Origin of the sequence: Kitasatospora sp. NPDC052896 (assembly GCF_044547075.1) — a bacterium.
In the GTDB taxonomy this organism is placed as follows: domain Bacteria; phylum Actinomycetota; class Actinomycetes; order Streptomycetales; family Streptomycetaceae; genus Kitasatospora.
On the sequence record NZ_JBITZU010000031.1, the window covers coordinates 1 to 57,671 of the forward strand.

A 57,671-nucleotide genomic window follows, 5' to 3' on the forward strand; every position below is an offset into this window, starting at 1 on the left:
GGAACGGCAACCCCACCGTGCTGCCGCTGCCCTACCTGCGGAATCTGCTGTGGCTGCTCGCCGCGACCGCGGCGGCCACCCTGCTCGCCGAGGCGATCAGGAGGGCACGCCGGTCAGGCCGGTGGCCAAGCCGTCCAAGGCGTGCGAGCAGACGCGGTCCCCGACCTTCGGCAGCGGCTCGACGGCGCTGAAGGGCACCGTGCCCAGCCGGTCGACGTTGCCCGCGAAGACCTCCGGCGCCTCGTCAGGGGAGTGCGATCGAGTTCCTCAGCGCTCGAAGGCGTCCTTGAGGTGCTCGCCGGCCTGCTCGAGGCCGGCCCTGACCCTGCGGCGGCCCGTTCATCCGTCCCCGGCGGCGCGTCCCCGGGGAGGCGCCGGCCTCATGACCGGGGGCTGTCGACGGGGACGACGTCCATCGGCGGCAGCTCGGCCAGTTGGGCCTTGCTGAGTCGCACCCTGACCTTCCCGCCCTGCCAGGAGACCTCGCCGATCGGGATGGCGACGGTCTTCCTGCCCCACAGGTGGCCCTCCTTGAGGATCACGTGGGTCACGTCGTGGCTCTGGGGCTCGACCAGCAGGCCCTGGACGCGCCCGATCTCGCCGTCGGTCGCCTCGACCCGGTCTCCGTGGCGGATCTGGACCTCGCCAACGGGGACCCGCTCGTGGACGGCGGTGCGGGGCTCGGCCTCGCCGGGCAGCGGCCCGACCGGGAACGGGAGGGCACTGCCCGCACTCAGGCCCATGGGCGCCACGGTGAGCCACTGCCCCGGCGCGTAGCCGAGGTGCTCGCTGTCACCGGGCAGGTACTCGGTCTCCTCGGCCGGGTCGAGCTGGGTGACGGCCGCGGTGTCGCGGAACAGCCTGATGTGCTCCGGGTCACCGCCCCTCTCGTCGACCAGGTCGACGGGCACCAGGCGGTCGGTGGCGTCGCGGCCGCCGACCACCAGGTGAGTGACCCGGCCAACCTGTGGGTCGATCACCACTCGCTTCAGGTGGCCGTACGTGTCGTCCGGGCAGTGGACCTCGGCGCCGATCTCGTACTGCACTGGTGCATGCACCTGGATTCCTCCTGTCGCCGTGCCGGTCCGCGTCCGGCGGACCCGGTCGGCCCACGTCTGCCCCGCTCCGCCGGTCCGACACCCGCGGGTTGGTGACCGAGCCACGGTGCCGCGCCGGTGTCCCATCGGCCGGCGGCTTCCGCGGCCTTCCGCGGCCTTCCGCGGCATGGAACGGCGGAACGGCGGAACGGGGGGAGTCGCCCTGCGACCGGTTCATCCCACCGGCGTCGACCGCGGGCGGCGATCGTGTCGCCTCCCGCACCGATGGGCGAGGAGAGGAATCCACATGTACGTAAGTCTCGGCACCATCGTCCTCATCGTGATCGCAGTCCTGATCGTGCGTGCCCTGAGCCGCGACTGACGAAGTCACGAGGCGCGCGAGCAACCGCGCGGGCACCGCGTTCCGCCGCCGGTACCAGCTGTTGCCGAAGGCCGGGCAGCGGTGCGCGGCCGGAAGGGAGCGGGCCTCATTCCCGGAGAACGGCGGCGACCTGGTCCCGGAGCCATTGGTGTGCGGGGTCGAGGTCGTGGCGGACGTGCCATGCCTGGGACACGGGCAGGCTCGGAAGATCGACGGGGATCTCGTAGACGTGGGCGCCGGTGAGGGCTGCCGCTTGGGCCGCGTAGCCGGCGGTGATGAGCCCGGTCATGTCGGAGCCGGCGATGATGTGTGCCGCGGCGGTGAACGTCGGCACCACCGCGACGATTCTCCGCGCCAGGCCGTTCCGGCCGAGGATGTCGTCGAGTGCGCCGTGGGTCCGGCCTCTGCGGGACACGGCGATGTGCTCGGCCGCGGCGATCCGCTCCAGGGTGACGGGTCCGGTGGCCAGGCTGTGTCCGGCGGCGGTCATGCCGACGAGGCGTTCGCGGCCGACGGGCTGAACGAGGACTTCGGGGCCGAGGTCCTCGATGACACCGAGGTCGAGATCGACGAGCCCGTCACGCAGGGGTGCCAGGTCTTCGTCGCCTTCCGGCGCGAACCTCAGCGTCACGCCCGGGGCGTCGGCCCGGACGCGGGTGACGAGCCGGGCGGCGAGGCGGCCGACCAGGGCGTCGTTGGCGCGGATGGTGAAGGTGCGTTCCAGGGACACGAGATCGACGTCGCGTCCGATCTCGACGAGGGCGTGCGCCTCCTCGATGAGTCGGTGGAGGCGCTGCTGGATGGCCAGGGCCCGCGGGGTGGGGACCAGGCCGCGTCCGGCCCGGACGAGGATCGGGTCGCCGAAGGTCTTTCGGATGCGTCCCAGCGTGCGGCTGGTGGCCGGGACCGACAGGTGGAGACGTTCCGCCGCACCGGTCACGCTGCCCTCGGCCAGCAACACGTCCAGGGCGGCGAGCAGGTTCCAATCCATTTCTTGCGTCATGCGCAACAGCCTATTGCGATCTTTGCAGTAGACATCAAGCCATGGGGATTCGAGGCTTGGCTCATGCCTCGTCCAACCATCGAAACCTCCTATCACCGCCGTTGGCTCGTCCTGGCCGTGCTGTGCCTGTCGGTCCTGCTCACCGTGGTGTCGAACATGGCCCTCAACGTGGCGCTGCCCAGCCTCGGCCGGCAGCTCCACGCCGGGGCGTCGTCCCTGGCCTGGATCGTCGATGCCTACGTGCTGTGCTTCGCCGGGCTCCTGCTGCCCGCCGGTGCGATCGGCGACCGGTTCGGCCGCAAGGGCGCCCTGCAGTGCGGGCTCGTCGTCTACGGCGCGGCAGCGGTCCTCGGCGCGTTCTCCGCGTCGGCCGGAGAGCTGATCGCGGCCCGAGCGGTCATGGGAGTCGGCGCGGCCCTGGTCATGCCCGGCACCCTGTCGATCCTGGCTACCGTGTTCCCGCCCGCCGAACGCGCCAAGGCGATCGCCGTCTGGGCCTCGGTCGCAGGTGCCTCGGTCGCCCTGTCCATCACCTGGTCGGGACTCATGCTCGAACACTTCTGGTGGGGGTCGCTCTTCCTCGGCATGGCCGCCGTGGCCGTCACGGCCCTGGTCGCGGGCTGGTTCCTGCTCCCGACCTCCCGCGGCCAGAACGCGACCGGCCTCGATCCGGTCGGCGCGGCCCTGTCCGTCGTGGGCGTGACGGGACTGCTCTACGGATTCATCCAAGCCCCCGACGACGGCTGGACCACGCCCTCGATCCTGGCCGCCTTCGCGATCGGAATCAGCGGTCTGATCGCCTTCGTCGTCTGGGAACGGCGCCGCCCGAACCCCATGCTCGACGTGGCCTTCTTCGCCGAGCGACGCATGAGCATGGGCAGCCTCTCCATCGCGGCCGCCTACTTCGCCCTCTTCGGCATGTACTTCGTCCTCACGCAGTACCTCCAGGTGGTGCGCGGATACTCGACCGTCACAGCCGGGCTCTACGCACTGCCCGCCGGGCTCGCCCAGTTCGCCGTCGCCCACCTGGCCAAGCCGCTCGTCGCCCGGCACGGACTGCGCCCCGTCCTGGCCAGCGGCCTGGCCGCCTCCGCCGCCGGACTGCTCGCCCTGGCCTCCGCCGGCACCACCTCCCCGATCTGGACCGTCGAGGCCGGCCTCGGCCTGCTCGGCGTCGGCATCGGGCTGACCATGCCACCGGCCACCGGGGCCATCATGTCCTCCCTGCCACCGCACAAGGCCGGCGTCGGCTCCGCCGTCAACGACCTCACCCGCGAACTCGGCGGCGCCTTCGGCATCGGCGTCCTCGGCAGCCTCACCCTCACGCACTACCGGTCACTCCTCGCACCCGTGCTCACGCACCAGCCGGCCGAAGTCGCCGCCCGGGCCAGGGCCGGTCTCGACGGGGCCTTCGCCACCCCCGACAGCGCGCTCGCCGCCGCCCGCCACGCCTACGCCTCCGGACTCGACCAGGCCATGATCGCCGGCGCCCTCGTGGTGGCCGCGACAGCCGTCATCGTCCTGAGCACGCTGCCGGGCGGCGCAACCAGCCCCAGCCGCCGCGCCGACCAACCCCGCGCCGAGCCGGTCCACTCACCGTGATCAGGCATTCTCACGGGTCATGAGCACACGATCCGCGGTCGGTCTGCTGACCGGCTCCGGGACCACCCGACGGCCGGCCGCCTCCGGCGGTGGTACCCGACCCGCGTCGTGCGGCGTACGGCCGATGGCCTCGCCGCGGCCGCGAGCCAGTCCCGCCGTTCGGAGAGCTGAGCCCCCTGTCCGGCTCGGCCGCCCTGGGACGTGCTGGACCGATGACGAGTCACAACGCGTCCCTCGGCCCCGGCAACTGGTTACCGGTCAGCCTCAACGGTGCTCCAGTACCTGGTGCGTGGGTCAAGGAGCTGCTGCGCTCCGACCACGGCGACTCCTTCACCCTGCTCCGCCTCGGCTCCGGCGCGAGCTCGCACCGACCCGCTCCGCGGACGACCGGATCCTGGTCCTGGACGGCACCCGACACACCGCCCACCGCCGCGGAACACCTCTCGCTCAGAACCGCCGGGAACACTTCCCGGAGGTGCGGTCCTCGCCTGGGTGCCCACCAATTCGGTTGCGAGCGGAGTTGAGGCGGATCAGGGTGATCCAATGAGCGACGGAATGGACGGCGTAGCCGAAGCGATGGCAGGCGAGCTGAAGTTGATGGCTCCCCGGGTTCGGGCGTCAAGAGAGCTTGCTGGGCAACTCCTGGACCCTGAGTTCGTGGAGGTGGGCGCCTCAGGTCGCCGATGGGACCGGCGAGCGATGCTTCTGGCCCTGCCGGACAAGCCGGGGGCATCTGAGGACGGCCCGCTGTACGAGCCTGTCGGCATGGCTGGCACGGTGTTGGCACCGGGCGTGGTGCATGTGACGTACGAAGCCGTCCTCGGCGAGCGCCGATCGCGACACAGCTCCATCTGGCGGAAGTTGGACGAGGTTTCCGGGTGGCGGATGTACTACCACCAGGGCACCATCGTCCCGGCCGATCAGCCGCAGCAGTCGTGATCGACGAGCCACCTCAGCTGCACAGGCGGTCCTGACGGCCCTCAGCCTCGGAGGGGCCTGTCGAGGCGGAGGGAGACACCGTTCTCGTCGTGGATGACGTGTGCCGTGGTCAGTCGGCAGGTTCTCGCGGGGCACTGGCCGTAGAGCAGGACCATCGGGTGGCCCGACCCGGCCTCGTTGTGGTGCGTTTCCCGCCGCGGGTGGTGACGGTCCTGCTGGTCGCCTCCTGAGTCGGTTCCGTCGTCATGTGGGGGTGCTCCTTCGCCCTCGTGCTGGTCGAGTTGGCGTTGTCGGCACGTGCTCAGGCCAGAACGGCCGGGCTGAGCACGTCCGTGCACCACTGTCGGAAGCTGGTTGTCGTGCGCCCGGGGACGAGTGAACCGCCGTCATAGATGCCGTCGTCCTGTGCCGCCGCCATGTCGACCACGCCCTGCGCCCATCCCTCGGTCGCCCTGTGACGCGGCCGAACGAACGGGGCGTCAGCGCATCCCGCCGGAAGCGAGGATGACATCCCCGGTGATCCAGCGCGCGTCGTCGGAGGCCAGGAAGGCCACCAGCGGGCCGTAGTCGTCCGGGGTGCCCGTTCGGCCCAGCGGGGTGCCGGCGATCGCCTGTGCCTCCTGAGCCGAGCCGGGGAATCCCATGGCCCTGGTGCCCTCGGTGTCCGAGGGTCCGGGCATGATCGCGTTGACCCGGATGCCGCGCGGGCCCAACTCCTTGGCCGCGACGATGGTGAACGCGTTGACAGCGCTCTTGGACGCGACATAGAGCGAGGCGTACGGCGGGTGGGTAAGCGTGCCGGCCGTCGAGACGTTGATGACCGACGCGGCGCCGATGTCGTCCTGCGCGGCCAGGGCCTGCGTGGTGAGGATCGTACCCAGCAGGTTCGTGGTCATCTCGCGCTGGAACTCCTCTTCGGTGATGCCCGACAGCGGTGCGAAGGCGGCGACGGCCGCGTTGTTCACGAGCACGTCGACCGGTCCGTACTCCTCGCGCGCCCGATCGAACAGATGGCGCACGTCGTCGCCGCGGCCCACGTCAGCCCGGACCGCGATGGCCCGGCCGCCCTTGGCGGTGATGCCCGCGACGACCCGCTCGGCGCCCTCCGCATCCTCCCGGTAGTTCACCACGACGGCCGCGCCGGTCCCGGCCAGCGCCTTGGCGATCCCCGCGCCCAGGCCCTTCGATGCGCCCGTGACGATCGCCGTACGTGTGTTGTTGCTGCTGCTCACAGTGACTCCTCGAACATTGGTGCTTGCGAAAGTCACCGTAGGAAAGCTAGTTACTGCTGGGAAGTACCTACTTTTTTGTAAGCTCCTGCCATGATGGAAACCCAGCAGGTCGCGACGGCCGCCCGGCTCCTGGCCCACGACACCTTCGACAACAAGTGCGCACTCAGGCCGATCATGGATCAGACGACAAGCCGCTGGGCGACACTGATCATCTCGGCCCTCATCGCCGGCCCGCACCGCTTCGCGCAGCTGCACCAACGAGTCGGTGGCATCAGCCAGAAGATGCTGTCGCAGAACCTCAAGGCACTGGCCCGGGCCGGGCTCGTCGCCCGCCATGTCGCGCCCACCAACCCGCCCCAGGTCACCTACAGCCTGACGGAACTCGGTGCCAGCCTGGCCGGGCCGCTGACCGAACTCATCCAGTGGTTCGGCCGACACGGAGACGAGCTCCTCGCCGCCCAGGAGCACTACGACAGCCAGCAGGCGTCACCGCACGCGTAACGGGCTGGTCCCACGGGTCGGTTCGGCAGAGTCCCGCGGCAGTACCAGCCGCCCGAGCCGGAGCGCAGAGGCCCCGTGCACCAGCTCCAGGGCCCAGGCGAGGACGGCGCCCCGCTGGGTGCTGCAGGCGCCGGCCAGGTCCGCTCCAGAAGTGGAAAGTGCTGCAGCAGCCGGGCGAAGGCGACGGGGAACTTCACCACCTCACCGCTGCCGTAGTAGGCGCGCATGAGCTCGACCAGAGCGGAAACGGTGACCTCGGGGTCGCCGAAGCCCTCGGCGGCGTCGACGAGTTCCTCCGCGATCGCCGCGGTGGCGGGGCCCCTTGGGCCGGTCCTGGTTCTCGCGCAGCGCCGCGAAGAACTCGTCCCGCGAGGTGGGTGTGGTCGTCGCCGCGCATCCCCGACCGCGCGGGCAGGCGGTCGCCGTGCGGCACCCGGCCGGGTGTCAGTGGTGGCAGGCGACGGCGAAGGACAGCAGGAGCAGGATGGTGGTGGTGCGGTGGAGGCAGCCGCGGCGGCGGTCGGGGTTTCCGCGGCGGAACTCCACGTGGCCGCCCGGGGGGACGCCGGGGTGGCGCTTGGCGTAGTGGGCGATCTGCTGGTGTTCGCCCTGGGTCCGGGAGAGCCAGGGCGTCTTGAAGCCGCATTCGCCGCACCAGTAGCGGTGGGCCATGGGTCGCTCCTGTGGGGGGTCGGCGCGGTCGGGGGCGGGCAGAGCGTGGGACACGGGGTGCGGTTCGGCGTCGGCCATCCGGCTTCCTCCTCGTCGGGCGGGGCAACGCCTTGACGGGTGACCGGGGGTGGCGGCCCTGCGGCGTCGTGGCAATCCGCACGCCGGCCGCACCGATCGTCGGGTTTGCGCTGGTCAGCGAACAGGCCACGGCACCGGCCATTTGTGACCGGCCGGCACGGTAGGGTCGCCGACGGGGATACTGGCGAGTAGGGGGGACGACCCGGTGACTGATCAGCTCGGCACGTTGCTGCGCCACCTGCGCCGCCAGGCGGGGCTGACGCAGGAGCAGGTGGCGGAACGCTCCGGGGTGAGCGTCCGCACCATCCGCCGGCTGGAGACCGGGCGGTCCGCCGACCACCGCCTGGGCACAGTGAATCTGCTGGCCGACGCGCTCGGCGTCAGCGCGCAGGACCGCCTGCTGCTGGCCGCTCTGCTCGCCCGGACGCCGGACGCCGATCCGGGCCCCGGGCCAGGTCCAGAACCGGGGCCCGGATCGGAGCCAGGGCCAGGTCCGGAGCCGGGGCCAGGCGCGGAAGCCAGGACTCCGGAAGCCAGGACTCCGGAAGCCGGGGTGCCGGAGACCGCAGCCGTGCCGGCTCCCGGCTTCGCCGCCCCCGCACCGCTGCCGGTCGACAGCACGCTCGCCGAGGCCGCACAGGAGCTGGCCCGGGAGGTCCGCCGCCGTTGGCGGCACGAGGAGGAGCAGCGCCGCGTCCACGACCCGTTCCCGCTGCCGGTCCGCTGGCAACAGGCCCCGACCGGCCTGACGGACCGTTCGGAGAACATCCAGCGCCTCGGGCCGGGCGCCGTGCCGCGCAGGCTGGACCTGAACGGCGAGCTGCGCGGCGTCGCGGAGGTCTACCGGCGGATCCCCTCCGGCCGGCTGGTGATCCTCGGCCGGGCCGGCTCGGGCAAGTCGATCCTGACGATCCGGTTCGTGCTGGACTTCCTGGCGGCCCGGACCGTTCCGGACCGGGTGCCGGTCATCTTCAGCCTCGGCTCCTGGGACCCGACCACCACCACGCTGCGGGACTGGCTGATCGGCCGCCTGCTGCGCGACCACCCGCACCTGGCCCGCCGCAGTCCCGGCGGCTCGACCCTGGCGGCCGCCCTGGTCGACGCCGACCTCGTGCTGCCGGCACTGGACGGCTTCGACGAGATCGCGGAGGGCCTGCGTCGCGAGGCCCTGGAAGCGCTCAACGCCACCTCACAGCCGCTGGTCCTGACCAGCCGCCGTGCCGAGTTCGCCGAGGCCGTCCAGGCGGCGCACGCGCCGCTGGTCTGGGCCGCCGGGATAGAACTCACCGACCTGACCCTGGACGACCTCGCCGGCTACCTGCCCCGCACCGCCCGCCCGGTCGTCGACGGCGAGCGCGGGAACGACACGCTCGCGGCCCGGTGGGGCGCCCTCCTCGGCGAACTGCGCACCCGTCAGGACCCGGCGAGCGCGAACCTGACCGCCGTACTGACCACCCCGCTCATGGTCATCCTGGCCCGCACCGTGTACGGCGAGGCGCCCGACCGCGACCCGGCCGAACTGCTGGACACCGCCCGCTTCCCCACCGCGCGCGCCGTCGAGGAGCACCTGCTGGCCGGCTTCGTGCCAGCGGTCTACCGACGGCGCCCCGGGCCCGGGCCCGGCCGGGGCCGGAACCGGCAGCGCGACCGGGATCCCGAGCACGCCCAGCGGTGGCTCGGCTACCTGGCCCACCACCTGGGCCGGCTCGACCTCGACCAGCAGGACCTGGCCTGGTGGCGGCTCGGCGACTCGCTGCGGCACCCGGCCCGGATCCTCGCGGTGGTGCTGGCGACCGCGCTGAGCATCACCCTGGCCGACTGGCTGGGCTGCGCGCTGGCCACCCGGACGGGGATGGGCGAGCTGCTCCTCCAGGGGGCGTTGATGGGGCCGGTGGCCGGCCTCGCGTTCGGCTGCGTGTACGCGCTGATGGTCGCCTACCGCGGCGGTCCGGTGTTCGAGCCGGCTCGGGTGCGGCTGCGCCTGCCCGGGACCCACCGCGCGATCGGCAGGCGGACGCTGCGCACCTTCGCCGCCCGGTTCGGGGACGGGCTGCTCGGCGGCTCGGTCATGGGCGTGGGGTGCGCGTACGCGCTCGCGCTGGAGCGCGCGCTCTTCCCCGGTCCCCCGCTCACCAATCCGCACGTGATCGAGGCCACCCTGATCAACATGGTCTGCTTCGGGCTGATCTTCGGCACCGCCGCCGGGCTGGTCTTCGGGCTGGTGTCCGCGCTGGAGGCGCCGGTCGACGTCACCTCGGCGGCGACGCCGTTGAGCCTGCTGTCCGCCAACCGCGCGACGGTGGCCCGGCAGGTGCTGGTCCTGGCGCCGCTGCTCACGCTGATGATCGCGTTCGGCGGGCGGCTGATCGTCGACCTGCTGCGGGGTCCGCTGGGACCGCTGAACTGGGAGCTGTCGAGTGGGCTCTTCATCGGCGCGGTCGGCGGCATCGGCGGGTCGGTCTCCTACGGCCTCGCCTTCACCGCCTGGGGACAGTGGCTGGTGCTCTGCCGGGTCTGGCTGCCACTGACCGGCAAACTGCCCTGGGACATCGTCGACTTCCTGGACGACGCCTACCACCGCGGCGTGCTGCGGCAGACCGGCGCGGTCTACCAGTTCCGCCACATCCGACTGCAGCACCACCTGGGCCGCAGCTTCCGCCAGCAGCAGTCCCGGTACCGGCCGGCCAGCTTTCCCACCGAGCAGCCCTCCCCGTCCCGGCAGCCGTCCTAGCCACAACCGCGCCGACCCGGCCACCGGCCATGGATGACCGGTGTGCCGATGGCCGGTGCCATGGCCTGTCCATGCCCCCTGCCGGCCGCCAGCATCGGGGTGCCCGGTCGGCGGCGCCCCGACACCGCGCCGTCACGGACCGGAGCAACCACCACCGTGGACGAAGGAGTCCGATGAAGTCCCTCCGCCTGACCGCCGCCGGCGCAACCCTGCTGCTCGCCGCGCTGGCCGGCACCACCCCGGCGAGCGCGGACGCGCCGACCGCGGCCGGCATCCTCCAGACCGGCGCCCAGCAGGGCGTCGCCGACGGCTACCCGGGCGTGGTGGGCCTGGTCCGCCAGGGCGACACCACCCAGTACGTGCACGCCGGCACCGGCAACCTCGCCTCCGGTGCGCCCGCCGACCCGCAGGCGCAGTTCCGGATCGGCAGCAACACCAAGGCGTTCACCTCCACCGTGCTGCTCCAGCTGGAGGCCGAGCACAAGCTCTCGCTGGACGACACCGTGGCCCGGTGGCTTCCGGGGGCGGTCAACGCCAACGGCTACGACGGCTCGAAGATCACCATCCGCGAGCTGCTCAACCACACCTCGGGCCTGCCCGACTACGCGGGACTCCCGCAGTACTCCGGCCCGTACGTGCTGGACCTGAACGCGAACCAGGCCTACCCGCCGCAGAGCCTGGTGGACGCCGCGCTCGCCTCGGCGCCCGCGAGCGTCACGCCGGGCACGAGCTGGAGCTACGCCAACACCAACTACGTGCTGGCGGGCATGGTGATCACCGCCGTCACCGGCAACAGCCCGGCCACCGAGATCGAGAACCGGATCATCAAGCCGCTCGGCCTGACCCACACCAGCTTCCCGACCAGCGACCCGAACCTGTACGGCAACTACCTGCACGGCTACGTGCACCCGGTGACCTTCTACACCAACGACGTCACGGTCTCGAACGTCCAGCTCTACAACGCGGCGGGGGCCATGGTGTCGACCCTGGACGACCTGGCCGCCTTCGGCCGGGCGCTGCTCACCGGCCAGCTACTGCCGCCCGCCCAGGAGGCCGAACTCAAGACCACAGTGCCCATGAACAACACCGGAAACGCCTACTACGGCCTGGGCATCATGCGCGAGAAGCTGCCCTGCGGCCAGTGGGTCTGGGGGCACAACGGCGCCGTGATCGGCTACGTGAGCGCCTGGTTCAGCAGCGAGGACGGCACCAAGGAGGTCGTGGAGGCCAACAACGAGTTCCACATGCTCACCGGCACGACCGGCCAGAACGACACCGGTACCGCCCTGGCGAACGCGTACTGCGCGCTCTGATCCCGTACCGCCATCGCACCGAAAGGACGACCGATGACCTCCCTGCTTCCCAGCTGGCGCCGGCACGCGATCGCCGCCGCCGTCGCGGCGGCGATGGGCCTGACCGCACTGCTCGGGACCTCGCCCGCGCCCGCTCACGCGGACACCGGCACCCCGCCGAGTTTCACCAACGGGTTCGGCCTGACCCTGGTCGGCGCCCCCGAGGTGCACTCCAGCACCGACTTCACGCTCACCGTGGCGACCGCGCAGCTCTCCGGTACGCACAAGATCCGGATCTTCCTCCCCCAGGGCTACGCGGCCGACCCCACCAAGCGCTGGCCGGTGACCTACTTCCTGCACGGCGGCGGCGGCACGGTGGACGACGCCGCGGCCGCGCCCGCGCTGCACTCGGACTCGATGATCACGGTGGTACCGGACGGCGGTCTGAAGGGCTGGTACACCGACTGGGCCATGCAGAACACCGTCATGGGCGCGGCGAACTGGGAGACCTTCCACACCACCCAGGTCGTCCCGTTCATCGACGCCAACCTGCGCACCATCGCCGACCGGGCCCACCGGGCCGTCGTCGGACTGTCGATGGGCGGCTTCGGCGCGCTGCACTACGCCGAGGACCGCCCCGACCTGTTCGGCCACACCGCCGCGCTCTCCGGCGGCATCGACTTCGGCATGGCGGAGATCCGCGCGGCGGTCCTGGCCACGGAGCTCAACCTCACCGGCGCCTGGTGCGCGGTGAGCACCTCCAACACCGGCAAGTGCACCGGCTACGGGCCCTACGTCGACAGCGACGCGATCTTCGGCTCGCCCTACCCGGTCTTCAACGCGGACCACATCTGGAACCAGGTCAACCCCGCCGACCCCGCCAACCTGGCCAAGCTCGGCAGTACCGACATCACCCTCTACACCGGCAGCCAGTTGCCGATCGACCACTTCACCGAGATCGCCTCCAACACGGTCAAGGCCCGCCTGGACCAACTCGGCATCCCCAGCCGCTACGTCGACTACGGCAACGGCTCCTCGCTCTCCCCCACCTGCGACGGCGGCCACGACTACGGCTGCTGGGCCCCCGCCCTCGCCGACTACATCCCCCGCCTCGCGACAGCCTTCGCCGCCGCCGGCTGACCCGGTCGGCCCGGATGGCCCGGATGGCCCGACCAGCGTGCTGGTCGGGCCATCCGGGCCGGCTCGGCGGTGGCTCCAGGTCCTCCCCGCCGCAACGGAGGAGGAGCCGATGAAAGAGTCCCCGCTGTCAGCGCCGTTGACATCCGCCCCACGGCCACTCGGCGTCACCACCCGGGGGAGGTTATCCGAGGAGACCGCCCCTGACCGGAGTTCTGCCCCTTCGGGCACAAGCTGAGACTGGCATCGTGCGGGCACGGTTCCACATGGCAGCGTCCATTGGGCATGAACCGTATATGCAGGTCATTGACGATGTGTCACCAGTACACCGGTGCCAACGGCCGGGCCTTCCGGTGCACTTCCCGGACGGTGGCTGCCCCACGCAGTCCGGGTCGCTCCCACACCAAGCGGGGGCGACCCGGGAGCGGTGATCGGTGCGCCGCTCATCGCCGGCACGGTGCCCGCCCATGGGGCCGCGCCGGCCGTTGGGTCGGCCGGCGCGGCGATGTGCTGGTGCGTGCTGGCGGTGCTGCTACGAGCTGGTGTGTGCTGGTGGGGTCAGCGGCTGGTGCCGCCGATGCCCCAGGGGCCGTTCCAGGCGCCGTTGGTCACCCAGTCGTTGACGACGTTGCCGTTGGCGTCGAGGAAGTCCACGAGGTTGCCGGCGGCGTTGGTGGTGAGGGCCGAGCCGGCGCGAGCCTGGCCACCGATCGGCGCAGGCCCCTGCCAGCTGCCGTTGGTGGTCCAGTCGTTGGCGACATTGCCGTTGGTGTCGATGAAGAACAGGTGGTCACCGTTGCTGTCGAAAGCGAGCGGCGAATCGGCACGGGCCTGACCCCCGATACCCCAGGGCCCGTTCCAGGCGCCGTTGGTCACCCAGTCGTTCACCACGTTGCCGTTGGCGTCGGCGAAGGCGACGAGGGTACCGGCGGCATTGGTGGTCAGGCCCGAGCCGGCACGTGCCTGACCACCGATCGGCGCAGGCCCCTGCCAGGCACCGTTGCTGGTCCAGTCGTTGGCGACATTGCCGTTGGTGTCGATGAAGAACAGGTGGTCACCGTTGCTGTCGAAAGCGAGCGGCGAATCACTCCGAGCCTGACCACCGACCGTGGACGGCCCGTGCCAGCCGCCGCTGGCGTACCAGTCGTAGGCCACGTTGCCGTTGGTGTCCACGAACGCGACCAGGGTCCCGGCGGCGTTCGTGGTGATCGGCGAACCCGGCCGCGCATAACCACCGATGGGAGAGCCTCCCCGCCAGACACCGTTGGTGACCCAGTCGTTCGCGACACTACCGTCGGTACCGACGAAGAACGCGTGGTCAGCCTTGGCGTCCAGGACCACCGGCGAGTCAGAACGCGCCTGACCACCGATCCCGGCCGGCCCCTGCCAACTACCGTTGACCGTCCAGTCATTGGCCACGTTACCGTTGGTGTCGACGAACGCGACGCGATCACCAGCAGCATCGATCGACAGCGTGCTGAGCGCCGATCCGCCGATCGATATGCCGGGGTAGTAGGTGTTGAGGATCGACTGCCAGGAGTCACCGGCGACGGCGCAGTTCTGCGAGCCCCACTGGCTGAGCGTGTTCGGGTAGTTGGACTCGCCGGAGCCGCAGGCCTCGTTCTGGTTTCCGGTGAGCGTCGCCTGGAACGAGGCCTCGAAGATCGAGCCGTTCTTCGTCATCACCGAGTTCCAGGTCGCCGCTACGGCGGCGTCGGTGGCGGAGTTGTCCTGGTTGGGGATGTAGCGCTGGTAGTTGGTCGAGTCGTCGACGTTGTAGCAGGTGCCGTTGTAGGACCCGTTACCCCAGTTGTTGACCCAGTACCACGCGTAGGTCTTCACTGCCATCGCGCCTGCCTCCAGCGAGGCCGGCTGCCAGGAGGGGATCCACTCGTTGGGCAGCACGTCGTCGACGTAGGTCTGGAACGGCACGGTGAACACGCCGGTCTGGGTGCCATCCACCGGCGCCCCCGTGTTGGTGTGCTGCGAGTACTCCAGCACCTGGATGCTGGAAGGCGGGGTCGAGTTGGACGAGTAGCCACCGCAGCCGCTGCCACCGGTCGCCGCCGGAGCGACCGCCCTGGCCCGGTTGAGCGGGGCCTTCACGGGCGTGGCCTGATCACTGGCCGACTGCGCTTTGCCCGTCAGCTGCACGGTCAGCGAGTCACCGGTGTGCGCCGGAGTGACGCCGTTCAGCTGGTAGGTGCCGAATCCCGGCGCCGCCACCGTGACGGACACGGCCTTGCCGGTCGGATCCGGGTAGTCGAAGGCGAATCCACCGGTGCGGTCGGTCCAGCCCACCAGGGTGCCGTCGACCTCGATGCGTGCTCCCGGCACGGCCGGTGCCGAGGCGGGAGCGCTGATCACCCCGTCGGAGACCCGTTCCGCGCGGGCGTCCGTCACCTTCCCCGACAGGGCGATCGACGTTGCCGGCGGGTCCTGCGGCACCGGCGCCGCTGCGGCCGGGGCCACGGCCGCGCCACAGATGGTCGCCATCGCCGAGACTGCGACGGCCGTCAGGCGCAAACCACGCATGACTGACAATTCCAACTCCTGATTCATGGGGCCGCGCCGGCCGTTGGGTCGGCCGGCGCGGCGATGTGCTGGTGCGTGCTGGCGGTGCTGCTACGAGCTGGTGTGTGCTGGTGGGGTCAGCGGCTGGTGCCGCCGATGCCCCAGGGGCCGTTCCAGGCGCCGTTGGTCACCCAGTCGTTGACGACGTTGCCGTTGGCGTCGAGGAAGTCCACGAGGTTGCCGGCGGCGTTGGTGGTGAGGGCCGAGCCGGCGCGAGCCTGGCCACCGATCGGCGCAGGCCCCTGCCAGCTGCCGTTGGTGGTCCAGTCGTTGGCGACATTGCCGTTGGTGTCGATGAAGAACAGGTGGTCACCGTTGCTGTCGAAAGCGAGCGGCGAATCGGCACGGGCCTGACCCCCGATACCCCAGGGCCCGTTCCAGGCGCCGTTGGTCACCCAGTCGTTCACCACGTTGCCGTTGGCGTCGGCGAAGGCGACGAGGGTACCGGCGGCATTGGTGGTCAGGCCCGAGCCGGCACGTGCCTGACCACCGATCGGCGCAGGCCCCTGCCAGGCACCGTTGCTGGTCCAGTCGTTGGCGACATTGCCGTTGGTGTCGATGAAGAACAGGTGGTCACCGTTGCTGTCGAAAGCGAGCGGCGAATCACTCCGAGCCTGACCACCGACCGTGGACGGCCCGTGCCAGCCGCCGCTGGCGTACCAGTCGTAGGCCACGTTGCCGTTGGTGTCCACGAACGCGACCAGGGTCCCGGCGGCGTTCGTGGTGATCGGCGAACCCGGCCGCGCATAACCACCGATGGGAGAGCCTCCCCGCCAGACACCGTTGGTGACCCAGTCGTTCGCGACACTACCGTCGGTACCGACGAAGAACGCGTGGTCAGCCTTGGCGTCCAGGACCACCGGCGAGTCAGAACGCGCCTGACCACCGATCCCGGCCGGCCCCTGCCAACTACCGTTGACCGTCCAGTCATTGGCCACGTTACCGTTGGTGTCGACGAACGCGACGCGATCACCAGCAGCATCGATCGACAGCGTGGAGGTCTGGCTCGGGGCGATGTTGTTGTAGCGCAGGGCCTCGAAGTCCGAGATCGAGTAGCCCTCGAGCGTGCTGGAGTAGATGCTGCCCTGGGTCTGGTTGGCGACCTGGCCGTAGGTGTGTTCGGCGTCGTAGTTGAAGGTCCCCGCGGACTGGTTGACCCACGAGTCGAACAGCACGACGTGGTCGGCGGTGTAGTCCAGCGCGTCGCCCGGCTGCAGGTTCGTGTCACCGCTGATGTTCCCGGCAGTGACCGTCGAGACGTTCGGCAGGGTCTGGGTGACCAGGCTGTCCTGCAGTCCCCAGGCCATGGACACGAAGCCGGAGCAGTCCTCGCGGTAGGGGCCGCCGACGGCACTGTCCTGCCAGGCTTGTGTCTCGCTGTACGGGACGCTGTTGGCGATCCAGTCGTGCGCCCTGGCGATCATCTGCTGCTGGGTGATCGCGGCGCCCGGCGCGGCCGGACCGAGGGTTCCGGTCGAGGTGGGGGTGCCGAGGGGAACGGTGGAGGCGAAGACGGTGGCGGCCGGTGCCAGCGCGGCCATCGCGCCGAGCAGCGACGTGGCCGCGAACAGGGCGACGCCCCGCTTCTGCCTGCGTGTTGATGACATGGTCCTCTTCCGGGTAGCTGGTTGGTTGGTGTTCTTGGTGGATCAGCGCGTGCCGGCCTGGCTGGCCAGCAGGTTCGTGAGCAGCGACAGCACGTTCGGGTCCTGGTGCACGTCGTACGGAGCGGCCGAGGAGCCCGTGGCCAGTTCGTCGAAGTGCAGGACCAGCACGCACGTGCCGTGCGCGGCGAGGTAGAGGTGGTTGGTCTGCTTGCCAGCGGCCGAGATGCCCTCGATGCCGGTCCAGGTGCGTTCGAAGGCCGCGGCATCCGTGGCGCCGGCGGTCTGCTGTGAGACCGCGTCAGCGGTGACGTGCTTCGCGCTCTGCAAACTCTTGGACGTGGCCTGGCACGAGTTCATGCCGGAGTCGATCTGCTGGTACGCGGCGTCGGCCGCGGCCTCGGTGCCGAAGGTGTAGATCTCCAGCACTGCGGGATTGCCGGCGCTGCTCAGATACGGCTGCTGCTGCCAGGTCACGGCGCCGTGCACGCTCGCGCACTCGTTCAATGCGATGTCATGCCCGCTGACCTGGCGTACTGGACCGGCGGTCTGTGCGGTCCACGACTCGGCCGTGTCCGCGGCGAGACCGGAACGGACCGTGCCCGCGGTCGTCGTGTCGAGGGCAGGCGCCGCAACGGCGTTGCTCGATGCGGCTGCGGAACCCCCCGCGGTCGGTTCCGCCGATACCCCAGCGGCGCTCCGCGTCACGGACGCCGAGGGACTGGAGGACGCCGACGGTGCGGGGACCCAAGACGCGCCCTTGGTCGGCGGCGCTGATGCCGGATTGGAGCCCACGGCGATCGGAAGCCGTGTCCGAGCTTGCTTGGCCGGCGCGGTGCCGCAGCCGGCGAGCCCGAGTGCGGTGGCACAGGCCAGCCCGAGGCCGAGCTGCACGAATCGCATGCCCGTGTTCCGCCGGGTCCGCCGCGCAGCAGCCCGATCCGCTTCCCCGCCGACGGCTACCGCGGCGCGCACCCGGCTGGACTTCATGCGTTGCCCCCTTGGGCTGATTGGTCGGTTCTTCGTGGCAACAAGAGCCTTCCGGTGCCCGGCAACCGGGCGGGAACAGGCCGGCAACGGGCGGTGGCGCCCGGCCCGCGCCCCAGGTCACACGGCCATTCGCTCGCCGACCGGTCGCCACTGTCGGAGATCGGCAACGGCGCAGTAACATGCGGGCAACGGGCCATCGTCCACGCGACGGCGAGCCCACTGGTACTGGGGGGGACCACGGATGCGCTTCAGCCTGCTCGGACCACTGACCGTCCATGACGGCACGTCAGCTCGTACGCTCGACGGGCCGAAGACACGGGTGCTGCTGGGGGTTCTCCTGCTGAACCCCAATCAACCGGTGACCAACGATCACCTGCAGGAAGCCCTGTGGGGAGAGCATCCGCCAGTGACAGCGAGTGCCTCGCTCAAGAACCACATCGCCCGCCTGCGCCGGGCCCTGACCGAGGACAGCGACGACGAGCCCCGGATCAGGTCCGTCCCCGGGGGCTACGTCCTGCACGTGGGGTCGGGCGAACTCGACACCGACGACTTCACCAGCGCACTCGCGACGGCCCGCACCGCCTACCACCGCCAGGACTGGCTCACCGTCAGCCAGGAGACGAAGCGGGCGGTCTCCCTGTGGCGCGGCGCACCGATGCCGGAACTCGCGAATCTGACCGATGCTCAGCCGCACGTCGAGCGCTACACGCAGGCTCGCTGGCAGGCGCTGGAATGGCACATCGACGCGGAGCTGGCGCTGGGCCACCACCAGGGCCTGGCCCCCGAACTCACCGGACTGATCGCCGAACAACCCCTACGCGAGGCGTTCCACCGACAGCTGATGCTGGTACTGCACCGCACCGGACAGCAGGCCGAAGCCCTGGCCGTCTTCAGCCGGCTGCGCCACACGCTGGTCGACGAGCTCGGCGTCGAACCAGGCGCCAGCGTGCTGGCCGCCCACCAGGAGATCCTGCAACCCACCGCCACACCAACCCCCGCCACCCCACCCCACGCACCAGGACATGAACAACCCGGCTGGGACGGATCGAGCGACGCCGCACCCGACGTCGCCGGACCCGGCCAGGACTCCAAAGCGTTCGCCGACCCGTCGGGGACGTTCCCCCAGCAGCCAACGCCCCCACCTGCCCCAGCGCAGCTGCCCGCCGACACACCGCTGTTCACCGGCCGTCAGCACGAACTGCACCAGCTCTGCCATGCCCTGACGGACCACGCTGAGCCTAACCGTCCACACGTCGTGGCGGTCACGGGCATGGGCGGCATCGGCAAGAGCGCACTGGCTGTCCACGCGGCCCACCTGCTGCGCGACCACTTCCCCGACGGACAACTGCACCTCGACCTCCACGGTTTCGGCACCCACTCGCCGCGCCCGCCGCGCGAGGCACTGGCCACGCTCCTGGCCGACCTGCACCGCCCCGGCCACGACACGCCCGTCTCCGCCCTGCCCGAGCACACCGACGACCGCGCCACGCTGCTGCGTACCACCCTCGCCGGCCGGCGTGTCCTGATCGTGCTCGACAACGCCCGCGACAGCGCCCAGGTCCTGCCCCTGCTGCCCGGCACCGGCCGCAGCACGGTGATCGTCACCAGCCGGGCGAGCCTGACCGACCTGCCCACCAGCCATCACCTGCCGCTGGCCCCCATGGACATCGAGGAGCAGCGCGAACTGCTGACGGCGCTGTGCGGGGTGGAACGCGTCCAACAAGACCTGGAAGGCGCGCTGCGGCTGCTGACCGCCTGTGCCGGACTGCCACTGGCGCTGCGGATCGTGGGTGCCCGCCTGACCGCCCGCCCCGCCTGGCCGCCGGCCGCCTTGGCCGACCTCCTCGGCGACGACCGCCAGGGGCGGCTCGCCCGCCTGACCGCCGGTCACCTGGGCGTACGGGCGACTTTCGATTCCAGCTACTGCGCACTGACACCGGAGGCCGCGCGCGCCTTCCGCCTGCTGGGCCTGTGGCCAGGCCGCTCCCTCGGCACGAAAGCAGCCGCAGCACTGCTCCAGCGCCCATGCGCCGAAACGACCCAGCTGCTCGAGCACCTGGTGGACGCCCACCTGTTGGAGAGCCCCGAGCCGCAGCGCTACCGGTTCCACGACCTGCTCGCCGAGTACGCCGCCGAACGAGCACGGGCCGAAGAGCCGGTGGCCGAGCGCCAGGCGGCCCACCTACGGCTGTGCGTCTGGTACACACTCGCTCTCCAACACGCTCGCCAGGCCATGCGTGTGACCAGCCAACCCCAACCATGGCTCGACGAGGAAGCGCCGGCGCCGCTGCCAGCCTTCAACGACGAGAAGGAAGCCATGGACTGGTGCCGGCTGGAACTGGCGGACATCGGCGAGGCGATCCGGATCTCCGGTGAGGGCCCGCGGCCCGACCTCGCCTGGCGGCTGGCCATCTGGCTGTTCGGGTACATGCGCACCAACTGGTGGACCGGCCAGTGGGAGGAGTACCTGAACCAGGCGCTGCGCATCGCCGAACAGCACGACGACCGACTCGGTCGCGCCTGGCTGCTGCGCAGCCTGGGCAGCTGCCACGGCTTCGCCCGGCGACCGGACAAGTCCATCGAGGCGCTGGAAGCGGCGCTCGCACTCTTCGACGACCCCGCGAGCCGGGTCGCGGTCCTTTCAAACCTCTCACTGACCTACAGCGACGCAGGCCAGGCCAACCAGGCCCTCGCCCACGTCCGCGAAGCCCTCGAGCTGCATGGGCGGACCGGTGGCCGGTCCCGGCCGACTGCTGGCCTGGTCAGTGTCCTGGCCAATGCGCTCCGGGCGACCGGCCAGTACACGCAGGCGGAGACCCACTACCGCGAGGCGCTCGAACTCTGGCGTGAGGACGGTGACACCGGTCGCACGAGCGTCATCCTGGCCGACCTCGGCGACGTCCTGCGTTGTCTCGGCCGCCGAGCGCAGGCCGTCGCAGCGCTCCACGAAGGCCTCGAGCTCGCCATCGGGCTCGGCGCTGTCCCCCTCGCAGCGGACGCCCTGATCGCCCTCGCCCGAACCCACGCCCACTTCGCTGAGTGGCCCGCCGCCCGGGCCCGGGCCTGTGAGGCCGTCGCCCTGGCCGAGCGCCATCAGCTGGAGGTCTGGTGCAGAGAGGCACACGACCTGCTTGCCACCATCGAGCAGCACACCGTTCCAGAGCCTGCCAGCACTGCTCAGCTCTGACCGAGGGTGGCGGGAGGACGGATCTTTCGGTGAACTGTCGTGGCGTTACTACGTTTCAGGGATTCGGCACGCATCGGCTCTTCACTCACAACAGCCTGCGGGTCCGCCCCTGGTGAGAGCCGGTGAGCGGTGATCCACCGGATGCCGACTGCGTTGCCGAGTCGGCGCCCCGGCGTGACTGGGCCTCACGAGTGCGGGAGCGGCGATGAAGGGTGACGGCGGGGGGCGTTCCTCGGGACCATCCCTACGAGTGCGGGAAGCAGCGAGCATCACCGGCCACTGCCTGACACCATTTCGCCGACGCCGCTCACAGGGCCCTGCTGTGCGCCTGCTGAATGTCCCATCCAGCCGAAGAGTGGAGGCGGCGACCTTGACACCGGGGAGGGCGAGTTCGCCGTGCACGCGCCCGTAGCCCCATGGCGGGTTCTCCCGGAACAGGCGCAGAATCAGCACACGGATCGATCGGACGGTACGCGGGCGCCCTGATCGCTTCAGCTCGGCGGTACGGGCGTGGCGCTGTTTCATCAGGTCTCGGTGCCAGCGCAGCACGGTGTCCGGCTGGACCAACAGCCGCAGGCGGCGCAGGACCTCGCGCGGCAGCGGGGCGAGGAGCGCAGCAAGGAATGCGCGGTCCTCCGGAGTGAACCCCACCCTGTCCGCACCGAGCTACCGCTCAAGGGCGGTGAGCTGACGGCGCAGGGCAAGGATCTCCACATCCTTGTCCCGGCCACTCAACCAGCAGCCGCAGGGCGGCAAGCACGCTGGTGACAGTCAGGTACGCCAGACGAAGCAACACGAGCGATCACCCTGCCGCAGCCACCAAGCAAGCCCTCGAGCAGCATGGATGACACTCTCGGCGGGCGCACTGCTGTTCGCTCAGTTCGGCGTCCTCGTCGCCCTCGGCCGGCGGCTGGATTCCGGGGAAGCAGTTGTCCCCCTCCAACACCGCGTCAGACCGTGCGGGCTCTCACCCCCGGCCCGGCGAACTTGCCGCCGTTACCAGGAGCGTGCAGCGCGTGCGCGCTCAGCGGTCGTCCCGAAGCGAAGGCCGCCGCTGGCTGCGCGTGTGGAGGCTGACCCCTTCCTGGCTCGGCAGTCTGTGCGACGAGCGCGAGCGCTCCGGCGCGTGGACGATGGCAGTGCGACTCGTAACGGGAGAGTGTGCCTCGCTCGGACCGACGGGTCGGCCGGAGGCCGGTGGCCGCCGGGCTCCGGCCGACCCATGCTGTTCAACTCGTGGTGACGCAGACGCTGTTCTCCACGAAGTAGTCCTGGTGGTAGACATCCCAGCGCCAGTCGACGGCGCAGTAGCGGCCGGTGCCCGCGGCGGGGTGGCTGACGTTCCAGTTGGCGGGAGCCGAGAGCAGTTGGTTGCCGGTGCGCACCAGTTCGCCGGCGGGGCCGTCGATCTCGACCTCGCCGTACCAGCCGCGCCCACCGGACTGGACGACCAGGGTCGCGGTGACGGTCTGCTGGTCGACGCCGAGGCAGATCTGTTTGCCGTAGGGGACGACGGCCGAGCAACTGGAGGCCGCGGAGGCGGCGTTCGCAGGTGGAACGGCGAGCGCGAGTGCCGCGGTGGAGAGGACGACCGGCGCGGCCAGGCGTGGAAGGTACCTCATGGGTGGCGTGCTCCTTGTGCTCGGTTCGCTGACGGGTCCGGCCGGTCAGCGGGTGGACCTGGTGAGTTCGGCGGAGGTGGGGCTGCTGAGCCAGGCGAGGCGGCCGAGCCGGGGGCGGAGTCTGGTGTCGAGGCTCCAGGTGGCTCCGGCGGAGGCGTGGAAGAGGGCGAGGGAGGCGAAGATGTAGGCGGCGGAGGGGCCGAGGTCGGTGATGCCGGGTGTGGTCCAGGGCAGGTGGAAGGCTTCGGCGGCGGACCAGATGCCGAGGGAGAAGACGGCGCTGCCGATGAAGACGAGGTTGCTGAAGACGCCGAAGATCAGGCCGAGAGCGATGCAGCTCTCGGTGAGGGCCGTCCCGACGGCGAAGAGGCCCGGTTGGGCGCCGGCGGTGTTGTGCCACAGCTCGATCCACTGGTGCAGGATCGGGGCGTGGATGGTGGCGGCCTTGCCGAGTTCCTTCTTCAGGGTCTGGCCGTGGATGAAGCCGGGCAGCCACTTGAAGGATGCGTCGATGGCCCACAGGAGTCCGAAGGCGATCCGGACGGCGGCCGCTCCGTGCAGTCGGCGAAGGGCCGCGTCGGCGGGCCGCGTGTGGCCCTGGGATCGTGCGCGGCCGGAGTTGGCTGCTGAGACTGATGCCACTGGGAGTTCCTCTTCCGCGAGGGGACGGGTCGGCAGGAAGCGAACAGGCCTGGGTCATGGCATACCGGCGGGTGTGCGGGAGTCCATGCCTGCCAGGCCGGTTCGACGCTGTCGGATGCCGGTGGGGCGGGGGTCGGGGCATCCGGGATGTGGTGGCGCGGGGTCTTCGAGCAAGGTGCCGTGGAGCCCGGTGGTGGGGGGTCACCGTGCGCAACTTGACGAGCTGCGAACAAGTGTGACGAGGCGTCAGGCTGGATGCCAGCCCTCGTTTGCTATGAACTTCCTATGAATGGGCCCGCCTGCTGTTCGCATGTGTTGTGAGTGGATTTAATATCCCGCGTCGATTCGCGGATTGGCCGTTGAAGGGACGTCTCCCGGCCGCTCGGGCGTGCATCTCACGGGGACTGTGCGCCAGCACAGGCCTCAAGGGTCCTTTGTGTCAGAGCAGTTGCCACGATGAGCATCGTCGTGAGGTCACCGCGCCGTTCAGGCGGTGGCCTCGACGCCGAGGTCGGTGAGCAGGCCGCGGATGCGCCGCTCGATCTCGTCGCGGATCGGGCGGACGGCGTCCACCCCCTGGCCCGCCGGGTCCTCCAGTGCCCAGTCCAGGTACCGAGTGCCGGGGAAGTACGGGCATGCGTCGCCGCAGCCCATGGTGATCACTACGTCGGACGCCTTCACCGCCTCGACGGTGAGGATCTTCGGGACCTCGCTGGAGACGTCGATGCCGACCTCGGCCATGGCCTCGACCACGGCCGGGTTCACGGTGTCGGCCGGGGCGGATCCGGCGGAGCGGACCTCGACCCGGCCGCGGCCGAGGTGCGTGAGGAAGGCGGCGGCCATCTGGGAGCGGCCGGCGTTGTGCACGCAGACGAACAGCACGGTGGGGACGGAGGGAGCGCTCACGGGTTGTTCCTTGAAGGTGGTCGCGGGCGGGTTCAGTGGTGGGAGGCGGCGGGGTGGTACTCGCCGTACGGGACGACCACGTCCCCGGCCGTCGAGGCGGGGCGGGCGAACAGCACTGCGACCAGGACGACGCCGAGGACCAGGCCGCCGAGCTGTGCGGCCATGAACGGCGGCACCGAGGCGGGGGCGATGCCGGCGAAGGTGTCGACGAACTCGACCGCCACGCGGCGCCCGAGCGGGGCCATCCCGGTCATGTCGCACGTCCCGCAGCCGCGGCGGTGGTGCCGGTCGGGGCCTGGAGCAGGGAGGAGAGCTTGGCCAGGGCGGCGGGCAGTACCCAGTAGTAGACCCAGGTGCCGCGCCGCTCGGAGCCGACCAGGCCGGCCTCGCGCAGCACCTTCAGATGGTGGGAGATGGTCGGCTGGGACACGTCGAAGGGGCCGGTCAGGTCGCAGACACACGCCTCGCCGCCCTCGTGCGAGGCGATCAGGGAGAGCAGCCGCAGCCGGACCGGGTCAGCGAGCGCCTTGAACATCCGCGCCAGCTCGACCGAGGACTCTTCACCAAGCGGCTCGCGGACCATCGGCGAGCAGCGCACGACAACCTCGTCCTGCCCGAGGACGCCCAGCTCTGACTTCGACATGCGTCTATGTTGACAGCTATCTAACCAGGAGCCAAGCCTGACTTTATTGATATCCGTCGATACAGGCGGCCTCGGATCGGCGAGACCGCCATGTCCCGTATTCAGCTCGTCCTGCGCGCCGCCGACCTCGAAGGCTCCGTCGTCTTGCGCACCGAGCTCTTCGGTGTCGAGCCGGCCAAGCGCCGCCCCGGCTACGCGAACTTCGCCATCACCGAGCCCCCGCTCAAGCTCGTCCTCATCGAAGGTGAGCCGGGCCACGACACCCGCCTTGACCATCTCGGCTTCGAGGTCGCCAGCACCACCTCCGGTGTCGGTGGCCCACTGGGCCGGGATGAACGGGGTTACTGGGAGCTGACCTGCCAGGTGCTCAACGAGAGCTTGACCTCTCCGGTCTGTACGTCGGCGGTCTCGATGGTCGCGATCGCGATGCTGTTGGTGGTGCGGTCGCGTATGCAGAGCAGCCGGCCGCCGTTCACCTGGGCGAAGCCGACGTTGGCTTCGGGCTGGGTGTCGATCGCGGCGTTGCACTGGGCCGGGGTGGACGACGGGTCGGTCAGCACCGCGAAGTCGGAGAGGTCGAAGCCGGCCGCGCCGAAGGAGTCGGCCGAGGCACCACCGGTGGGGCTCTGGTGCGTCAGGGCGAGCCCCCACTTGGGGGTGGTGACGGCAGGGGCCGTCTTGCCGCCCACCAGGTCGACCTGGTACGCCTCGGTGGCGTACAGGCTCGCCGGGATATTCAGTTCGACCTTGCTCACCAGCGGGGTGTAGCTCCCCGCGGTGGCGGGCGCCGAGCCGCCGCCGACCGAGCCGGGTGCGCTGGGCGCGCCGCTGGCCGACGAGGCGCCGGCGCTCGCCGCGCCGGCGGAGGCGCTGGTGGACGCGGTTGCGGGAGCCGTCGTGGGTGCGACCGGGGACTTCGCAGCGGCCGGGGCCTGGGCGGCGGTGCCGCCGCTGGTGGTCGACTTGTCGTTCCGGGTCAGCAGCACCCCGGCCAGCGAGCCGCCGAGCGCCACCACCACGGCGATGGTCAGCAAGGTCTTCCAGGAGACGCCGTTCGCCTTGGCCTGCGGCGGCGCGAGGGGCGGCGCGGCCTCGGCGAGCGGAGCGGTCTGCTCCGGATATCGCGCGTGTGTAGTCGGCATGTCGCTGAACGGTGGTGGGGGAACAGCCGCCGGGGTCGACGCAGGGGCGCCGAGCGAGGGTGCCGTTGCCAGCACGGTGGGGTCCGGTGCCGTCCTGGGCAGGTCGGAGCGCCGGGTGATCTCGGAGGACACCGGCGCGGGGAGCCAGTCGTCGGCGAACCGCAGTTGCCCGCCGACCTCGGGGTGGTTGCGGGCGATCTCGATGATCTCGGCCGGCGTGGGGCGGTCCTCGGGCGACTTGGCCAGGCAACGCTCCAGCAGCGCGCGCAGCTCGGCGGGCACCGCCTCCAGCGCCGGTGGCTCGTGCACCACCCGGTAGAGCACCGCGGTCTCCGGCCCCTCGCCGAACGGCTGCACGCCGCTCGCCACGTAGGCGGCCAGCGCGCCCAGCGCGAAGACGTCGGTGGCGGGGGTGACCGCCGCGCCCTGGGCCTGCTCGGGCGACATGAAGGCGGGCGAGCCGATCCGAAAACCGGTGCCGGTCAACGCGGTGGCGTCGGCGGCCCGGGCGATGCCGAAGTCGATCACCCGCGGGCCGTCAGCTGCGACCAGCACGTTGGCGGGCTTCAGGTCGCGGTGCACCACGTTGACGCTGTGGATCGCCTGCAGCGCTTCGGCGATGCCGCCGAGCAGCAGCAGCACGGTGCGCACCGGCAGCGCGCCGTGCTCACGCACCACCTGCTGCAGCGAGGGGCCCGGCACGTAGGCGGTGACCAGCCAGGGAGCGTCCGCCTCGGTGCCGGCGTCGATCACCTGGGCGGTGTAGAGGCCGTGGATCCGCTGAGCGTTGGCCACCTCCTGGGTGAACCGGCGGTGGAACTCGGGGTCCTCGGCGAACTCGGGGCGGACCACCTTGAGGGCCACCGGACGTCCGCCGGGGGTGTAGGAGAGGTAGACCCGACCCATCCCGCCGGCCCCGAGCCGCGCGTACAGCCGGTAACCGGCTACTTCGGTCGGATCGTCCGTCTGGAGGGGCTGGAAGGCAGGCGGCGGCGATGCGACGTGGTGCAGATCGTCTGCAGGCATGGGCAGGGATTAGCCTTACTGTGTGTCAACTACGGAGATTCAGACGGCCCTTGAGTTCGACTGGAACGCTCTGTCGGGTCCGGCCTCGCGTGGATTTCCGGATGGCATTCACATGCCGCGAACAAAGGTTGCTCCGTGGTTCGCTTCGTGATCGTGCCTGCCGATCGGACCCGCGAAAGCAACGGTGCCGGCAGGCGGCAGCCGCGTTCCACCAGGCCGGCCGTTTCGCCTCACGATTGCCGCCTGGCTCGGCCATCGCCTCGTCGCCACCTCCCAGCCTCCACTCCCGTCGCCCTGGGCAAGCTTCCCCGGCGACGAGGCCCGCGGGCATCGGTAGAACTACGCATTCCGGCTACGCAATTCACCGGGTCCCGCCGGGCCGACCACGTGGACGTCGATGTCGCCCGCGAGTTCGACGGTCGTCTCGCCGACACCGCGTCCGGTGAGCGCGTGGGCGAACCAGCCGTGGTGGCTCGCCCCGAGGACCAGTTGGGTGGCGTGCTGAGCGCGGGCGAAGTCCAGCAGGACGGTCGGCACGTCCTCGCCGACCAGCCAGTGGAAGGTTCCGCCGAGGCCGTCCACCAGTCGGCGCTGCGTGGCGAAGCCGTCGGCGGAGGTGTCGGCGAGACCGTCGCCGCGCGCGACGTGCACGGCGAGCAGGTCGCCGCCCGGGCTGCGGGCGGCGATCCGGGCGGCGCGGCGGATGAGGGTGGCGTCCTCCGGCCCGCCGGCGAGGGCGACCACCACCCGCTCGTGGGTCTGCCAGACCCCGCCGGGCCCCTGCTCCGCCCGGTGGGCCCGCAGTCCCTCGTCCACCTGACCGGCGAGCCAGATCAGGGCGAGTTGACGCAGTGCGGTGAGGTTGCCGAGCCGGAAGTAGTTGGCGAGCGCCGTGTCGACCTCGTCGGCGGCGTAGACGTTGCCGTGCACCATCCGGCGGCGCAGGCCCTCCGGCGGCAGGTCGACCAGTTCGATCTGGTCGGCACGGCGGACCACCTCGTCGGGGACGGTCTCGTGCTGCGGGACCCCGGTGATCCTGTGAACCACGTCCTTGAGCGAGTCCAGGTGCTGGACGTTGAGCGTGGTGACGACCTCGATCCCCGCGGCCAACAGCTCCTCGACGTCCTGCCAGCGCTTGGGGTTGCGCCCGCCGGGGACGTTGGTGTGGGCCAACTCGTCGACCAGGGCCACCTCCGGGTGGCGGGCGAGGGCCGCGTCGAGGTCGAGCTCGGTGAACCGGGCTCCCCGGTAGGTGCGGTGGGCGCGCGGCACGGCCTCCAGGTCGCGCAGCAGGTGCTCGGTGCGCTCCCGCCCGTGGCACTCCACGAAGGCGACGACCACGTCGGTCCCGCGGGCTCGGCGGCGCAGCGCCTCGTCGAGCATCCGGTAGGTCTTGCCGACGCCCGGGGCCGCACCGAGGTAGACCTTCAGACCCGCCCGTCCAGCGGGCACCGGGGGAAGCACCGCGCGCCTCCTTCCTCGGCGGGTGTCAGCCCAGCCGCGCGAGGGCGAGGTTGAGGGCGACGACGTTGACCCGGGGTTCGCCGAGGAAGCCGAGGGTGCGGTCCCGGAGCTGCTGCCGGACCAGCCGGCGGACCTTCGCCGGGTCCAGACCGCGCGCCGTGGCCACTCGGTTGACCTGCTCATAAGCGTAGGTGGGCGAGATGTCCGGGTCGAGGCCGGAGCCGCTCGCGGTGAGCGCGTCGGGGGGCACCTCGCCGGCCGCGACACCGTCGAACGCGGCGATCGCCGCACGGCGGTCGTGGATCGTCCCGGTCAGCTTCCGGTCGTTGGGGCCGAGGTTGGACGCCCCCGAGGCGGTCGGGTCGTAGCCGTCGACGCCCGCCGCCGAGGGACGCGGCTGGAACCAGCTCGGGTCCGGCCGGACCGGCTCGTTCGGGTCGGCGGGGTTCCTCTTCGGCAGGTTGAAGTTCTGGCCCAGCAGGCTGGAGCCGACGACCCGGCCGTGCTGGCGCACCTGCGAGCCGTTCGCCTGTCCGGGGAGGGCGAGTTGGGTGATCCCGGTGATCAGCAGCGGGTACGCCAGGCCGCAGATCACGGTGAAGACGAGCAGGACGCGCAGACCGGTCAGGTGCAGTCGGACGAGTGGGGGCATGGACCTCGCCATGGACGTGCTCCTTCGGTCGGTCGCGGCCCGCGCCGGTCAGCGCAGGCCGGGGATGAACTGGACGACGAGATCGATGGCCTTGATGCCGACGAACGGCATGACCAGTCCGCCCACGCCGTAGATCGCGAGGTTGCGCCGCAGCAGCGCGGAGGCCGAGGACGGCTTGTAGCGGACACCGCGCAGGGCCAGCGGGATCAGCCCGACGATGATCAGCGCGTTGAAGACGATCGCCGAGGTGATGGCCGACGTGGGGCTGTGCAGCCTCATCACGTTGAGGTGCCCCAGGCCCGGGTACACGCTGGCGAACATCGCCGGGATGATCGCGAAGTACTTCGCGACGTCGTTGGCGATCGAGAACGTGGTCAATGCCCCTCGGGTGATGAGCAGTTGCTTGCCGATCTCGACGATCTCGATCAGCTTGGTGGGATTGGAGTCCAGGTCCACCATGTTCCCGGCCTCCTTGGCGGCCGAGGTACCGGTGTTCATCGCCACCCCGACGTCCGCCTGGGCGAGCGCCGGGGCGTCGTTGGTGCCGTCGCCGGTCATCGCGACCAGCTTGCCGCCGCCCTGTTCCCGCCGGATCAGGGCCATCTTGTCCTCGGGGGTGGCCTCGGCGAGGAAGTCGTCGACGCCGGCCTCGTCGGCGATCGCCCTGGCCGTCAGCGGGTTGTCCCCGGTGATCATCACGGTCCTGATGCCCATCAGGCGCAGGTCCTCGAAGCGCTCCCGGATGCCGTGCTTCACCACGTCCTTGAGGTTGACGACCCCCAGCACCCGCGCCGGTTCACCGGTCTCGTGGACCGCCACCACGAGCGGGGTGCCGCCGGCCGCGGAGATCCCGTCGACCAGGCCGCCGAGCTCCTCGTCCGGCCGCCCCCCGTTCCGCTCCACCCAGGCGACGACCGAGCTGGCCGCGCCCTTGCGGATCCGCCGGACGCCCCCGTCCTCCGCCAGGTCGGCGCCGCTCATCCTGGTCTGCGCGGTGAACCCGATCCACTCGGCGTGGCCGATCTCGGCCTGGGTGCGGGCCCGCAGTCCGTACTTCTCCTTGGCCAGGACCACGATCGAGCGGCCCTCGGGAGTCTCGTCGGCCAGGCTGGACAGCTGGGCGGCGTCGGCGAGCAGGTTGACGTCGGTACCGGCGACCGGAGTGAACTCGGCGGCCTGCCGGTTGCCGAAGGTGATGGTGCCGGTCTTGTCCAGCAGCAGCGTGGAGACGTCGCCCGCGGCCTCGACCGCGCGGCCCGACATGGCGAGCACGTTGCGCTGCACCAGGCGGTCCATGCCGGCGATGCCGATCGCGGAGAGCAGCGCGCCGATGGTGGTCGGGATCAACGCCACCAGTAGGGCGACCAGCACCACGATGGTCTGTTCGGCGCCCGCGTAGCTCGCCATCGGCTGGAGCGTCACGACCGCGAGCAGGAAGACGATGGTCAGCGCGGCGAGCAGGATGTTCAGCGCGATCTCGTTGGGCGTCTTCTGCCGGGCCGCGCCCTCGACCAGCGCGATCATGCGGTCGATGAAGGTCTCGCCGGGCCGGGAGGTGATCTTCACGACGATCCGGTCGGAGAGCACCTTGGTGCCACCGGTGACGGCCGAGCGGTCACCACCGGACTCGCGGATCACCGGTGCGGACTCGCCGGTGATGGCCGACTCGTCGACCGAGGCGGCGCCCTCCACGACGTCGCCGTCGCCGGGGATGAGCTGCCCGGCCTCGACGATCACGTGGTCGCCGAGCCTCAGCTCCGCCGCCCGGACCACCTCCTCGGCGAGGTCGGTGGTGCCGGGGCGCCACGGGCCGACGATCCGCCTGGCGACGGCCTCGGTCTTGGTCCGGCGCAGCGTCGCGGCCTGGGCCTTGCCACGGCCCTCGGCCACCGCCTCGGCCAGGTTGGCGAAGACCACCGTCAGCCAGAGCCAGACCGTGATCACCCAGGCGAAGGCGCTGCTGTGGCGGATCGCCGAGTACGTGGTGAGCAGCGAGCCGACCTCGACCACGAACATCACCGGGTGCCTGGACATCACCCGCGGGTCGAGCTTGCGGACCGCGTCGGGGAAGGAGGCGAGCAGCTGTTTGGGGTCGAGCAGTCCCCCGGAGACCCGGTGGGCCTCGTGCGCCGCGGAGGTGGGTTCGGGCTCGGCGCCGGCCGGCTGGAGCGGGGAGGTGGACATCAGCGCAGGCCCTCCGCGAGCGGCCCGAGGGCCAGGGCGGGGAAGTAGGTCAGGCCGACGACGATCAGCACCACGCCGGAGAGCATCCCCACGAACAGCGGCCGGTGGGTCGGCAGCGTGCCCGCGGTCACCGGGACGGGCTTCTGCCGGGCCAGCGAGCCGGCCAGCGCCAGGACGAAGACCATCGGCAGCAGGCGGCCGAACAGCATGGCCAGACCGAGCGCGGTGTTCCACCAGGTGCTGGTGGTGGTCAGGCCGGCGAAGGCGGAGCCGTTGTTGTTGGTCACCGAGGTGAAGGCGTACAGCACCTCGGTGAACCCGTGCGGACCGCTGTTGAGGATGGCGGCGCGCTCGCCCCTGAAGGTCATGGCCACGCCGGTGCCGACCAGCACGATGGCCGGGGTGGTGAGGATGTAGAGGGAGGCGAACTTCATCTCCCGGCCGCCGAGCTTCTTGCCCAGGTACCCCGGGGTGCGCCCGACCATCAGACCGGCGACGAAGACCGTGACCACGGCCAGGACGAGCATCCCGTACAGGCCGGACCCGGTGCCGCCGGGAGCGATCTCGCCGAGCATCATGTCGAAGACCGCCACCCCGCCGCCCAGGGGCGAGAGGGAGTCGTGGGCGGAGTTGACCGCGCCGGTGGAGGTGAGGGTGGTGGACGAGGCGAAGAGGGCGGAGCCCGCGATGCCGAGGCGCACCTCCTTGCCCTCCATCGCGGCCCCGGCCGCCCGCAGGGCGGTACCGCTGTGCTGCCACTCGAAGAACGTCAGGAGGGACGCCGAGCCCACCCAGAACAGCGCCATCACCGCGACGATCGCGTACCCCTGGCGTCGGTCGCCGATCATCGTGCCGAAGGTGCGCGGCAGCGAGAACGAGATCACCAACAGCAGGTAGATCTCCAGCCAGTTGGTCAGCGGATTGGGGTTCTCGAACGGGTGGGCCGAGTTGGCGTTGTAGAAGCCGCCACCGTTGGTGCCCAGCTCCTTGATGACCTCCTGCGAGGCCACCGGTCCACCGGTGATGCGCTGGCTGCCGCCGCTGAGGGTGGTGACCTGGGTGGCCGCGTGCAGGTTCTCGATCATCCCCGCCGCCACGAAGACGATCGCGAAGACGACCGAGACCGGCAGCAGCAGGCGCACCGTCACCCGCACCAGGTCCACCCAGAAGTTGCCGACCTGATCCGTGCGGTTGCGGTGGAAGCCGCGGATCAGCGCCGCCACCACGGCGATTCCCACCGCGGCGGAGAGGAAGTTCTGCACCGCCAGACCGGCCATCTGCACCAGGTGGCCCATGGTCGACTCCCCCGAGTACGACTGCCAGTTGGTGTTGGTGACGAAGGAGGCGGCGGTGCTCCACGCCAGTGCCGGGCTCACCGCGGGGAAGCCGAGGGAGAGCCAGAGGTGGTTCTGCAGCCGCTGGAAGGCGTAGAGGAAGAGCACCGAGACGGCGGAGAAGGCGAACACACTGCGCAGATACGCCGTCCACCGCTGGTCGAAGTCACCGTTGACGCCGATCAGCCGGTAGATGCCGCGCTCGACCCGCAGGTGCTTCCCGCTGGTCAGCAGGTGCGCCAGGTAGTCGCCCAGCGGACGGTGCGAGAGCGCGAGCGCGGCGACCAGGAGCAACGCCTGCAGGAGACCCGCGAGCGTGGGGTTCACCTCAGAACCTCTCGGGGTGGACCAGCGCCAGCACCAGGTAGCCGAGGAGCGCCACCGCGACGACCAGTCCCACGATGTTGTCGACGGTCATCGCGCCGTCCGAACGGCGGGGCGCCGCGGTCGTGGGCTCACAGTCGCTCCGCCCCCTTGGCGATCAGGGCGAGGACTGCGAAGACGAGGATCGTGACGCCGATGAAAGCGAGGTCTGTCATGGGAGGCTCCGGCCGGGGTGTCGGTCTCCTCGATTCTCCGGCCTGCCGCCTGGAGTTGCTCACCGCTCATGGGCCGTTGGGGCGAATGTGCCGAGCCGGGGTCAGCGGTCCGCTCGGCGCAGGCCGAAGACGAAGGTCGTCCCCCCGCCAGGGGTGGGCTCGACGGTGAGTTCGCCGTCCATGGCCTCGGTGAAGCCCTTGGCGACCGTCAGGCCGAGGCCCACACCGGCGACCCGCCGGCCGGCCGGGTCCGCGCCGCGGTAGAACGGCTCGAACAGTCGCAGCCGCTCCTCGGCGGCGATTCCCGGCCCCCGGTCGATGACCCGGACGTCCACCCGGTCGGCCACCGCGCCGGCGTCCACCCGCACCGTGGCCTCGGGTGGCGACCAACTCCGCGCGTTGGCAAGCACGTTGGCCAATGCGCGTTCCAGGAGTCCGGGGTCCGCCACGACCTCGGGGACGTCCTCGGCGACCTCGATCAGCACTGGTGCTCCGCTGTCCGGCAGGCTCGCCACCGCCGTGTCCAGAACGTCCCGGACGACGGTGGGCGCGAGGGTCACCGGCAGCTGGCCGGCGCGCAGCCGGCTGAGATCCAGCAGGTTGGCGACCATGTGCGCCAGTCGGTCCGACTCGACGTCGATGATCTCGCAGCTGCGCCGGACGTCCTGGGCCGGCCGCTCCGCGTCCGCGGACAGCACGCTCGACACGGCGGCCCTGATAGCGGCCAGCGGGGTGCGCAGGTCGTGCGAGACCGCCTCCAGCAGCGTGGTGTGCAGCGCGTCCGTGCGGGCCAGCGTCCGCGCCGCCGCGGCTTCCCCGGCCAGTCGCTCCCGTTCCTGGGCCAGTCTCAGCTGGGTGACGAACGGGCCGAGCAGCCGGGTGTTCTCCTCGCTCACCGCACCGCCGGCCAGCACCAGGACCGCGCCCTGGTCCAGCTCGGCGGCGAACGGCGCGTCCTCGGGGTTCGCGGGCAGCGGCCCGCCGGAGGAGGCCGCGATCCGCCAGCCGTCGCCGTCCGGGACCACGATGCCGGCCGCCGGCAGGCCGAAGGTCCGCCGCAGCTCCACGAGCAGGCGCGGCAGGGCCCGGGGCCCGGTCTGCACCGTCGCGCCCGCGAGCCGGGCCAGCGCCCGTGCCTCGGCGGTCGCCCGGGCGGCCTGCTGCGAGCGCCTGGCCAGCCAGTCGATCAGATGGCTGATGATCCCGGCCACGGCGAGGAAGAGCGCCAGGGCCACCGCGTCCGTCGTCCGCCCGACCGTGAGGCTGTGCCGGGGCGGGGCGAAGAAGAAGTCGCCGGCCAGGGCGGCCGCCAGCGTCGTCCCGGCGGCCGGCGCCAGACCGCCGATCCGGGCCACGGCGGCGACCAGGAGCAGCAGGCAGAGCAGCGCCCCGGACAGGCCGAGCGAACCGTTCAGCGGGGAGAGCAGCGCGGCCACCGCCACCGCTCCAGCCGGTCCGAGCAGCCAGCCCGTCCACCGGCGACGCGGCGGGACGGCCGCGGGCCGACGGCGGCGCGGCGCGCCCGGCAGCGCCAGCATGCCGGGGCCGGGCGGCGGCAGCACGCGGACGTCGATCGGGCCGGCCAGCCGGATCACCCGGTTGATCACCGATCCGCTGATCAGCTCCCGCGGCCGCGAGCGGCTGGTCGGGCCGAGCAGGAGCTGGGTGGCACTCTCGGTCCGGGCGAAGTCCACCAGGGTCCGCGCGACATCGGTGCCGCTGATCTCGACGTAGCCGCCGTGCAGCTCGTGCAGCAGCCGCCGCTGCCGTTCCAGGGTGGGCGGCTCGGGCCGCAGCGCTTCCTCGTCGCTCCTGACGTGCACCCCGATCAGGTCGCCGTGCACCCGGGCCGCGGTGCGCGCGCCCCGGCGGATCAGGTGTTCGCCCTGCGGAGCCCCGTTCAGGGCCACCATGATCCGCTCCTTGGTCTCCCAGGGCGCGCGGATGCCGTGCCGGGCCCGGTAGTCGGCCAGGTCCTCCTCGACCCGGTCGGCCAGCCAGAGCAGCGCCAGCTCGCGCAGCGCGCCGAGATTGCCGGCGCGGAAGTAGTTGTCCAACCCGATGTCGATCTTGTCGGGCGGGTAGACCTCGCCCCGCGCCATCCGGGTGCGCAACGCGTCCGGGCTCAGGTCCACCAGCTCGATCCGGTCCGCGGCACGCGCCACCGCGTCCGGGATCCGCTCCTGCTGGACGATCCCGGTGATCTGCTCCACCACGTCGTTGAGGCTGTCCAGGTGCTGGATGTTCAGCGTGCTCACCACGTCGATCCCGGCGCGCTGCAGCTCCAGCACGTCCTGCCAGCGCTTGGTGTTCCGGCTGCCCGGCGCGTTGGTGTGCGCCAGCTCGTCCACCAGTGCGAGCGCCGGCCGGCGGGCCAGCAGCGCGTCCACGTCGAGCTCGGTCAGCTCCAGACCCCGGTGGCGGACCAGGCGGCGGCGCAGCACCGGCAGATCGCCCAGTTGCTCCTCGGTCCCCCGGCGCCCGTAGGTCTCGACGAAGCCGACCACCACGTCGACCCCGTCCGCCCGCAACCGCCGCCCCTCGGCGAGCATCGCGTACGTCTTCCCCACGCCGGGTGCGGCACCCAGGAAGACCCGCAGCTTGCCCGTTGTGGCCACCAGGAGGTCCTCCCTCGGCTGTGACGCCCCGCTCTCACTCTCGCACGCTCCCCGCCGCAAGGGTCGCGTCAATAACCGCCCGGGGCGGTTGTCGGGTGCGCTCGGGCTGCTACACCGGTACGCAGGAGGTGCATCATGTCTCGGTACCTTTCGAGAGGTCCGATGTCGCTTCTCGCCGCCGTGGTGGCTCCGCTGGCGCTCAGCGCGGTACTGCTGCCGTTCCGGAGCCAGCTGGCCAACACCAACGTGGCGCTGCTCCTGGTCGTCGTGGTGGTCGCGGTGGCCGCGCTGGGACACCGCGTCGCCGGAGCGGTCGCCGCGGTGACCGCCGCCCTGTGGTTCGACTTCTTCTTCACACGTCCGTACGAACGGTTCGCGATCAACAAGTCGTCCGACCTGACGACGGCCGTCCTCCTGCTGCTCGTCGGACTGGCGGTCTCCCAGCTGGCCGCTCGCGCCCGTCGCTTCCGGGTGATCGCCATCACGGACGCCGACTACATGACGCGGATCCACGACACGGCCGTGCTCGCCCGGTCGGCGAGTTCACCGCTCACCACGGTCGACCACGTGCGAGCACAGTTGATCGACCTGCTCCAGCTGCGCGGCTGTCGCTTCGAGTACGGATCCCTCCTGGGGCATCCGCCGCGTCTGGAGCACGACGGTTCCGTCGTGCTGGGGCGCCGGCAGTGGGACGCGGACCGGCTCGGGCTGCCGTCCGAGGAGGTGGAGCTGCGGCTGGTGGGCAACGACCGGTACCTCGGCCGGTTCATGCTCGAACCCACCCCCGGGGCCGTGCCCTCCCGACAGGCACGGCTGGTCGCGGTGACCCTGGCCGACCAGGCCGGTACCGCGTTGGACTCGTTGCAGCGGGCGACGGAGGCCGGTTGACCCGTCAGCCCGCCCGGTCCGCACGGGAGCTGTCGCGTGGCGCAGCACTGCGGCCGGACACGAGGGGGGCGGATCCGGCCGCAGCGGCGCCCGGGGCAGCGCACGGGCTGCCGACCGTGGCGGCCCCTGGGGGGGTGGGGACCGCTGTGCCGGGAATGCTAGCCGCCGTGCGGATGGCTCCACCAGGCCTGTGACCAGGCATTTTTCCCGCCACGGACATGCCAGCACGCCCCCGGCACGGCACCTCCGCCACGGACCCGGACAGCACGCCGCTGCCGCCCCGCGCCCCAACTCACCTCCCCGGCAGGGGAGATCGGGTGGATCGCGACGGGCGCCACAGGGCTACCACCGGCACCACCCGCACCCGTGGTCCCACCGGTGAACCACCGGCGGCACGCCACCGGCGGCACGTGCCATCCGGAGGGTTTGCGTGGGAGGGAAGCGCGCCAGGTATGGAAAGGTGACTGATCCCACCTCCACCCCCGAGCCCGCCCCCACCCGGCCGGCCGGTGGCCCCCCGGTACTGCTGTCCGAAGAGGTGCGCGAAGCCCTGGAGCGCGGCGCGCCGGTGGTCGCCCTGGAATCGACGATCATCGCGCACGGCCTGCCCCGGCCGCGCAACCTCGCCGTGGCACGCGAGTTGGAGGGCCTGCTACGGGACCGGGGCGTGGTGCCCGCGACGATCGCCGTACTGGACGGCGTCGCGCGCGTCGGCCTGGATGAGCACGGCCTGGAACGGATCGCGCACCAGGACAACCTGCGCAAGCTGGGCTTCCGCGACCTGGCACCGGCCCTGGCCACCGGGGCGAGCGGGGCGACCACGGTGGCCGGCACCGCGTTCCTGGCCGCCCGGGCCGGATTGCGCGTCTTCGCGACCGGCGGCCTGGGCGGGGTCCACCGCGGTTTCACCCTCACCCAGGACGAGTCCGCCGATCTCACCCTCCTCTCGCGCACCCGGATCACCGTCGTGTGCGCGGGGGTCAAATCGATCCTGGACGTACCCGCGACCCTGGAACGCCTCGAAACACTGGGGGTCGCCGTCCTCGGCTTCAACACCGCCCGGTTCCCCGGTTTCTACCTGACCTCCTCGAACCAACCGGTGGACTGGACCGTCCAGGACGCCGAGGAGGTCGTCGCGGTCATGCGGGCCCAGGACACCTTGGGCGGCCTGGAATCGGCCCTGCTGATCGCCAATCCGGTACCCGGCACGGACCAACTCGACCCGGCACTGCACGACCGGGTCCTCGCCCAGGCCCTGGAAGCCGCCGAGCGCGCCCGGGTCACCGGACAGGCCATCACCCCCTTCCTCCTCGCCTACCTGATCGAACACACCGCCGGCGCGTCCCTCGAGGCCAACCTCGCGGCCGTACGCGGCAACGTACGCCTGGCCGCCGAGATCGCCACCACCTGGGCGCACGAGACGCGAACGACACCGTGACCCGGTCGACGGAACATCCCGACACGACGGCTCCGGGAACGCTGCTGGTCCTGGGAGACGTGGTGACCGACATCGTCGCCCGGCACCAGCACGCGCTGGCCCCAGGCACCGACACCGCCGCCAGGATCGCGGTACGCCCCGGCGGCTCCGGAGCCAACACCGCCGCCTGGGCCGCGCACGGCGGCGCCCGCACCCGGCTTCTCGCCAGGGTCGGTTCCGACAGCGCCACCTGGCACCACCGGGCGCTCGAAGCCACCGGGGTCGACCCGGTACTCACCGTCGATCCGGACCACCCGACCGCGGTGGTGATCTGTCTGGTGGACGCCACCGCCGAACGCACCCTGGCCACCGACAGCGGCGCCGCGGCCCACCTGGGCCCCGCCGACTGGGACCCGGCCCTCCTGACGGGCGTGGCCCACCTGCACCTGTCCGGCTACCTGTGCTTCACCGCACCGGGACGCGCCCTGGCCGCCCGGGCGATCGCGGACGCGACGGCGCGCTCGGTACCGGTCAGCTGCGACCCCGCCTCCACCGGCTTCCTCCGACGCCTGGGGACCGCCGCGTTCGAAGCCGCGATCGAGGGCACCAGCCTCCTGCTGCCCAACCTCGCCGAGGCCGTGTTGCTGTCCGGCACCGACGACCCCGTGGCCGCCGCCGAACGCCTCAGCGCCCGCTGGGGCGAAGCCGTGCTCACCCTCGGACCCGACGGCGCGCTCGCCGCCCGTGCCGGCACGCTCCAGGCCCACTCCCCCGCCCCACCCACCACCGCCATCGACACCACGGGCGCCGGCGACGCCTTCACCGGCACCTTCCTCGCCGCCCGCCTCGCCGGCACCCGGCTCACCCAGGCCCTGAGGACCGCCTGCCACACCGCGGCCCTCGCCACCACCCTCGTCGGCGGACGTCCCGCGACCCGCTGACCGCCCCGGGGCGCTCGCGTCGCCCGGACGGCGCAGCGGCGGGGCACGAGCTGTTGCCGCCCCTCGGAGCCTCCCGTTCACTGGAGCAGTTCGATGCCACGTTCAGCTCGACGATCGGCTCCGACGTTCGACTCCGACCTGGGGCCCGCGTCCACCAGGTCGGGCGAAGGATGGCCCAGATGCTCTCAGCACGCAGTCTGTTCCACGAGATCCACGCCCACGACGAGGCGTTCCGCCTGTTCTGTTCGATCGCCGCCAAGGGCGAGGACCAGGGCGGCTGGGAGAACGGCCGCATCGCGCACCTGGTGGCGGACCCGCACCTCGCGCCCAAGATCGCACGGCACGGCGCGGACGAGGACAAGCACGGCCGGATCTTCGCCGCCCTCCTGCACCGTCGCGGCCTCACCCCCACCGAGGTGCCGCCGGAGACCGACTACACGATGCTGCTCGAACGGCAGGGCATCGGCCTCGCGCACACCCGCCTGCGCCGCAACGAACCCCTCGACGACCACGACGTCATCACCTACCTCGCGCACAGCCGCGTCACCGAGCAACGTGCCGCAGAACAGATGCGGCTGCTACACGGCGTCTTCGGCGACCATCCCGACCTCGGCCGAGCCATCACCATGATCGCCCACGACGAGGACAACCACCTCTCCTACTGCCACGAAGAACTCCTACGGCTGGCCGCCGTCGGCCACCGCCAGCTCATCCACACCACGCTGCGGCGGACCGCGCGCGCCGAGATCCGCACCTACCGCGACGTCAGCCTCGCCGTCATGGCCCAGATGGGCGACATCCTCCGCTGGCCGCGCACCAGACGGGCCACCCTCGACGCCGCCATCCAGGCCCGCTACGCCTACGAGCGGACCGGTGGCTGGCGACGCATGACCACTCTCCGGATGCCACGGCACCGCAACGCCCTCGGCGGCACCCGGTCGTAGCGGTGGGAGTCGGAGGGACCGCGGGAGCCGGGGGAACGGTCAGTCCTGCTGGACGGGGCCGATGCTCAGGGCGTGGATGGTCGGGCCGGCGCAGTGCTGGGTCTGCCACGGCACGAAGAGTGCGGCGGTCTCGTTCGGCGGGTAGATCCGCAGGCCCTGGGCGGGGGCGAGTTGGCACTGGGTGGGGTCGTAGCCGCCGACGCCGTTGCTGTCGTGCAGGACCGCGCTCGCCCGGCCGCCGGGCCTGAGGGTGACGGTGGCCACCGTTCCGGTGTCGCGCACCGCGGCGTTGCCGGACTGGACGCCGTTCGTCGCGACGTAGGAAACGCCCGGGTAGCCGGTCAGGGTGCAGTTGGCGGCGGAGGTGTTGGTGAAGACCAGGGTCGCGTAGTACTGACCCGCGCCGACGCCCGGGTTGGCCAGGACGGCCGAGAGCTGGGAGCTGGTGCAGGCCCGCGTCGAGCCGCCCACCGCCGCCGCGGACGATGCCGGGGCACCGGGCGCGGTGGCGGGCGCCGTCGGGGCGGGAATGGCCGGCGCCGCCGGCCCGGTACCCGGTACGGGCGCGCTCGGCGCGGCCGTACCCGGGGCGAGCGGCGACGCGGCCGGGGTCGTGCCGGCCGGCGCGGCGGCGGACGGCGCGCCGGCGGGGGTGGGCGAGGACGACGAGCAGGCCGTCGCCGTCAGGGCGACGGCCGCGACCACGCCCGGCAACAGGGCCCGGCGGGCGAGCGCCCGACGACGGTGGGCGGTTTCGACTGGCATGGCTGGCATGGCTCTGCTCCTTGCGACGGCCGGCCCCGGGCCGGCGACCCCGGTCACTCCGAGTTTGCCCACTCCCGCGCCCGACAGCGCACGCTGTTACCCGCCCGTGGCGCGGGAGGGACAGCGCTGGGACGCCCGCGGTGCCGCCGCCCCACCCGCCGACGACCCGTCACCCCTCGCGGCGGCCCACCCGACCGCTCCGGTGGCCGGCGACGTCCGGCCCGGCGGTGGCCAGGACGTCCAGCACGGCCTCGGCCAGCCCGGCGGCCTGCTCACGGATCTCCGGCATCGCGGTGGTCTCCAGCAGCTCGCCGCGACGCAGCAGGCCCAGCGTCCACAGCGGGGCGACGGCCCGGTCCGCGGTCGGGCGCAGGCGTCCGTCGGTGGCGGTGGCCAGGCCCAGACCGGCCGGGCCCACGGTGGCCAGGCCGCGGCGGAGCAGGGCGCGGTGCAGCGGGTCGGTGCTGCCGGTCAGCTCGGCGGGAGCACCGGTGCAGTTGACGACCGCGGCGACGGTGAGCACCCGGCCGTCGCTGAGCCGGACCTCGACCGACGGCCCGGCCTCCCGTGCGTCGGTCACCTCCGCGGCGGCGACGGTCAGCCGCCCCTGGTCCCGCAGCTGTTGCACGGTGGCGGCGGTGGCGGGGGCCAGCCGGTGGCGGTGGACCTCCCAGCACCGCAGGTCCTCGCGCAGGAAGCGGACCCGGTCGGCGTCGGACAACCGCTGCCACAGGGCCACGGTGCACGGCCGCAGGCTGTCGACGCCCGGACGCCAGTCCCCCACCGTGCGCCGGGTGCGGGCCAGGTGCCGCAGCACCGCACGCCGTAGCCCCGCCAACCCCTCCGAGTCGACCAGGCCTTCCAGCGCCGGGGGCAGTGGCACGGCGACCCGCGAGCCGGAGCGGTGACCGTACGGGGCCAGGCCGTGCCGGGAGACGGCGTGCATCACCCGGTCCGGGCCGGCCAGGCTGAGCGCGACGTCCGCCATCGTCAGCCCCGTGCCCACCAACAGCACCTCGCCGGTGGCCGGCACCGCCTCCAGCGCCCCCGGCGCCCACGGGTCGGCGACGAAAGCGGCGTGGCCGCGCAGCACCGGCGGCGCCCAGGCGCACCCCGGCGGACGCAGCCCCAGCGCCAGGACGGCCGCCTCGACGGCCAGCCGTTCCCCGTCCGCCAGCACCAGCACGACGCCCTCCGCGCCGCACCCGGCGTCCACCACGTCCACCACCCGCCGGCGCACGTGGTGCAGCCGGCCCCAGACCGCGCTGCCCTCGACCGCCCGTTCGAGGACGTGCGTGAGGTAGCGGCCGTAGGTGCGCCGGGGCACGAAATCCCCGGGTGCGGCCGGACAGCGCTCCCAGGCCGCCAGCCAGCGCAGGAAGTGCCCCGGATCATCGGGGAACGCGCTCATCCCGTCGGCCGGCACGTTCAGCAGGTGCCGCACGTCGCCCGTGCCGTAGGCGACCCCCGGCCCGGCGTCGGCCGGGTCCACCAGGTACACCTCGAGCGGCACCCGCCGACGGGCGGCGCGGTGGAGCAGCTGCACGGCGGTCAGCGTTCCCGCCGCGCCCGCGCCCACCACGGCGACCCGCCGCGGCACGTCGGGTCCCGTACCGGGCCGGGGTGCGGATGCGGGCCGGGTGGGTGTCGTGGGCGTGCTGGTGGGTGTGGTGACGTTCATCCGGGCCCCTTCAGATCAGGCTCATCCGTCGGACGCGCCACCCCGGCCTCCCGTTCGGTCGGTGGACGCCCACCCATCATGCGCGTGACACGCCGCCAGGCCAGTCATGGCTGACGCCTCGTCAATCCCGGCCTCGGGCCCCGCCCCCGCACGGCGCACATGCGGGCGGCCACGTCACTCTCCCGGCGCTCGTTCACGGCCTCGCGCTCCTCCGCTCGCATCCCGGAGCGGAAGCCGCGGGCAACGGCCGGCAGCGAATCCAGGGCCAGCTCGCGGCAACCGGCGACCAGGGGCGTCAACCCGGCCTGGTCCGGTGTCACCCGGCCACCGTACGAGCGGGGACTTCGACGCGTGGGCGGTGGACGGAGGAACCGTCAGACCGGGTCGGCGGCGGGCGCGAGGCGGGGGAAGAGCGCTTCGGCACTGCCGCGGTTGACGGCGTGGAGCTGGCCGGGCTCCCAGTTCCCGTAGGTGTCGAGGTGGCGGTTGAAGTAGGCGCCCGCGTCGATGGGGGCGTACGGCCAGTCGCTGCCGTACAGGACGTGGCCCGGCTCGGCGAAGGCGAGCAGGGAGGGGAGCGCGGTGGGACTGCCGGAGAGCGCGGTGTCGAAGTAGAAGCGCTTCAGGTCGGCGAGGACGCCGTCGACGGTGTGCTTCACCGGGTCCAGCAGGTTCGCCGCGACCGCCACCCGGTGGGCGACGTAGGGCAGGGAACCGCCGGCGTGGGAGAGGATCACCTTCACCCGGGTGTGGCGGGACATCACCCCGTTCAGGACCAGCTGGACCGCGGTGCGGGTGGTGTCGAAGGTGTAGTCGACGACCGGGGCCGGGATGCCGGGGAGCATCGGCATCGCCAGTTCCGTCGGGTGGACGAAGACCACGGCGGCGCGGGCGTCGAGCTCGGCCCAGAGCGGCTCGAAGGCCGGATCCCCGAGGTAGCGGCCGCCCGGGCTGGCCAGCAGCACGACGCCGTCCGCGTGCAGCTCGTCCAGGGCGTGGGCGACCTCGGCCACTGCGCCGTCCACGTCCGGCAGCGGGATGCTGGCGAACTGGCCGAAGCGGTCGGGGCGGTCCTTGGCCAACTCGGCGACGTACTCGTTGACCTGACGGGCCAAGGTGCGGGCCTCGGCGTCGTCGCCGAGGTGGACGCCGGGGGTGCTGACCGAGAGGAGGCCGGTGGCGATGCCCTGGGCGTCCATCATCGCGATGGCGTCGCCCCTGCTCCAGGCCGGGATGGACCAGCCACCGGAGTCCAGTCCCCGGTCGGCCAGCAGCTTGCGGTAGGCGGGCGGGACCACGTGCTCGTGGACGTCGACGCGAGCGGGAGAGACCATGATCGAAACCTCTCTTAGCCACCTATTGTTTAGCTTGCTAGTTATTTGTTCAGTAAGCTAGCACTCATGCGCAACGCCGACAAGCACAGACCGGACGACACCGACCACGGGACCGGGGTGGAGGAACTGGCGCGCGCCGCCGACACCCTCTTCCTCGCCATGCGGCGGGCCCGCTCGGCCGGGGCGGACCAGGCCGGCGAGCTGTCGTTGGCGCAGCAGTCCATGCTCGAACCGCTCGCGCTGGAGGCGGGGCTGCCGGTCGGACGGCTGGCCGCCGACGCGGGGGTCAGCGTCCCGACGGCCACCCGGATGCTCCAGCAGCTGGAGACCAAGGGCATCGTCACCCGCCGCCGCTCCCCCGAGGACGAACGCCGAGTGCTGATCGCCCTCACCGACGACGGCGCCGACCGGCTCGCGCGCATCCGCAGCCACCGGCGCGAACGCCAGGCGCTCGGCTACGCCACCTTCAGCCCGGAGGAACGGCTGCAACTCGCCCGGCAGCTGCGCCGGCTGGCCGACATCATCGACGACCTCGCCTGATCCGAGGCGTTGCGGGTGGCTCAGGCCAGGCTGCCGCTGCTGCCTTCCAGGACGAGCAGCAGCCGGCTGAGCGCGCGGGCGAGGTCCTCGCGCTCCTCGGGGGTCAGGCCGGCGAGCAGCGCACGGTCGTAGGCGAGCAGCTCGGGATAGATCCGGTCGACCAGGGCGCTGCCGCCCTCGGTGAGCGACAGGTGCGAGACCCTGCGGTCACGGGCGTCGGCGCGGCGGGCGACCAGGCCGCGCTCCTCCAGCAGCCGGAGTCGCTTGGTGACGGCCGCGCCGGAGGCGAAGGTCTCGCGGGCCAGCTGGGTGGGCGTCAACTCGTGGCCGATCCGGCGCAGCGCGCCCAGGATGTCGAACTCGGGGCGGGCGAGTCCCTCCCGGGTGAGCGGGCCGCCGCCGCCCTGCTGCAGCAGCGAGGCACAGCGGTTGATCCGGCCGATGACCGCGACCGGCTCGGTGTCCAGACCCGGGAACGCCCGCTGCCACTGCCGCAGCACGTCCGCGACGGCGTCCTCCACGTGCGCTGCTCCCCTCTGCCACCCCGGGCGTTCGACGGTCGGCCGCACCGCCGGGTGAGCACGGCCGGCCGGACACCTGATCCTAGGGGCAGGCGGGAGCGAGGTGGTGGGCGGCACAGTGGTCGAGCAGGGCCGCGAGTGCCAGGTGACCGTCCCGTTCGGCCGCGGCGATCCGGGTCTGCGGCAGCGCTCGCTGCCACCACTCACCGGAGGCGACCTCGGCCGCCGCGCGCAGCTCCACCAGCGCGCGCGAGAGCCCTTCCCGGGCCACCGGGACGGACCCGCCCGCCACCGCGCCCGAGGACACGGCCGACCGGGCCGCGTCGGTGGCCGCGACGAGCGCGACCAGGGCGACGTCCAGGCGGCCGGCGGTACGACGGTTGGTGACCAGGAAGCACGCGGCGAGGCCGAGCACGGCACCGACGCAGGTGTCCAGCCAGCGATCGGCCACCAGCGTCCTGGCCGGCTGGTAGCCGACGAACTCCGTCATCAGCAGCGCCATCGGGGTCACGAAGGTGCTCGCCAGCCAGTAACTGCGGGCGATCGTCGCCTCCGCGCAGAACTGGCAGGCCAGGCCGAGCAGGATCAGCGCCGGCTCGCCCGAGCGGGAGACCGGCAGCAGCGCGGTGAAGAGGACCAGGCCGAGCAGGTTGCCCAGCACCCGCTGGAGCGCGCGCGACCAGGACATCCCGGCGCTGGCCTGGAAGACCGAGGCCGCGGTGACCACCGCCCAGGCCGGGCGTCCGACGCCCAGTGCCAGCGACACCCACCCGGCGGCGGCACAGCCGACCGCCACCCGCAGGGCGATCGGGAGCAGCGGTGAGCCCGGACGCAGCGCGTCCCGGAACCGCGGGCCGTGACCGTGGCCGCGTCCCTGTCCCCGGGCGGCCGCCGACGCGTCGGCGGCCGCCGTTCCACGCAGTTCGGCGTCCTCCGCGGGGGTGAGGGGGACGGCCGGCAGCGGACCGTTCCGCCGCAGCTCGCGGGCCCAGTCGTCGTAGCGCGCGGCGGTTTCGGCGGACGCCGTCGAGAGCACGGCGGGCGAGGACGACGGGCACGCGACGGCGTCCGCCGCGCCCAGCGCGGACTCGCAGCGGACCAGCAGCCGCTCCAGACCAGCCAGCTCCCGGCGGCGCGCACCGGCGCGGCCGGAGGAGAGCGCCAGGGTGTGCCGAGCCGCGTTGACGGCGGCGGCCAGCGCCGTCCGGGTCGCCGGCCGCCGGGCGGGTTCGCCCCGCAGCAGCCGAGCGGCCGCGCACAGCGCGCGGGCCGTCACGATCCGTTCCGGACCGAGCGGGCGGACCAGCACCGGAGCCATGCAGACCAGCCAGGCGACCGCCGCACCGAGGGCGGCGAGCGCGACGTGGCCGGGCACCTGACCGAGGTGCTGCGGCACGAAGGCGCAGCTGGCGGTGGTGAAGGTCACGATGATGTTGCCGGGCGGGCCGATCCGGGCCGCGTCGCAGGCCGTCCTGTGCAGCGCGGCCAGGGCGGCGGCCACCGCGACCAGCCCGGCGGCGGAGTGGGTGAGCGAGGCCGCGGTGAGCGCGATCGCCGTACTGAGGACGGCGCCGAGGGTGACCCACCCGAGCGTGCGGGCCCGCGCCGGGTACGGGAGCCCGTGGCCGTAGAGCGCGCAGAGGGCGCCGGACGAGGTGTAGAGGGCGAGGTCGAGCCGGCCGAGCCCGAACAGGGTGAAGTCGAGCGCGGCGAGGGCGACGACCGCGCTGACGGCGGGCTTGTGCCAGATGTCCGCCGGCGCCCCCAGCCGCAGCGTGTGCCTCAGCGGCGGCAACGGGAACCGGCGGAGGCGGGGGTCGGTCGGGGCGGGATCTGACGGTGCGGCCATGCGAAAAGCTTAGCAACTAATTTACTCGTGAAATATATGCCCGCTCCGGGCCGGGTCGCTCGGCCGCGGGACGCCCGGCCCTGGGCCCGCCCGGACGGAGGGCCGCTCAGGCGTAGGACGCCGGCAGGGACGAGGAGGTGCTCGACGGGCGGGCGGCCGTGAGGGGGGCGCTCGCCAGCACGGAGCCGTCGTCCCCGACCAGCAGGACCCCGGTCACCGGGGCGGCGCCGGCCGGGTAGGCGACGCTCCAGTGGCCGTCGCCGCTGGACAGGTCGAAGGTGCCGACCGTGACGGTCGACCCGTCGGCGCGCTGGAGCCGGCACTTGACCGCGTGGCCCAGTGGTCCGCCGGTGTGCATCGACAGGTACATCCACGGCGAGTGCGAGGCGAAGACGAAGACCTGGCCCACCATGTGCCCGGCCATCCTGAACTGGGCCGTGAACATCCCGTGCCCGTCCGCGGAGGCGGGCGCGGAGGCCGCCGGGACGGGAGCCGGCCCGCTGGTGGAGTTGCCGATCGCCCAGCCGACCGCACCGGCCGCGAGGGCCGCCGCGGCGGCGGCCGCCGGGACGGCCAGCCGCAGCCGCGCCCCGGGGCGCCGGGCCGACCACCGCCGGCCCGCCTGCTCCCGTCGCGCCGACCGGGGCGACCGGGGCGACCGGGGCGACCGCCTGAGCCACCCGAACCGCGCACGCTCCGCGGACGGCACGGACGGCGCGGGCTGTTCCAGGCGCAGCCCGACCCGCTGGAGCACCCGGGACTCGAATCCGACCGGCGGCTCGCGGCCCGGGATCAGGTCGAGCAGCCCGTCACAGGCGAACGCCAGCCGGCGGACGTACTCGCGGCAGGCACCGCAGCGCTGCAGGTGGACCATCGCGCCGGCCCGTTCGCGCGCCAGCAGTATGCCGAGCGCGAGTTCCGCGCCGATCTCGTGGAGTTGCTGACAGGCGGGGCTGTCGGTTTCGGTCATGGCCGCCACCGTCCGGTGCCAGGGTGCTTGAACCATCCCCATGGCCGCTTCAGCGAAGGGCCGGTCCGGTCCGTTCCGTTGCGTACCTCTATTACGAACCACCCGTTCGGAAGGATTGCCGCGGCGGAGCACCGAACGCCGCGCCGCGCGGGAAGTCGGCCGCCGTCAGATTTCGTGACCCGCTCGGCAATCCCTGCGGGTGACTGATCCGTATGGGTTAAAGGGCACGGGAAAGGTTCGACTCCCGTGCGTCGACCGCGGGGATCCGCGGCCAACGAATCCGTCGGGCGTTCCCACCGCCCGACCGATGCGGAGAAGGGAGCCATGATGAGCGTCTTCCGCTCCTTCGGCGGCCGTACGCGGCGCAACTGCCGTCGCCACCACCGTCGTCACCACCGCTGGTAATCGCGAAGGGGAAGGCAAGGGGGAATCTCCCTGCCCACGGGGGCCGACGGCATGCCGTCGGCCCCACTTCCTGCCCGCGGGAAGCACTCCGGAAGCACTCCGGGGAGGAGACGACCGTCGTGGATCCCGTGCCGAGCGGAGCGGACGGGCCGAGCACTCCGCAGGTGGTGGCTCCGGCGCCGGTCGTCCCGGTCCGCGAGGCCTTCCGGCGCTTCTGGCCCTGGGTGCGCCCCGACGCGCCCTGGCTGCTGGCCGGCGCCGTCCTGCTGGTCGCCGGCACCTTCGGCGAGGTGGTGTCGGTCTGGCTGTTCAAGGACCTGATCGACGAGGTGCTGCTGCCCCGCCGTTTCGCGGACTTCTGGCCGCTCGCCCTGGCCATGGCCGGCGCCGCCGCGCTCGCCGCGTTGCTGGTGTTCGGCGGCAGCTACACCGCCACCCGGGTCGCCGAGCGGTACGTGCTGCGGCTGCGCACCTCCGTCGTCCGCCACCTGCACACCCTGCCGCCCGACACGCTGGAGCGCCGCCGGCACGGCGACGTGGTGTCCCGGCTCACCTCGGACATCTCCGCGATCGAGCAGATGGTCGCCTCCGGCCTGGTCGAGGGCGGCTCGGCGCTGCTCGGACTCCTGCTCTTCGCCTCGGCGGCGGTCTACCTGAGCTGGCCGCTCGCACTCGCGGCACTCGCGGTGGCACCGCTGTTCTGGGGCAGCGCGCGGTTCTTCGGCGGACGCATCCTGGACCGCGAGCGGGAGGCCCAGCGACGCACCGGCACCGTGACGGCCGCGCTGGAGGAGAGCCTGCGCAACTCGGTGGTCACCCGGACCTGCACCGCGGAGGAGCGTGACGTCGCGCGGGTGCGACGGGAGGGCGAGGCGCTGCTGCGCGCCGAACTCGCCACCGCGCGGCTGGCCGACCTCTATCCGCCGCTGCTCAACGTCCTGGAGGTGGTCGGCGGTCTGATCGTGGTCGGCGTCGGCGCGTTCGAGCTGGACCGCGGCGTGCTGAGCCTGGGCGGCCTGCTCGCCTTCGCCGCCTTCACGGCCCAGCTCTTCGAACCGGCCCAGCAGCTGGCCGGCCTGGCCGCGGTGGTCGGTGCGGGCGGTGCGGCGGCCGAGCGGGTACTGGAACTGCTGGACACCGAGACGCCGGTGCGCGAACGCCCCACCGCCCACCGGGCCCGGGCGGTCAAGGGCCGGCTGTGCTGCGAGGACGTCCGGGCCGGCTACCCGGACCGGGCCGGCCGCCCGGTGCTGGAGCACGTCAGCTTCGCCATCGGGCCCGGCCAGGTGCTGGCCGTGCTGGGGCCGAGCGGCTCGGGCAAGTCGACGCTGGCGAAGCTGCTGGTCCGTTTCCTCGACCCGGAGGCCGGCGCGGTCCGCCTCGACGGCGAGGACATCCGGGACCTCACGCTGGTCTCGCTGCGCCAGGCGGTGACCCTGCTCCCGCAGCAGGCGCCGCTCTTGCGCGGCACGATCCTCGACAACATCGCCTACGGCCGGCCGGACGCCTCGTGGGACGAGATCGAGCGGGCGGCGAAGGACGCCGACGCCCACGACTTCGTGACGGAACTCCCGCGCGGCTACCAGAGCGAGCTCGGGCTGGACGGCTTCCAGCTCTCCGGCGGCCAGCGGCAGCGGATCGCGATCGCCCGGGCGTTCCTGCGCGGCACCCCGGTCCTGGTGCTGGACGAGCCCACCGCGGGACTGGACGACGAGTCCGCCCAGCGGGTGATCGCCCCGCTACGGAACCTGATGGCCGGCCGCGCCACCGTGCTGATCACGCACGACCAGGCCTTCGCCCGCTCGGCCGACTTCGTCCTCACGCTGCCCGGCCCCCCGGCGGGCTCCTGACGGACGCACCCGCCGCCACGCTCCCCCACCTGCCCGGGGAGAGCCGCTCGACCTGGGCAGCCAGCGGCGCCGGCACCCCGGTCCGGGCGTCCCCGCCGACCTCGCGGACCAGCTGCGCGCCCCGTGGCGGGCGGCCCCGAGGAGTCGCCGCGCGGCAGCTGGAGCTGATCGCTCCGGTCGGACCACGGCTCGTCCGGCCCCCGTCCGGGCCCGGCTGCCGCGCGGGCAACAGCGGGTTAACCTGAGGCGCAGGCTGCGGTGCGCGCCGCACCCGCCGCAGCCATGACCCGACGCCCTTCGGAGGGTCGATGACCCGACGCCGTCCCGCCCGGCCCGCGAGCGCCGACGACCTGCTCACCGAACTCGGGCGGCTGACCGCCCAGGCCCTGGAGCGGGCGGAGCTGCAACGGGCCCGGGTGGAACTGGCCGAGGCGCTCCAACGCGAGCTGCTCCCCGGCGCGCTGCCCGAACTCCCGGGCCTGCGGACCGCGGCCCGCTACGCGCCCGCCCGGCACGGGCTGGCGATCGGCGGTGACTGGTACGACGGGTTCCGGCTTCCCGACGGGGCACTCGGCTTCTCGGTCGGCGACGTCCAGGGCCACGACGTCGAGGCGGCCGCGTTCATGGGTCAGATCCGGATCGGTCTGCGCGCGGTGGCCGCGACCGCCGCCGACCCGGGCGAGGTGCTGAGCCGCGCCAACGAACTGCTGATCTCGATGGACTGCACGCTCTTCGCGACCTGCAGCTTCCTCCGCTTCGACCCCTCGACCCGGGAGCTGGTGAAGGCGAGCGCCGGCCACGTGCCGGCGATCTGGGCCACCGCCGACGGCCGCAGCGGGGTCACCCAGGACGAGAGCGGTCCGCCGCTCGGCATCCTCCCCGGCGAGACCTACCCCACGGCCCGCCGCCGACTGCCGGCCGCGAGCGCGTACGTGCTGGTCACCGACGGTGTGGTGGAAGGTCCGTCGTTCCCGATCGAGGCGGGCCTGGAAGAGGTCGAGCGGGTGGTCCGGGCCGGGATGGGGGCCGGCCCCGCGGAGCTGGCCGCCGAGGTGATCAAGGTGGCCGACCTCACCGGCCACACCGACGACGCGGCCGTGCTGGTGCTCTGCCACGACGCCCCGGGCGGCGATGCCGGATGATCCGTGGCGTCCCGCGGGTCGCCGTGGCGGTGCTGGTGAACCTCGCCGTCGCCGCCTGCTACTTCGTGTCCGGGCGGCTCGGCCTGCTGGAGCGAGTGACCATCGGCGCCGCGGTGGTCACCCCGCTCTGGCCACCCACCGGAATCGCCCTGGCCTCGCTGCTCTTCCTCGGTCTGCGGGTCTGGCCGGGGATCGCGCTCGGCGCGCTGGCGGTGATCCTCACCATCAACCCGTTCAATCCCGCCTCCTGGGGCATCGTGGTGGGGAACACCCTCGCGCCGGTCGGCGCCTACCTGCTGCTGCGCCGGGTGGACTTCCGGGTCCGGCTGGACCGGCTGCGGGACGGCGCGGCCTTGGTGTTCCTGGGCGCCTTCACCGGGATGCTGATCAGCTCGACCATCGGCAACACCGTGTTGCTGCTCGACGGCGCACTGCCCCCGAGCGGGTTCTGGGCGGCCTGGTCCTCCTGGTGGACGGGCGACGCGATGGGCGTCCTGGTGGTCACTCCGCTGCTGCTGGCCCTCCGCACCGCGCGGCCGCCGTGGGACGGGGGTCCCCACCGCTGGGCCGAGCTCGCGCTCCTGCTGGGCGGCACCGCCGCCGTCACGCTGGTCACCAGCCGCAGCGCGCTGGAGCTGCTGTTCCTGGTGTTCCCGCTGCTCATCTGGGCCGCGCTGCGCTTCCAACTGCTCGGAGCCGCGCCCTGCGTACTGCTGGTCTCGGTGCTGACCGTGGTGGCGGCGACGGATCACAACGGCCCGTTCGCGCACCACGGGCTGCTCGGGGTGATGGTGACCCTGCAGGCCCTGAACGGCGCCGCGGCGCTCACCGGGCTGCTGCTCTCCGCGGTCATCGCCGAGCGGGAGAACACCCACCGGCGGATCGAGGAGGCGTGCCGGGGGCTGGCCCAGGTGGTCGCCCGACTCGCCCCGGGCGAGACCGAGCACCGCTGGCCGCCCTCGGGCGACGACGGGCTGCGCTGACCGCCACCGGCCGGCCGTACCGACGCGCCGCCCGGGCCCGGTGGCGCGACGATGGAACGGGCATCCGAGGTGAGGAGAGCGCGATGGTGTTCCAGGTCGAGGACATCAGGGAGTGGCGCGGCCACGACGTGGTGGACGCCGAGAACCGAAAGATCGGATCGCTGGAGGCCATCTACGTGGACACCAGCACGGACGAACCGGCTTTCGCCACCGTCATGATCGGACTGCTCAACAAGCGCCGTCTGGTGTTCGTGCCCCTCGACGGGGCGACGGTCGGGCCGGGCTACCTGAAGGTCCGCTACGCCCGCGGCCTGGTCAAGGAGGCGCCCTCGATCGGCACCGACGACATCCTGCCCGCGGACGAGGAGCCAGCGGTGTTCGCACACTACGGGCTCCCGTACGCGACCGGGGCCGGTGGCGAGCGCAAGCTGGCTCGCCCCTGAGCCGGTGTGCGGTCGGCGCTCCGCCGACTCGCTACCAGTAGTGACGCCGTCCGGCCACGGCGTGGCCGAGCGCGCCCAGCACCCACAGGACCAGCCCGATGGCCACCAGGATGATCCCGATGGTCCACAGGATCGCGAAGTGGGCGACGAATCCGATGATGAGCAGGATCACTCCAAGGATGATCACGATGACCTCCTGTCTCGGTCCCCGTTCGGGCGGTTGCCCGACATCGCGGCGGCCAAACCGCGCGGGGCGACGCGCTCACCGCGGCGGGTCGGCCGGTGCGGGGCCCAGCGTGGTCCGGCCGGGGGCGGCGCGGTGGACCAGGCCGGTGCGGTAGACGTCCAGGGCGGCCTCGGTACGGCCGGTGCGGCGCAGCAGGTCGCCGAGCAGACGGCAGAGATCGGCCAGGTCCCCTGCCGCGCCGGCCGGTTCGAGCAGGGTCAGCGCGGTGCGGTAGTGCTGCTCGGCGCCGGCGAGGTCGCCACGCTCCTCGGTGATCAGCCCGAGCAGCCGGTGCGCGCCGCCCGCGTGCACCGCGCCGCGGGCGACGGTGAGCTCACCGAGCAGCTGGGAGAGCAGCCGCTCGGCCTCGGCTCCGTGGCCGCGGCGGCGCAGCACGTCGGCGAGTTCGACGTCCAGCTGCGCGGTGTACAGGGTGGCACGCGGACGGGCGAGCAGTTCCCGCGCGGTCCGCAACTCCCGCTCGGCCTGGGCCACTTCACCGTCCTGGGCGCGCAGGTAGCCGCGCATCCAGTGGCAGTGGGCGAGTTCGCTGCGGATGCCGAGCTGCTGGTAGAGCTCCTGGGCCCGGGCCAGTGAGGCGTCCGCCTCCACCGCCCGCCCCTCGGCCAGCAGGGTGCGGGCGACGCCACGGTGCATCCGGGCGACCAGCGCCGGGTCGGCGACCTGCGGTGCGAGCGCCAGGGCCAGTTCGGCCGCCCGAGCCGCCCGGGCCTGGGCGCCCATGTCCATGTAGGGCGCGATGACCGTCGAGTAGAGCAGCAGCAGGGCGGCGGGGTCCGGCAGCCCCTCGGCGTTGAGCCGGTCGATCGTGCTCTCCAACAGGTAGCAGGAGTACCGTAGTTCGCCCGCGAGCAGGTGGGCCACCGCCCGGCCGCGCAGCGCGGGCACCCGCTGCGGGAGCGGGGCGTCGGCCAACTGGTCCTCGGCGGCCTGGAAGTGTTCGATCGCCCGGTCCAACTCACCGGTCTCCAGCGCGCAGTCGCCCAACCCCACGAGCGCGATGGCGTGTTCGGCCGGCAGGCCGAGCCGGTGCGCCTCGGCGGCCAGCGCCGCGTACCGCTCGGCCGCCTCGGCGCCGTCGCCCGCGCAGAGTGCCTGCCGGGCGTCGGTGAGCCGCAGTCGGAGGTCGGTGGCCAGATGCGCGGGCTGCCCGGTGGTCAACTCCTGGAAGCTGACGCCGAGCCGGTCGGCGAGGTAGCGCAGCGCGGTCTCGGAGGGGCGGACCCGCCCGGCCTCCAGGGTGGAGATGTAGGCGGCGGTGTAGGCGGGTTCGGCCAACGCCCGCTGGGTCAGGCCGCGTTCGGTGCGCAGCCGGAGCACCCGCCGGCCGATCACCTGACGGTCGTCGTCCGGCTCGTCGGGTTCCTGTCGTCTCGCCCGCTTCGCCACGATGCTCCTCACCCTCCGCCGTCCGCTCCCGGGGTCGTCCCAGGGTATTGCGTGGCCCGATCCGGCACAGCTACGTTAAGCCGCAAGGTAAGTGAAGTTATGTCACGGATCAACCCGGTGTCGAGCAGCATCGCCTCGTACCGGCCACCGCTCCTGCCGCCCCCACCGGATGGGAACCGTCCATGCGCATATCCCGCACGCTCCTCGCCGGCGCCACCGCGCTGACCGCAACCCTCGGTCTGCTCTGCGCGAGCCCGGCCGCCCGGGCCGCCACGCCCAACACCCCGACCCCGCACGTCGCACCGGCGCCGCTGCCCGACCTGCTGCCCTCGGCCCAGGCCCCCGCCGCCGCCGGTTCGGGGCCGGTCTGCTGGTTCGGCGCCTGCTACGACTACGTCTCGGGACGGCAGCTCACCGACGTGTCCGGCGCGAGCATCCGGATGCTCCAGGCCGAGCCGCGGATCAAGCCGGGCGACACCGAGTCGCACTCACTGCAGGAGCTGGCCCTGCAGTCCGCCGACCAGAAGTCCACCGTGGAGATCGGCTGGACCGTCGACCTGGGCCTCAACGGCGACACCCGCCCGCACCTGTTCGTCTACCACTGGGTGAACGGCGCCGAGAGCTGCTACAACGGCTGCGGCTTCGTCCAGGTCTCCCGCACCGTCAAGCCCGGCATGGCCGTTCGGCCCGGGACGGCGGCCGGGTTCGCGATCGAGAACCTGGCCGGCGACTGGTGGGCCTTCTACGACGGACAGGCCGTCGGCTACTTCCCCGGCGCGCTCTGGCAGGGCGGCTACACCCGGGCCCAGCTGGTCACCGCGTTCGGCGAGGTGGCCCACGCCACCGGCAGCACCTGCGAGCAGATGGGCGACGGCCGGGACGGCACCCGGCACGGCTCCTCCTGGATCGGCGACTTCCGGCTGACCGGCTCGACCGACACCCCCGCCCTGACCGTCACCGCCACCAGCCCGAACCTGTACGACGCGGGCCGGCTGACCCGGACGTCGTTCCGACTCGGCGGCCCGGGCAGCGGACCCTGCTGACGCTGCCCCACCGACGACTTCGGTGGACCGCCCCGCCGCCGGTCCGTCCGCGCGTGGACCGGCCGCGGGGCGTCCGGGCCGGTCGGACATCAGGTCGCGCGCGGCGGGCGGGTTCGGCTCACGCCGGGCGGTTCGGTGCGCTCCCGGCGGCGATCAGGGCGTCGATGCCGGCCATCGCGATGTCCAGGGCCGCCTCGAACTGCCGATCCCGGCCCGCGGCCACGCCACCCTCGACGCTGGCCCTGACCAGGTCCTCGTTCTCGACGAAGCGGGGATCGACCCGCTCGACGATGCCGTGGACGACCCGGTTGAACTCGTCCTCGCCCAGTCCGGAGGCCCGCACCCGCAGCGACCACTGCGATTCCAACATGGCGAAGCCGTAGGCGAAGTTGAAGAGCAGCGCCAGCGCCCCGGCGAGCTGGTCCCCGGAGAGCCCGCTGCGGGTCGCCGCACCGATGGCGCTGCTGGAGAAGACCAGCGAGTTGGGCCCGATCGCCAGGAACTGCGCGGCCAACTGCGCGGCCCACGGGTGGTGTTGGAAACAGTGCCGGTACTCGTGGGCCAGCGCGCGCAGATGCCGCCGCCAGTCGCCGTGGTCCTCCAGCGGCTCGACCCGCATCTCACCGAGCACCTCGTCGAGCGCGAGTTCCAGCAGCCCGTCCTTGGTGTCGACGTACCAGTAGACCGACATCGCGGTGACGTCGAGTTCCGCCGCCAGCTTGCGCATGGAGAACGCCTGGACGCCCTCGGCGTCGAGCAGGGCCACCGCCGCGCGGACGATCCGGTCCCGGCTCAGGCCGGTGGGGGCGCTGCCCCGCCCGCGTCCCTTGGGCGGGGCCACCCAGATGCTGCCGCCGGGGTCGCGGGGCTTGTCCACGATGCTCTTCCTTCTGTTCTCGCCGCACGGCCGGGAAGGACCGGCCGTGCAGCGATGGTAGGGGTGCGGTCAGCCTTCCTGTGTGACCGGCTCACCCTGCTGAGCAGCGGGTACGGGCTGCGCCGTGCCCGCCCGGCTCAGCAGCCAGGCGGCCAGGAACCCGCCGAGCAGCACGGCGACGGCTCCGATCAGCTGGCTGGTGGTGAGGCTGTCCGCGAAGGCGGAGCGCACCTGGTGGGCGGCGGACGGCCCGGCGGCGGCGAGCGCCTCGGGCAGCGAGCGGGCCGCCGAGTCGGGCAGTCCGGCGGGCAGCGACCCGGCGAACCCGGCGGTGAGCACCGCGCCCAGCACGGCGACGCCGAGCGAGTTGCCGAACTCGCTGAGCGTGCCCATCAGACCGGAGCCGATGCCGGCCTTCTCCGGCGGTATCGACGTCATGATCGCGCCGGCCATGGCGGGCTGCGCGCAGGCCACCCCCGCGCCCATCAGCACCAGGCCGAGCAGGATCCCCGGGTAGGAGCCGTCGCGCCCGAACTCGGCGATCGCGGCCAGGCCGGCCGCGAGCAGGGTCAGGCCGCTCGCGATGGCGATCGGCGGGCTGAGTTTCATGGTGAGGCGCATGCCCACGCCGGTGAGGTTGAGCGCGATGACGGTGAGGGCCATCGGCGCGGTGCGCAGGCCGGCCGAGAGCGGACCGTAGCCGAGCACGAACTGCAGGTGCTGGGTGAGCAGGAAGAGTGAGCCGCCCATGCCGAAGCTGACCAGCACGCCGCCGGAGATCGCGCCGCGGAACCGGGCGTTGCGGAAGAACGCCAGGTCCAGCAGCGGGTGTTCGATCCGGCGCTCCCACAGCACGAAGGCCAGCAGGAACAGCAGGCCGAGCCCGCCGGCGACCAGGGTGCGTGAGCCGGTCCAGCCCGTGCCGGGGCCCTGGATGATCGCGTACACCACGCCGACCAGCCCGGCCGTGGAGAGCACCGCGCCGAGCAGGTCGGGCCGGTCGCCGCGCGGGTCCTTGGACTCGGGAACCAGCCAGGCGACGGCGATCAGGCCGAGGGCGGCCACCGGCAGGTTCACCAGGAAGACGGAGCCCCACCAGAAGTGCTCGATCAGCACCCCGCCGATCACCGGTCCGAGCGCGACGCCCACCGAGGCGATGGCGGTCCAGATGGTGATGGCTTTGGGCTGCTCGTCCGCGTCGAAGGTGCGCACGATGATGGCGAGGCTGGTGGCCAGCAGCAGGCTGCCACCCACGCCCATGCCCGCGCGCGCCGCGATCAGCTCCCCCGGGTTGCCGGCCAGCGCGGCGCCGAGCGACCCGACCCCGAACAGCGCGAGCCCGAGCAGCTGCACCTTCTTGCGCCCGTACCGGTCGGCGAGGCCGCCGGCGGCGATCAACAGCCCGGCCTGGGCCAGCGAGTAGGCGCCGATCACCCACTGGGTCTGCGCGGTGGTGGCGCCCAGCTCCCGGGTGAGGGAGGGAACGGCGACGTTGAGGATGGTGTTGTCGAGCACCACGACGAGTTGGGCAAGGCAGATGACGGCGAGAATCAGCCATCGGTCCGCCCGGCGCTCGGCCTGGGACATGCCCGCTCCCCCTTCTTGTACGGCGTATATGTCTTCTACAACGTATAGGGAGAGGCCGGCCGAGGTCGAACGAATTACCCGCGGGGCTCCGGAGCAGCGGGTCGACGCGGAGGTGAAGGTCA

46 protein-coding genes and 2 pseudogenes (1 of these 48 running past the window's edge) are annotated in these 57,671 nt (G+C 72.4%); 18 read left to right on the plus strand and 30 right to left on the minus strand.

Annotated elements, in window-relative coordinates; translation table 11 throughout:
• Positions 1–380: 380 nt before the first annotated feature.
• Both ACIGXM_RS33610 and ACIGXM_RS33615 read right to left on the minus strand, forming a co-directional pair.
• The gene (locus ACIGXM_RS33610) at positions 381–1,058 is read right to left on the minus strand and encodes a PRC-barrel domain-containing protein (protein ID WP_396567694.1); all 678 of its coding nucleotides are present in this window, start codon (positions 1,056–1,058) and stop codon (positions 381–383) included.
• A 467-nt stretch (positions 1,059–1,525) separates the two neighbouring features.
• Positions 1,526–2,518, minus strand: coding sequence for a LysR family transcriptional regulator (locus tag ACIGXM_RS33615; protein WP_396567696.1), 993 nt, complete (start codon positions 2,516–2,518; stop codon positions 1,526–1,528).
• Here ACIGXM_RS33615 and ACIGXM_RS33620 point away from each other — a divergent pair.
• Both ACIGXM_RS33620 and ACIGXM_RS33625 read left to right on the plus strand, forming a co-directional pair.
• Complete coding sequence (locus ACIGXM_RS33620; RefSeq protein ID WP_396567698.1) at positions 2,486–4,024, plus strand: MFS transporter; 1,539 nt, start codon at positions 2,486–2,488, stop codon at positions 4,022–4,024. The two genes, ACIGXM_RS33615 and ACIGXM_RS33620, sit on opposite strands and share 33 nt — an antisense overlap.
• Before the next feature lie 543 nt (positions 4,025–4,567).
• Positions 4,568–4,963: a DUF4440 domain-containing protein gene (locus ACIGXM_RS33625; protein ID WP_396567700.1), complete on the plus strand. Its 396-nt coding sequence runs from the start codon at positions 4,568–4,570 to the stop codon at positions 4,961–4,963.
• Positions 4,964–5,442: 479 nt separating this feature from the next.
• Here ACIGXM_RS33625 and ACIGXM_RS33630 read toward each other — a convergent pair whose 3' ends face one another.
• Positions 5,443–6,195, minus strand: a complete 753-nt coding sequence (locus ACIGXM_RS33630; RefSeq protein ID WP_396567702.1) for an SDR family NAD(P)-dependent oxidoreductase — start codon at positions 6,193–6,195, stop codon at positions 5,443–5,445.
• Between the two features lie 90 nt (positions 6,196–6,285).
• Here ACIGXM_RS33630 and ACIGXM_RS33635 point away from each other — a divergent pair, with 90 nt between their 5' ends.
• The gene (locus ACIGXM_RS33635) at positions 6,286–6,696 is read left to right on the plus strand and encodes a winged helix-turn-helix transcriptional regulator (RefSeq protein WP_396567704.1); all 411 of its coding nucleotides are present in this window, start codon (positions 6,286–6,288) and stop codon (positions 6,694–6,696) included.
• A gap of 444 nt (positions 6,697–7,140) precedes the next feature.
• On the opposite strand, the gene ACIGXM_RS33640 is transcribed toward ACIGXM_RS33635, so the two are convergent.
• A complete protein-coding gene (locus tag ACIGXM_RS33640) occupies positions 7,141–7,446 on the minus strand; it encodes a hypothetical protein (protein WP_396567706.1) in 306 nt (101 codons plus the stop codon).
• A 205-nt stretch (positions 7,447–7,651) separates the two neighbouring features.
• Here ACIGXM_RS33640 and ACIGXM_RS33645 point away from each other — a divergent pair, with 205 nt between their 5' ends.
• From ACIGXM_RS33645 to ACIGXM_RS33655, 3 genes are all read left to right on the plus strand, one after another.
• Positions 7,652–10,177 carry a helix-turn-helix domain-containing protein gene (locus ACIGXM_RS33645; protein ID WP_396567708.1) on the plus strand — a complete coding sequence of 842 codons (2,526 nt, stop codon included), beginning with the start codon at positions 7,652–7,654 and terminating at the stop codon, positions 10,175–10,177.
• A 173-nt stretch (positions 10,178–10,350) separates the two neighbouring features.
• Positions 10,351–11,490: a serine hydrolase gene (locus tag ACIGXM_RS33650; protein WP_396567710.1), complete on the plus strand. Its 1,140-nt coding sequence runs from the start codon at positions 10,351–10,353 to the stop codon at positions 11,488–11,490.
• Positions 11,491–11,523: 33 nt separating this feature from the next.
• Entirely contained in the window at positions 11,524–12,609 is a 1,086-nt protein-coding gene (locus ACIGXM_RS33655; protein ID WP_396567712.1) for an alpha/beta hydrolase, read from the plus strand.
• Positions 12,610–13,164: 555 nt separating this feature from the next.
• Here the strand turns inward: ACIGXM_RS33655 and ACIGXM_RS33660 are convergent.
• The 3 genes from ACIGXM_RS33660 to ACIGXM_RS33670 all read right to left on the minus strand — a co-directional run bounded on the left by ACIGXM_RS33660 (position 13,165) and on the right by ACIGXM_RS33670 (position 17,291).
• The gene (locus tag ACIGXM_RS33660) at positions 13,165–15,141 is read right to left on the minus strand and encodes a SpoIID/LytB domain-containing protein (RefSeq protein WP_396567713.1); all 1,977 of its coding nucleotides are present in this window, start codon (positions 15,139–15,141) and stop codon (positions 13,165–13,167) included.
• 116 nt (positions 15,142–15,257) lie between these two features.
• Positions 15,258–16,787 carry a hypothetical protein gene (locus ACIGXM_RS33665; protein WP_396567715.1) on the minus strand — a complete coding sequence of 510 codons (1,530 nt, stop codon included), beginning with the start codon at positions 16,785–16,787 and terminating at the stop codon, positions 15,258–15,260.
• A gap of 42 nt (positions 16,788–16,829) precedes the next feature.
• Entirely contained in the window at positions 16,830–17,291 is a 462-nt protein-coding gene (locus tag ACIGXM_RS33670; protein ID WP_396567717.1) for a hypothetical protein, read from the minus strand.
• A gap of 724 nt (positions 17,292–18,015) precedes the next feature.
• Here ACIGXM_RS33670 and ACIGXM_RS33675 point away from each other — a divergent pair.
• Positions 18,016–20,961 (plus strand): AfsR/SARP family transcriptional regulator, encoded by a 2,946-nt coding sequence (locus tag ACIGXM_RS33675; RefSeq protein ID WP_396567719.1) that lies wholly within the window; start codon positions 18,016–18,018, stop codon positions 20,959–20,961.
• Between the two features lie 1,229 nt (positions 20,962–22,190).
• On the opposite strand, the gene ACIGXM_RS33680 is transcribed toward ACIGXM_RS33675, so the two are convergent.
• From ACIGXM_RS33680 to ACIGXM_RS33700, 5 genes are all read right to left on the minus strand, one after another.
• Positions 22,191–22,583 carry a hypothetical protein gene (locus ACIGXM_RS33680; protein WP_396567721.1) on the minus strand — a complete coding sequence of 131 codons (393 nt, stop codon included), beginning with the start codon at positions 22,581–22,583 and terminating at the stop codon, positions 22,191–22,193.
• Between the two features lie 45 nt (positions 22,584–22,628).
• A complete protein-coding gene (locus ACIGXM_RS33685; RefSeq protein ID WP_396567723.1) occupies positions 22,629–23,225 on the minus strand; it encodes a hypothetical protein in 597 nt (198 codons plus the stop codon).
• 486 nt (positions 23,226–23,711) lie between these two features.
• Positions 23,712–24,131 (minus strand): arsenate reductase ArsC, encoded by a 420-nt coding sequence (locus ACIGXM_RS33690; protein WP_396567725.1) that lies wholly within the window; start codon positions 24,129–24,131, stop codon positions 23,712–23,714.
• A 32-nt stretch (positions 24,132–24,163) separates the two neighbouring features.
• Entirely contained in the window at positions 24,164–24,385 is a 222-nt protein-coding gene (locus ACIGXM_RS33695) for a hypothetical protein (RefSeq protein WP_396567726.1), read from the minus strand.
• Positions 24,382–24,774 (minus strand): ArsR/SmtB family transcription factor, encoded by a 393-nt coding sequence (locus tag ACIGXM_RS33700; protein ID WP_396567728.1) that lies wholly within the window; start codon positions 24,772–24,774, stop codon positions 24,382–24,384. Before ACIGXM_RS33700 ends, ACIGXM_RS33695 begins: the two co-directional genes overlap by 4 nt.
• A gap of 90 nt (positions 24,775–24,864) precedes the next feature.
• Between ACIGXM_RS33700 and ACIGXM_RS33705 the strand changes: the two are divergent.
• A pseudogene (locus tag ACIGXM_RS33705) lies at positions 24,865–25,074 on the plus strand (glyoxalase/bleomycin resistance/dioxygenase family protein); the annotation flags it as partial.
• A 41-nt stretch (positions 25,075–25,115) separates the two neighbouring features.
• Here ACIGXM_RS33705 and ACIGXM_RS33710 read toward each other — a convergent pair.
• The 7 genes and pseudogenes from ACIGXM_RS33710 to ACIGXM_RS33740 all read right to left on the minus strand — a co-directional run bounded on the left by ACIGXM_RS33710 (position 25,116) and on the right by ACIGXM_RS33740 (position 35,733).
• Positions 25,116–26,942, minus strand: coding sequence for a serine/threonine-protein kinase (locus ACIGXM_RS33710; protein WP_396567730.1), 1,827 nt, complete (start codon positions 26,940–26,942; stop codon positions 25,116–25,118).
• 381 nt (positions 26,943–27,323) lie between these two features.
• A pseudogene (locus ACIGXM_RS33715) lies at positions 27,324–28,394 on the minus strand (universal stress protein); the annotation flags it as partial.
• 37 nt (positions 28,395–28,431) lie between these two features.
• On the minus strand, positions 28,432–29,070 hold the full coding sequence (gene kdpC, locus ACIGXM_RS33720; protein WP_396567732.1) for a potassium-transporting ATPase subunit KdpC: 639 nt from the start codon (positions 29,068–29,070) through the stop codon (positions 28,432–28,434).
• Positions 29,071–29,106: 36 nt separating this feature from the next.
• Positions 29,107–31,242: a potassium-transporting ATPase subunit KdpB gene (gene kdpB, locus ACIGXM_RS33725; RefSeq protein ID WP_396567734.1), complete on the minus strand. Its 2,136-nt coding sequence runs from the start codon at positions 31,240–31,242 to the stop codon at positions 29,107–29,109.
• On the minus strand, positions 31,242–32,903 hold the full coding sequence (gene kdpA, locus ACIGXM_RS33730; RefSeq protein ID WP_396567736.1) for a potassium-transporting ATPase subunit KdpA: 1,662 nt from the start codon (positions 32,901–32,903) through the stop codon (positions 31,242–31,244). Before kdpA ends, kdpB begins: the two co-directional genes overlap by 1 nt.
• A gap of 1 nt (position 32,904) precedes the next feature.
• A complete protein-coding gene (kdpF, locus tag ACIGXM_RS33735) occupies positions 32,905–32,994 on the minus strand; it encodes a K(+)-transporting ATPase subunit F (RefSeq protein ID WP_396567738.1) in 90 nt (29 codons plus the stop codon).
• A 222-nt stretch (positions 32,995–33,216) separates the two neighbouring features.
• Complete coding sequence (locus ACIGXM_RS33740) at positions 33,217–35,733, minus strand: ATP-binding protein (RefSeq protein WP_396567740.1); 2,517 nt, start codon at positions 35,731–35,733, stop codon at positions 33,217–33,219.
• A gap of 162 nt (positions 35,734–35,895) precedes the next feature.
• Here ACIGXM_RS33740 and ACIGXM_RS33745 point away from each other — a divergent pair, with 162 nt between their 5' ends.
• From ACIGXM_RS33745 to ACIGXM_RS33760, 4 genes are all read left to right on the plus strand, one after another.
• A complete protein-coding gene (locus ACIGXM_RS33745; RefSeq protein WP_396567742.1) occupies positions 35,896–36,621 on the plus strand; it encodes a DUF4118 domain-containing protein in 726 nt (241 codons plus the stop codon).
• A 523-nt stretch (positions 36,622–37,144) separates the two neighbouring features.
• On the plus strand, positions 37,145–38,059 hold the full coding sequence (locus ACIGXM_RS33750; protein ID WP_396567820.1) for a pseudouridine-5'-phosphate glycosidase: 915 nt from the start codon (positions 37,145–37,147) through the stop codon (positions 38,057–38,059).
• A gap of 62 nt (positions 38,060–38,121) precedes the next feature.
• Positions 38,122–38,979 (plus strand): carbohydrate kinase family protein, encoded by an 858-nt coding sequence (locus ACIGXM_RS33755; protein WP_396567744.1) that lies wholly within the window; start codon positions 38,122–38,124, stop codon positions 38,977–38,979.
• Positions 38,980–39,158: 179 nt separating this feature from the next.
• Positions 39,159–39,923, plus strand: a complete 765-nt coding sequence (locus ACIGXM_RS33760) for a ferritin-like domain-containing protein (protein ID WP_396567746.1) — start codon at positions 39,159–39,161, stop codon at positions 39,921–39,923.
• Positions 39,924–39,962: 39 nt separating this feature from the next.
• On the opposite strand, the gene ACIGXM_RS33765 is transcribed toward ACIGXM_RS33760, so the two are convergent.
• The 3 genes from ACIGXM_RS33765 to ACIGXM_RS33775 all read right to left on the minus strand — a co-directional run bounded on the left by ACIGXM_RS33765 (position 39,963) and on the right by ACIGXM_RS33775 (position 43,703).
• Complete coding sequence (locus ACIGXM_RS33765; RefSeq protein ID WP_396567748.1) at positions 39,963–40,697, minus strand: DUF4232 domain-containing protein; 735 nt, start codon at positions 40,695–40,697, stop codon at positions 39,963–39,965.
• A gap of 160 nt (positions 40,698–40,857) precedes the next feature.
• Positions 40,858–42,369 (minus strand): FAD/NAD(P)-binding protein, encoded by a 1,512-nt coding sequence (locus ACIGXM_RS33770; protein ID WP_396567750.1) that lies wholly within the window; start codon positions 42,367–42,369, stop codon positions 40,858–40,860.
• A 374-nt stretch (positions 42,370–42,743) separates the two neighbouring features.
• Entirely contained in the window at positions 42,744–43,703 is a 960-nt protein-coding gene (locus ACIGXM_RS33775) for an amidohydrolase family protein (protein ID WP_396567752.1), read from the minus strand.
• A gap of 66 nt (positions 43,704–43,769) precedes the next feature.
• Here ACIGXM_RS33775 and ACIGXM_RS33780 point away from each other — a divergent pair, with 66 nt between their 5' ends.
• Positions 43,770–44,243, plus strand: coding sequence for a MarR family winged helix-turn-helix transcriptional regulator (locus tag ACIGXM_RS33780; RefSeq protein WP_396567754.1), 474 nt, complete (start codon positions 43,770–43,772; stop codon positions 44,241–44,243).
• 20 nt (positions 44,244–44,263) lie between these two features.
• Here the strand turns inward: ACIGXM_RS33780 and ACIGXM_RS33785 are convergent, their stop codons facing one another.
• The 3 genes from ACIGXM_RS33785 to ACIGXM_RS33795 form a co-directional block, all read right to left on the minus strand.
• Positions 44,264–44,764 carry a MarR family winged helix-turn-helix transcriptional regulator gene (locus ACIGXM_RS33785; protein WP_396567756.1) on the minus strand — a complete coding sequence of 167 codons (501 nt, stop codon included), beginning with the start codon at positions 44,762–44,764 and terminating at the stop codon, positions 44,264–44,266.
• An 82-nt stretch (positions 44,765–44,846) separates the two neighbouring features.
• Complete coding sequence (locus ACIGXM_RS33790) at positions 44,847–46,613, minus strand: FUSC family protein (protein WP_396567758.1); 1,767 nt, start codon at positions 46,611–46,613, stop codon at positions 44,847–44,849.
• 106 nt (positions 46,614–46,719) lie between these two features.
• Positions 46,720–47,583, minus strand: coding sequence for a hypothetical protein (locus ACIGXM_RS33795; protein WP_396567760.1), 864 nt, complete (start codon positions 47,581–47,583; stop codon positions 46,720–46,722).
• A gap of 524 nt (positions 47,584–48,107) precedes the next feature.
• On the opposite strand from ACIGXM_RS33795, the gene ACIGXM_RS33800 reads away from it, so the two are divergent.
• From ACIGXM_RS33800 to ACIGXM_RS33815, 4 genes are all read left to right on the plus strand, one after another.
• A complete protein-coding gene (locus ACIGXM_RS33800) occupies positions 48,108–49,838 on the plus strand; it encodes an ABC transporter ATP-binding protein (RefSeq protein WP_396567762.1) in 1,731 nt (576 codons plus the stop codon).
• A 308-nt stretch (positions 49,839–50,146) separates the two neighbouring features.
• Positions 50,147–50,980 carry a PP2C family protein-serine/threonine phosphatase gene (locus ACIGXM_RS33805; RefSeq protein WP_396567764.1) on the plus strand — a complete coding sequence of 278 codons (834 nt, stop codon included), beginning with the start codon at positions 50,147–50,149 and terminating at the stop codon, positions 50,978–50,980.
• Positions 50,977–51,963, plus strand: a complete 987-nt coding sequence (locus ACIGXM_RS33810) for an MASE1 domain-containing protein (protein ID WP_396567766.1) — start codon at positions 50,977–50,979, stop codon at positions 51,961–51,963. The genes ACIGXM_RS33805 and ACIGXM_RS33810 overlap by 4 nt, the downstream gene beginning before the upstream one ends.
• Before the next feature lie 86 nt (positions 51,964–52,049).
• Complete coding sequence (locus ACIGXM_RS33815; RefSeq protein ID WP_396567822.1) at positions 52,050–52,406, plus strand: PRC-barrel domain-containing protein; 357 nt, start codon at positions 52,050–52,052, stop codon at positions 52,404–52,406.
• Between the two features lie 31 nt (positions 52,407–52,437).
• Here the strand turns inward: ACIGXM_RS33815 and ACIGXM_RS33820 are convergent, their stop codons facing one another.
• Positions 52,438–52,593 carry a DUF6131 family protein gene (locus ACIGXM_RS33820; protein ID WP_396567768.1) on the minus strand — a complete coding sequence of 52 codons (156 nt, stop codon included), beginning with the start codon at positions 52,591–52,593 and terminating at the stop codon, positions 52,438–52,440.
• Positions 52,594–52,668: 75 nt separating this feature from the next.
• On the minus strand, positions 52,669–54,042 hold the full coding sequence (locus ACIGXM_RS33825) for a tetratricopeptide repeat protein (RefSeq protein WP_396567770.1): 1,374 nt from the start codon (positions 54,040–54,042) through the stop codon (positions 52,669–52,671).
• Positions 54,043–54,224: 182 nt separating this feature from the next.
• Here ACIGXM_RS33825 and ACIGXM_RS33830 point away from each other — a divergent pair, with 182 nt between their 5' ends.
• Positions 54,225–55,085: a neprosin family prolyl endopeptidase gene (locus ACIGXM_RS33830; protein ID WP_396567772.1), complete on the plus strand. Its 861-nt coding sequence runs from the start codon at positions 54,225–54,227 to the stop codon at positions 55,083–55,085.
• A 118-nt stretch (positions 55,086–55,203) separates the two neighbouring features.
• On the opposite strand, the gene ACIGXM_RS33835 is transcribed toward ACIGXM_RS33830, so the two are convergent.
• The 3 genes from ACIGXM_RS33835 to ACIGXM_RS33845 form a co-directional block, all read right to left on the minus strand.
• Positions 55,204–55,962 carry a TetR/AcrR family transcriptional regulator gene (locus ACIGXM_RS33835; RefSeq protein ID WP_396567774.1) on the minus strand — a complete coding sequence of 253 codons (759 nt, stop codon included), beginning with the start codon at positions 55,960–55,962 and terminating at the stop codon, positions 55,204–55,206.
• Between the two features lie 69 nt (positions 55,963–56,031).
• Complete coding sequence (locus ACIGXM_RS33840) at positions 56,032–57,549, minus strand: MFS transporter (RefSeq protein WP_396567776.1); 1,518 nt, start codon at positions 57,547–57,549, stop codon at positions 56,032–56,034.
• A gap of 119 nt (positions 57,550–57,668) precedes the next feature.
• A protein-coding gene (locus tag ACIGXM_RS33845) for a winged helix-turn-helix transcriptional regulator (RefSeq protein WP_396567778.1) crosses the window boundary here: on the minus strand, positions 57,669–57,671 show its 3' end. It continues 456 nt past the right edge of the window; 3 of the gene's 459 nt are visible here — the last part of the coding sequence; the start codon falls outside the window, past its right edge — the gene reads right to left on this strand; the stop codon is at positions 57,669–57,671.

Excerpts from the sequence above, each read along its gene's own strand:
- ACIGXM_RS33620 (WP_396567698.1), top strand. The coding sequence starts at position 2,486 with ATGCCTCGTCCAACCATCGAAACCTCCTATCACCGCCGTTGGCTCGTC.
- ACIGXM_RS33625 (WP_396567700.1), top strand. The coding sequence starts at position 4,568 with ATGAGCGACGGAATGGACGGCGTAGCCGAAGCGATGGCAGGCGAGCTG.
- ACIGXM_RS33635 (WP_396567704.1), top strand. The coding sequence starts at position 6,286 with ATGATGGAAACCCAGCAGGTCGCGACGGCCGCCCGGCTCCTGGCCCAC.
- ACIGXM_RS33640 (WP_396567706.1), bottom strand. The coding sequence starts at position 7,446 with ATGGCCGACGCCGAACCGCACCCCGTGTCCCACGCTCTGCCCGCCCCC.
- ACIGXM_RS33650 (WP_396567710.1), top strand. The coding sequence starts at position 10,351 with ATGAAGTCCCTCCGCCTGACCGCCGCCGGCGCAACCCTGCTGCTCGCC.
- ACIGXM_RS33655 (WP_396567712.1), top strand. The coding sequence starts at position 11,524 with ATGACCTCCCTGCTTCCCAGCTGGCGCCGGCACGCGATCGCCGCCGCC.
- ACIGXM_RS33660 (WP_396567713.1), bottom strand. The coding sequence starts at position 15,141 with ATGCGTGGTTTGCGCCTGACGGCCGTCGCAGTCTCGGCGATGGCGACC.
- ACIGXM_RS33665 (WP_396567715.1), bottom strand. The coding sequence starts at position 16,787 with ATGTCATCAACACGCAGGCAGAAGCGGGGCGTCGCCCTGTTCGCGGCC.
- ACIGXM_RS33675 (WP_396567719.1), top strand. The coding sequence starts at position 18,016 with ATGCGCTTCAGCCTGCTCGGACCACTGACCGTCCATGACGGCACGTCA.
- ACIGXM_RS33680 (WP_396567721.1), bottom strand. The coding sequence starts at position 22,583 with ATGAGGTACCTTCCACGCCTGGCCGCGCCGGTCGTCCTCTCCACCGCG.
- ACIGXM_RS33695 (WP_396567726.1), bottom strand. The coding sequence starts at position 24,385 with ATGACCGGGATGGCCCCGCTCGGGCGCCGCGTGGCGGTCGAGTTCGTC.
- ACIGXM_RS33700 (WP_396567728.1), bottom strand. The coding sequence starts at position 24,774 with ATGTCGAAGTCAGAGCTGGGCGTCCTCGGGCAGGACGAGGTTGTCGTG.
- ACIGXM_RS33710 (WP_396567730.1), bottom strand. The coding sequence starts at position 26,942 with ATGCCTGCAGACGATCTGCACCACGTCGCATCGCCGCCGCCTGCCTTC.
- kdpC (WP_396567732.1), bottom strand. The coding sequence starts at position 29,070 with ATGGCGAGGTCCATGCCCCCACTCGTCCGACTGCACCTGACCGGTCTG.
- kdpB (WP_396567734.1), bottom strand. The coding sequence starts at position 31,242 with ATGTCCACCTCCCCGCTCCAGCCGGCCGGCGCCGAGCCCGAACCCACC.
- kdpF (WP_396567738.1), bottom strand. The coding sequence starts at position 32,994 with ATGACCGTCGACAACATCGTGGGACTGGTCGTCGCGGTGGCGCTCCTC.
- ACIGXM_RS33745 (WP_396567742.1), top strand. The coding sequence starts at position 35,896 with ATGTCGCTTCTCGCCGCCGTGGTGGCTCCGCTGGCGCTCAGCGCGGTA.
- ACIGXM_RS33760 (WP_396567746.1), top strand. The coding sequence starts at position 39,159 with ATGCTCTCAGCACGCAGTCTGTTCCACGAGATCCACGCCCACGACGAG.
- ACIGXM_RS33765 (WP_396567748.1), bottom strand. The coding sequence starts at position 40,697 with ATGCCAGCCATGCCAGTCGAAACCGCCCACCGTCGTCGGGCGCTCGCC.
- ACIGXM_RS33770 (WP_396567750.1), bottom strand. The coding sequence starts at position 42,369 with ATGAACGTCACCACACCCACCAGCACGCCCACGACACCCACCCGGCCC.
- ACIGXM_RS33775 (WP_396567752.1), bottom strand. The coding sequence starts at position 43,703 with ATGGTCTCTCCCGCTCGCGTCGACGTCCACGAGCACGTGGTCCCGCCC.
- ACIGXM_RS33780 (WP_396567754.1), top strand. The coding sequence starts at position 43,770 with ATGCGCAACGCCGACAAGCACAGACCGGACGACACCGACCACGGGACC.
- ACIGXM_RS33790 (WP_396567758.1), bottom strand. The coding sequence starts at position 46,613 with ATGGCCGCACCGTCAGATCCCGCCCCGACCGACCCCCGCCTCCGCCGG.
- ACIGXM_RS33795 (WP_396567760.1), bottom strand. The coding sequence starts at position 47,583 with ATGACCGAAACCGACAGCCCCGCCTGTCAGCAACTCCACGAGATCGGC.
- ACIGXM_RS33805 (WP_396567764.1), top strand. The coding sequence starts at position 50,147 with ATGACCCGACGCCGTCCCGCCCGGCCCGCGAGCGCCGACGACCTGCTC.
- ACIGXM_RS33810 (WP_396567766.1), top strand. The coding sequence starts at position 50,977 with ATGATCCGTGGCGTCCCGCGGGTCGCCGTGGCGGTGCTGGTGAACCTC.
- ACIGXM_RS33830 (WP_396567772.1), top strand. The coding sequence starts at position 54,225 with ATGCGCATATCCCGCACGCTCCTCGCCGGCGCCACCGCGCTGACCGCA.
- ACIGXM_RS33840 (WP_396567776.1), bottom strand. The coding sequence starts at position 57,549 with ATGTCCCAGGCCGAGCGCCGGGCGGACCGATGGCTGATTCTCGCCGTC.